The sequence below is a fragment of the Roseobacter cerffii genome (assembly GCF_054226325.1).
Genome location: NZ_CM135757.1, coordinates 1339812 through 1395824 on the forward strand (window position 1 = coordinate 1339812; position 56013 = coordinate 1395824).

56 protein-coding genes and 1 riboswitch (2 of these 57 running past the window's edge) are annotated in these 56013 nt (G+C 62.2%); of the genes, 27 read left to right on the top strand and 29 right to left on the bottom strand.

Annotated elements, in window-relative coordinates; translation table 11 throughout:
* From ACVC7O_RS06610 to secG, 17 genes are all read right to left on the bottom strand, one after another.
* A protein-coding gene (locus ACVC7O_RS06610) for a DegT/DnrJ/EryC1/StrS family aminotransferase (protein ID WP_458325294.1) crosses the window boundary here: on the bottom strand, positions 1-885 show its 5' portion. The gene continues 303 nt to the left of window position 1, outside the view; 885 of the gene's 1188 nt are visible here — the first part of the coding sequence; it begins with the start codon at positions 883-885; its stop codon lies off the left edge, out of view.
* 87 nt (positions 886-972) lie between these two features.
* Entirely contained in the window at positions 973-2277 is a 1305-nt protein-coding gene (locus tag ACVC7O_RS06615; RefSeq protein WP_458325295.1) for an NAD(P)/FAD-dependent oxidoreductase, read from the bottom strand.
* A 63-nt stretch (positions 2278-2340) separates the two neighbouring features.
* The gene (locus ACVC7O_RS06620) at positions 2341-3699 is read right to left on the bottom strand and encodes a glutamine synthetase family protein (RefSeq protein WP_458325296.1); all 1359 of its coding nucleotides are present in this window, start codon (positions 3697-3699) and stop codon (positions 2341-2343) included.
* Positions 3699-4376, bottom strand: coding sequence for a type 1 glutamine amidotransferase (locus tag ACVC7O_RS06625; protein WP_458325297.1), 678 nt, complete (start codon positions 4374-4376; stop codon positions 3699-3701). The genes ACVC7O_RS06620 and ACVC7O_RS06625 overlap by 1 nt, the downstream gene beginning before the upstream one ends.
* Before the next feature lie 7 nt (positions 4377-4383).
* Positions 4384-5718: a glutamine synthetase family protein gene (locus ACVC7O_RS06630; protein ID WP_458325298.1), complete on the bottom strand. Its 1335-nt coding sequence runs from the start codon at positions 5716-5718 to the stop codon at positions 4384-4386.
* A 69-nt stretch (positions 5719-5787) separates the two neighbouring features.
* On the bottom strand, positions 5788-6594 hold the full coding sequence (locus ACVC7O_RS06635) for an ABC transporter permease (protein WP_458325299.1): 807 nt from the start codon (positions 6592-6594) through the stop codon (positions 5788-5790).
* Positions 6591-7478 carry an ABC transporter permease gene (locus tag ACVC7O_RS06640; RefSeq protein ID WP_458326047.1) on the bottom strand — a complete coding sequence of 296 codons (888 nt, stop codon included), beginning with the start codon at positions 7476-7478 and terminating at the stop codon, positions 6591-6593. Before ACVC7O_RS06640 ends, ACVC7O_RS06635 begins: the two co-directional genes overlap by 4 nt.
* Positions 7479-7531: 53 nt before the next feature.
* A complete protein-coding gene (locus ACVC7O_RS06645) occupies positions 7532-8257 on the bottom strand; it encodes a transporter substrate-binding domain-containing protein (protein ID WP_458325300.1) in 726 nt (241 codons plus the stop codon).
* Between the two features lie 26 nt (positions 8258-8283).
* Positions 8284-9060, bottom strand: a complete 777-nt coding sequence (locus ACVC7O_RS06650) for an ABC transporter ATP-binding protein (RefSeq protein WP_458325301.1) — start codon at positions 9058-9060, stop codon at positions 8284-8286.
* Between the two features lie 127 nt (positions 9061-9187).
* A complete protein-coding gene (locus ACVC7O_RS06655) occupies positions 9188-9928 on the bottom strand; it encodes a phosphate/phosphite/phosphonate ABC transporter substrate-binding protein (RefSeq protein WP_458325302.1) in 741 nt (246 codons plus the stop codon).
* Entirely contained in the window at positions 9925-10365 is a 441-nt protein-coding gene (locus tag ACVC7O_RS06660) for a tellurite resistance TerB family protein (protein WP_458326048.1), read from the bottom strand. Before ACVC7O_RS06660 ends, ACVC7O_RS06655 begins: the two co-directional genes overlap by 4 nt.
* A gap of 37 nt (positions 10366-10402) precedes the next feature.
* Positions 10403-10840 carry a tellurite resistance TerB family protein gene (locus ACVC7O_RS06665; RefSeq protein WP_458325303.1) on the bottom strand — a complete coding sequence of 146 codons (438 nt, stop codon included), beginning with the start codon at positions 10838-10840 and terminating at the stop codon, positions 10403-10405.
* A gap of 6 nt (positions 10841-10846) precedes the next feature.
* A complete protein-coding gene (locus tag ACVC7O_RS06670; protein WP_458325304.1) occupies positions 10847-11497 on the bottom strand; it encodes a hypothetical protein in 651 nt (216 codons plus the stop codon).
* Between the two features lie 47 nt (positions 11498-11544).
* Complete coding sequence (locus tag ACVC7O_RS06675) at positions 11545-12330, bottom strand: 23S rRNA (adenine(2030)-N(6))-methyltransferase RlmJ (protein WP_458325305.1); 786 nt, start codon at positions 12328-12330, stop codon at positions 11545-11547.
* A 78-nt stretch (positions 12331-12408) separates the two neighbouring features.
* Positions 12409-12996 carry a hypothetical protein gene (locus ACVC7O_RS06680; protein ID WP_458325306.1) on the bottom strand — a complete coding sequence of 196 codons (588 nt, stop codon included), beginning with the start codon at positions 12994-12996 and terminating at the stop codon, positions 12409-12411.
* 221 nt (positions 12997-13217) lie between these two features.
* Positions 13218-14864 (bottom strand): CTP synthase, encoded by a 1647-nt coding sequence (locus ACVC7O_RS06685; protein ID WP_458325307.1) that lies wholly within the window; start codon positions 14862-14864, stop codon positions 13218-13220.
* Positions 14865-15033: 169 nt separating this feature from the next.
* Positions 15034-15399: a preprotein translocase subunit SecG gene (gene secG / locus ACVC7O_RS06690; protein ID WP_458325308.1), complete on the bottom strand. Its 366-nt coding sequence runs from the start codon at positions 15397-15399 to the stop codon at positions 15034-15036.
* Between the two features lie 321 nt (positions 15400-15720).
* Here secG and nthA point away from each other — a divergent pair, with 321 nt between their 5' ends.
* From nthA to ACVC7O_RS06705, 3 genes are read left to right on the top strand one after another with little or no spacing between them, the layout of a single operon-like run.
* Positions 15721-16350 (top strand): nitrile hydratase subunit alpha, encoded by a 630-nt coding sequence (gene nthA, locus ACVC7O_RS06695; RefSeq protein ID WP_458326049.1) that lies wholly within the window; start codon positions 15721-15723, stop codon positions 16348-16350.
* On the top strand, positions 16347-17018 hold the full coding sequence (nthB, locus tag ACVC7O_RS06700; protein ID WP_458325309.1) for a nitrile hydratase subunit beta: 672 nt from the start codon (positions 16347-16349) through the stop codon (positions 17016-17018). Before nthA ends, nthB begins: the two co-directional genes overlap by 4 nt.
* Positions 17015-17344 (top strand): nitrile hydratase accessory protein, encoded by a 330-nt coding sequence (locus tag ACVC7O_RS06705; protein WP_458325310.1) that lies wholly within the window; start codon positions 17015-17017, stop codon positions 17342-17344. Before nthB ends, ACVC7O_RS06705 begins: the two co-directional genes overlap by 4 nt.
* Here the strand turns inward: ACVC7O_RS06705 and ACVC7O_RS06710 are convergent.
* On the bottom strand, positions 17341-17736 hold the full coding sequence (locus ACVC7O_RS06710; RefSeq protein WP_458325311.1) for a DUF6524 family protein: 396 nt from the start codon (positions 17734-17736) through the stop codon (positions 17341-17343). The genes ACVC7O_RS06705 and ACVC7O_RS06710 overlap by 4 nt on opposite strands.
* A 174-nt stretch (positions 17737-17910) precedes the next feature.
* Between ACVC7O_RS06710 and ACVC7O_RS06715 the strand changes: the two genes are divergently transcribed.
* Positions 17911-19206, top strand: coding sequence for an adenylosuccinate synthase (locus tag ACVC7O_RS06715; protein ID WP_458325312.1), 1296 nt, complete (start codon positions 17911-17913; stop codon positions 19204-19206).
* A gap of 8 nt (positions 19207-19214) precedes the next feature.
* A complete protein-coding gene (locus ACVC7O_RS06720; RefSeq protein WP_458325313.1) occupies positions 19215-19439 on the top strand; it encodes a DUF2842 domain-containing protein in 225 nt (74 codons plus the stop codon).
* A gap of 67 nt (positions 19440-19506) precedes the next feature.
* Here ACVC7O_RS06720 and ACVC7O_RS06725 read toward each other — a convergent pair whose 3' ends face one another.
* Positions 19507-21654: a hypothetical protein gene (locus ACVC7O_RS06725; protein WP_458325314.1), complete on the bottom strand. Its 2148-nt coding sequence runs from the start codon at positions 21652-21654 to the stop codon at positions 19507-19509.
* Between the two features lie 162 nt (positions 21655-21816).
* Here ACVC7O_RS06725 and ACVC7O_RS06730 point away from each other — a divergent pair, with 162 nt between their 5' ends.
* Positions 21817-22512 carry a thiamine diphosphokinase gene (locus ACVC7O_RS06730; RefSeq protein WP_458325315.1) on the top strand — a complete coding sequence of 232 codons (696 nt, stop codon included), beginning with the start codon at positions 21817-21819 and terminating at the stop codon, positions 22510-22512.
* Here the strand turns inward: ACVC7O_RS06730 and ACVC7O_RS06735 are convergent.
* The 3 genes from ACVC7O_RS06735 to ACVC7O_RS06745 form a co-directional block, all read right to left on the bottom strand.
* Positions 22418-23347, bottom strand: coding sequence for a DMT family transporter (locus tag ACVC7O_RS06735; protein ID WP_458325316.1), 930 nt, complete (start codon positions 23345-23347; stop codon positions 22418-22420). The genes ACVC7O_RS06730 and ACVC7O_RS06735 overlap by 95 nt on opposite strands.
* 61 nt (positions 23348-23408) lie before the next feature.
* A complete protein-coding gene (locus tag ACVC7O_RS06740) occupies positions 23409-24782 on the bottom strand; it encodes an L-serine ammonia-lyase (RefSeq protein ID WP_458325317.1) in 1374 nt (457 codons plus the stop codon).
* Complete coding sequence (locus ACVC7O_RS06745; RefSeq protein ID WP_458325318.1) at positions 24783-25475, bottom strand: glutathione S-transferase family protein; 693 nt, start codon at positions 25473-25475, stop codon at positions 24783-24785.
* A 178-nt stretch (positions 25476-25653) separates the two neighbouring features.
* On the opposite strand from ACVC7O_RS06745, the gene rpiA reads away from it, so the two are divergent.
* The 8 genes from rpiA to ACVC7O_RS06785 all read left to right on the top strand — a co-directional run bounded on the left by rpiA (position 25654) and on the right by ACVC7O_RS06785 (position 33333).
* Complete coding sequence (rpiA, locus tag ACVC7O_RS06750) at positions 25654-26442, top strand: ribose-5-phosphate isomerase RpiA (RefSeq protein WP_458325319.1); 789 nt, start codon at positions 25654-25656, stop codon at positions 26440-26442.
* A gap of 96 nt (positions 26443-26538) precedes the next feature.
* Positions 26539-28002: an FAD-dependent oxidoreductase gene (locus ACVC7O_RS06755; protein ID WP_458325320.1), complete on the top strand. Its 1464-nt coding sequence runs from the start codon at positions 26539-26541 to the stop codon at positions 28000-28002.
* 75 nt (positions 28003-28077) lie between these two features.
* Positions 28078-29229, top strand: a complete 1152-nt coding sequence (gene hflK, locus ACVC7O_RS06760; protein ID WP_458325321.1) for an FtsH protease activity modulator HflK — start codon at positions 28078-28080, stop codon at positions 29227-29229.
* A complete protein-coding gene (hflC, locus tag ACVC7O_RS06765) occupies positions 29229-30128 on the top strand; it encodes a protease modulator HflC (protein WP_458325322.1) in 900 nt (299 codons plus the stop codon). The genes hflK and hflC overlap by 1 nt, the downstream gene beginning before the upstream one ends.
* A complete protein-coding gene (locus ACVC7O_RS06770) occupies positions 30125-30328 on the top strand; it encodes a DUF2065 domain-containing protein (protein WP_458325323.1) in 204 nt (67 codons plus the stop codon). The genes hflC and ACVC7O_RS06770 overlap by 4 nt, the downstream gene beginning before the upstream one ends.
* 190 nt (positions 30329-30518) lie before the next feature.
* Positions 30519-31994, top strand: a complete 1476-nt coding sequence (locus ACVC7O_RS06775; protein ID WP_458325324.1) for a DegQ family serine endoprotease — start codon at positions 30519-30521, stop codon at positions 31992-31994.
* Positions 31995-32251: 257 nt separating this feature from the next.
* Positions 32252-32575, top strand: coding sequence for a 2Fe-2S iron-sulfur cluster-binding protein (locus ACVC7O_RS06780; protein WP_263842721.1), 324 nt, complete (start codon positions 32252-32254; stop codon positions 32573-32575).
* The gene (locus ACVC7O_RS06785; RefSeq protein WP_458325325.1) at positions 32575-33333 is read left to right on the top strand and encodes an FG-GAP repeat domain-containing protein; all 759 of its coding nucleotides are present in this window, start codon (positions 32575-32577) and stop codon (positions 33331-33333) included. The genes ACVC7O_RS06780 and ACVC7O_RS06785 overlap by 1 nt, the downstream gene beginning before the upstream one ends.
* On the opposite strand, the gene purD is transcribed toward ACVC7O_RS06785, so the two are convergent.
* Positions 33330-34601, bottom strand: coding sequence for a phosphoribosylamine--glycine ligase (gene purD / locus ACVC7O_RS06790; protein WP_458325326.1), 1272 nt, complete (start codon positions 34599-34601; stop codon positions 33330-33332). The two genes, ACVC7O_RS06785 and purD, sit on opposite strands and share 4 nt — an antisense overlap.
* Positions 34602-34678: 77 nt before the next feature.
* Here purD and xseA point away from each other — a divergent pair, with 77 nt between their 5' ends.
* A complete protein-coding gene (gene xseA, locus ACVC7O_RS06795; protein WP_458325327.1) occupies positions 34679-36220 on the top strand; it encodes an exodeoxyribonuclease VII large subunit in 1542 nt (513 codons plus the stop codon).
* 7 nt (positions 36221-36227) lie between these two features.
* Here xseA and ACVC7O_RS06800 read toward each other — a convergent pair whose 3' ends face one another.
* Both ACVC7O_RS06800 and ACVC7O_RS06805 read right to left on the bottom strand, forming a co-directional pair.
* On the bottom strand, positions 36228-36641 hold the full coding sequence (locus tag ACVC7O_RS06800) for a hypothetical protein (RefSeq protein WP_458325328.1): 414 nt from the start codon (positions 36639-36641) through the stop codon (positions 36228-36230).
* A gap of 4 nt (positions 36642-36645) precedes the next feature.
* Positions 36646-37737 carry an alkane 1-monooxygenase gene (locus ACVC7O_RS06805; RefSeq protein WP_458325329.1) on the bottom strand — a complete coding sequence of 364 codons (1092 nt, stop codon included), beginning with the start codon at positions 37735-37737 and terminating at the stop codon, positions 36646-36648.
* A gap of 215 nt (positions 37738-37952) precedes the next feature.
* Here ACVC7O_RS06805 and ACVC7O_RS06810 point away from each other — a divergent pair, with 215 nt between their 5' ends.
* From ACVC7O_RS06810 to ACVC7O_RS06825, 4 genes are all read left to right on the top strand, one after another.
* Entirely contained in the window at positions 37953-39653 is a 1701-nt protein-coding gene (locus ACVC7O_RS06810) for an NAD(P)H-dependent oxidoreductase subunit E (protein WP_458325330.1), read from the top strand.
* A gap of 69 nt (positions 39654-39722) precedes the next feature.
* Entirely contained in the window at positions 39723-41102 is a 1380-nt protein-coding gene (gene ftsY / locus ACVC7O_RS06815; protein WP_458325331.1) for a signal recognition particle-docking protein FtsY, read from the top strand.
* Between the two features lie 55 nt (positions 41103-41157).
* Positions 41158-42060 (top strand): EamA family transporter, encoded by a 903-nt coding sequence (locus ACVC7O_RS06820; protein WP_458325332.1) that lies wholly within the window; start codon positions 41158-41160, stop codon positions 42058-42060.
* Positions 42061-42069: 9 nt separating this feature from the next.
* Entirely contained in the window at positions 42070-42684 is a 615-nt protein-coding gene (locus ACVC7O_RS06825; RefSeq protein ID WP_458325333.1) for an inner membrane-spanning protein YciB, read from the top strand.
* On the opposite strand, the gene ACVC7O_RS06830 is transcribed toward ACVC7O_RS06825, so the two are convergent.
* Positions 42677-43399 carry a cyclic nucleotide-binding domain-containing protein gene (locus ACVC7O_RS06830; protein WP_458325334.1) on the bottom strand — a complete coding sequence of 241 codons (723 nt, stop codon included), beginning with the start codon at positions 43397-43399 and terminating at the stop codon, positions 42677-42679. The genes ACVC7O_RS06825 and ACVC7O_RS06830 overlap by 8 nt on opposite strands.
* A gap of 165 nt (positions 43400-43564) precedes the next feature.
* Positions 43565-44566 (bottom strand): alpha/beta hydrolase, encoded by a 1002-nt coding sequence (locus ACVC7O_RS06835; protein ID WP_458325335.1) that lies wholly within the window; start codon positions 44564-44566, stop codon positions 43565-43567.
* A gap of 116 nt (positions 44567-44682) precedes the next feature.
* Positions 44683-44759, top strand: a riboswitch (SAM riboswitch).
* Between the two features lie 60 nt (positions 44760-44819).
* On the opposite strand from ACVC7O_RS06835, the gene metZ reads away from it, so the two are divergent.
* From metZ to ACVC7O_RS06860, 5 genes are all read left to right on the top strand, one after another.
* Entirely contained in the window at positions 44820-46001 is a 1182-nt protein-coding gene (gene metZ / locus ACVC7O_RS06840; protein WP_458325336.1) for an O-succinylhomoserine sulfhydrylase, read from the top strand.
* Positions 46002-46144: 143 nt separating this feature from the next.
* Entirely contained in the window at positions 46145-47248 is a 1104-nt protein-coding gene (gene folE2 / locus ACVC7O_RS06845; protein ID WP_458325337.1) for a GTP cyclohydrolase FolE2, read from the top strand.
* Positions 47249-47410: 162 nt separating this feature from the next.
* Complete coding sequence (locus ACVC7O_RS06850; protein ID WP_458325338.1) at positions 47411-47650, top strand: hypothetical protein; 240 nt, start codon at positions 47411-47413, stop codon at positions 47648-47650.
* Between the two features lie 57 nt (positions 47651-47707).
* Positions 47708-49156, top strand: coding sequence for a TrkH family potassium uptake protein (locus tag ACVC7O_RS06855; protein WP_458325339.1), 1449 nt, complete (start codon positions 47708-47710; stop codon positions 49154-49156).
* 1 nt (position 49157) lies between these two features.
* Positions 49158-50792: a thiamine pyrophosphate-binding protein gene (locus ACVC7O_RS06860; RefSeq protein WP_458325340.1), complete on the top strand. Its 1635-nt coding sequence runs from the start codon at positions 49158-49160 to the stop codon at positions 50790-50792.
* A 6-nt stretch (positions 50793-50798) separates the two neighbouring features.
* Here the strand turns inward: ACVC7O_RS06860 and ACVC7O_RS06865 are convergent, their stop codons facing one another.
* Positions 50799-51080, bottom strand: coding sequence for a hypothetical protein (locus tag ACVC7O_RS06865; protein ID WP_458325341.1), 282 nt, complete (start codon positions 51078-51080; stop codon positions 50799-50801).
* 136 nt (positions 51081-51216) lie between these two features.
* Complete coding sequence (locus ACVC7O_RS06870) at positions 51217-53010, bottom strand: serine protease (protein ID WP_458325342.1); 1794 nt, start codon at positions 53008-53010, stop codon at positions 51217-51219.
* Positions 53011-53174: 164 nt separating this feature from the next.
* On the opposite strand from ACVC7O_RS06870, the gene ACVC7O_RS06875 reads away from it, so the two are divergent.
* The 3 genes in view from ACVC7O_RS06875 to glyS are tightly spaced (each overlapping or abutting the next) and all read left to right on the top strand, a layout consistent with a single transcriptional unit that may run on beyond the window.
* The gene (locus ACVC7O_RS06875) at positions 53175-54116 is read left to right on the top strand and encodes a glycine--tRNA ligase subunit alpha (protein WP_458325343.1); all 942 of its coding nucleotides are present in this window, start codon (positions 53175-53177) and stop codon (positions 54114-54116) included.
* Positions 54113-54634: a DUF6446 family protein gene (locus ACVC7O_RS06880; protein ID WP_458325344.1), complete on the top strand. Its 522-nt coding sequence runs from the start codon at positions 54113-54115 to the stop codon at positions 54632-54634. Before ACVC7O_RS06875 ends, ACVC7O_RS06880 begins: the two co-directional genes overlap by 4 nt.
* On the top strand, positions 54634-56013 hold the 5' portion of the coding sequence (gene glyS / locus ACVC7O_RS06885; RefSeq protein ID WP_458325345.1) for a glycine--tRNA ligase subunit beta. 750 nt of this gene lie beyond the right edge of the window; 1380 of the gene's 2130 nt are visible here — the first part of the coding sequence; the start codon lies at positions 54634-54636; the stop codon falls past the right edge of the window. Before ACVC7O_RS06880 ends, glyS begins: the two co-directional genes overlap by 1 nt.

Consider the following 56013-nt stretch of genomic DNA (forward strand, 5'->3'; position numbering starts at 1 on the left):
GTCCGGCGCGCGTTCCTCACCGCCCAATGGATCCGGCACCTCGATAAAGGGCGAGGTGTTCAGCCGTTTGGCCACATAGTCATGATTGCGCCGCCCGTCGCGCACCCGCTGGGGCAGGGCGTCGAGCTGTGGGCGGATCAACGCCGCAGACAGGTTGTTGAGCCGCAGGTTGTAGAGCGGCAGCTTGTTCTGATGGCGCGAAAACGCTTCGAGCAGGACCGGGTGTTTCTTCCAGTTGTGCTCATAGGCCCCTGACATGATGATCGCGCGCGCGACAAGGTCCGCGTCATCGGTGATCAGGATGCCGCCTTCCCCGGCGTTCACCATCTTGTAGGACTGGAAGGAGAAGCACCCGACGCGCCCGATCGTGCCGATCTTCCGCCCGTTCCACAGCGTGCCGAGGGAGTGCGCCGCGTCTTCGATCACAGGGATTTCGGCGGCGTCACAGAGCGCCATGATCGCATCCATGTTCGACGTGTGCCCGCGCATGTGGCTGATGATAACCGCTTCGGCCTGCGGCAGCTTGGCGGCAAAGTCATCGATGTCGATGCGGTAGTTCTCACCAACCTCGCAGAGGATCGGCACACAATCTGCGTGTACAACCGACGATGGCACTGCCGCGAAGGTGAAACCCGGGATCAGCACGCGCGCGCCCTTTGGCAGGTCCAGCGCCTTCAGCGACAGAAACAATGCGGCGGAACAGGACGACACGGCCAGAGCATATTTGCTCCCCATCATCTGCGCAAATTCGGCCTCGAGAAGCGCCACAGGCGCGTCAGATGGCGCTGTATAGCGAAAGAGGTCGCCGCTCTGCAACAACCGGTCAATCTCGGCCCGTGCCGCCTCGGGGATGGGTTCGGCGGCATGCATGTCGGGGAGCGTCATATTCGTATTTCCTTAATGTGACTTTTGGAAATACTAAATCGAAGCGTTGTGGGCGCCAAGTGAATTGTTTGTGACGCCTGCCGAGACCTACACGCCGAGGCGATCGCGCAGCGCGTACCAACTCATCGCCAGCACCAGCAGCGGCGTCCGCAGCGCACCGCCGCCGGGAAAGGCGGGCGTCGGCACAGAGCCCATCGTGTCAAAGCCGTCGGTCTCGCCTGCGATGGCGTCGGCCATAAGCTTGCCCGCATGAGTGGCCGTGCCGACGCCATGCCCGGAGTATCCGGAGGCGGACAGAACGTTCGGCGCCAGACGCGCGAGATAGGGGAAACGCTTCATTGTAATGCCCAACGTGCCTCCCCAGGCGTAGTCAATCTTCACGCCCTTCAGGTGCGGAAAGACAATTTCCATCGGCTTGCGGACGGTGGCGGAAATGTCGTCCGGAAACTTGTAGCCATAGCTTTCGCCACCCCCGAAGAGCAGACGCCCGTCATGGCTCAGGCGGAAGTAATTGATTACAAACCGGCTGTCCGCGACGGCGATGTCGCGCGTCAGCACCTTGCGCGTATCCGCCCCAAGCGGTTCGGTCGCAACGATGAAGTTGTTGATCGGCATGACGCGCGCAGAGACCGAGGGCGCGAGCGAGGACAGATAGCCATTGCAGGCGAGGATCACATGGGCCGCCGAGACCCGGCCTGCATCTGACCGGATGGCCGCCGGAGATCCGTGCTCGATGCCATGCACGCAGGAATGCTCGTAGATTTCCACACCCGCCGCCTGCGCGGCCCGCGCCAGCCCCAACGCAAAGGCCAGGGGATGCAGATGCGCCGCGCCCCTATCCAGAAATCCGCCTTTGTAATCCGGTGACGGGCAAAGCGCTTGGCACGCGTCGGCATCCAGCGGCTCTACCTCTGAATACCCGTATCTGTTCGACAGATCGGCAGCATATTCGTGCAGCTCCTCCACATCGGACTGATGCGATGCGGTATAGGCGATGCCCGGCTTCAAATGGCAGTCGATCTGATGCGTCTTGATAAGCCCCTTCACAAGGGCCTTGGCATCCTCCGCAAGATCCCAGAGTGCCCGTGCCTTGGTTTCACCGACCATCTCTTCGAGCGTATCCTGCTCGACCCGCTGTCCGCTACCCAACTGACCCCCATTCCGACCGGATGCGCCAAACCCGACCCGATGCGCCTCGAGAACCACGACCCGCCGTCCTGCTTGCGCCAGATGCAGCGCCGCAGAGAGACCGGTGTAGCCTGCGCCGATGATGCAGACATCTGCCGTCACCTCTCCTTTGAGGCTGTCAAACGGCGGCAGGGCGGGCGTGCTCGCCGCGTACCAGCTATTCGGATAGGCGCCGATCTCGTCGTTGGCATAGAGCAAATTCACAACTCGGCCCCTTCACCCATCGAAAATGCAGTCCTGCGGAGCGCGCCGCAGATCGCAGCCCACTCAGACGTTGAGGAGGAGGTGCTCGCGTTCCCAAGGCGAAATCACCTGCAGAAACTCATCGTACTCCGCCCGCTTCACAATCGAATAGACCCGTGCGAATTCGCTGCCCAGTACCTCGTGCAGCGCTTTGGCGTCTTCGAAGAGATCGAGCGCAGAGCCCAGAACACGCGGGATATCCCCCTCGCCATCATAGGCGTCGCCCTTGAATTCGGGCGCGGGTGTCTGCCGCTCCATCAGCCCGAGATAGCCACATGCGAGGCTCGCGGCGATCCCCAGATAAGGGTTGCAATCCATGCCCGTTAGCCGGTTTTCCACCCGCCGGGCTTCGGGGCTGGAGAGCGGTATACGAATACCGGTTGTGCGATTGTCGCGCCCCCAATGCAGGTTGATCGGCGCGGCTTGATCCTTCACATACCTGCGGTAGCTGTTCACGTAGGGCGCAATGACCGCCATGGCTGAGGGCATATGCGTTTGCAGTCCGGCAATGAAGTGCTGGAAGGCCTCTGTCTCCTCCGCATCTTCGCCGGAGAAGATGTTCCCGCCCGTCTCGGCATCAAGCACCGAGTGATGAATATGCATCGCGCTTCCGGGCTCATCTTCGATGGGTTTGGCCATGAAGGTGGCAAAGCAATCGTGCCGAAGTGCGGCCTCGCGGATCAGCCGTTTGAAGTAGAATACCTCATCGGCGAGCTTGACCGGATCGCCGTGGCGCAGGTTGATCTCCAGCTGGCCCGCGCCACCCTCCTGCGTGATCCCGTCAATCTCGAAGCCCTGCGCCTCGGCAAAATCATAGATATCGTCGATCACCGGTCCGAACTCATCCACCGCCGTCATGGAGTAGGCCTGGCGCGCGGCGGCGGGACGACCGGATCGGCCCATCATCGGCTCAATCTCATGCGCCGGGTCGATGTTGCGTGCGACAAGGAAGAACTCCATTTCCGGCGCCACCACGGGCTCCCACCCCTTGTCTCGGTAAAGCTGGCAAACACGTTTGAGCACATTCCGCGGGCTGAAGGGCACCGGCGCATCCGCCCGGTCATAGGCGTCATGGATCACCTGCAGCGTCCAATCCCCGGTCCAGGGGGCCGCGGTGGCGGTGCTCATGTCCGGCTTCAGGATCATATCCTTTTCGATGAACCCGTCATCGCCTGCCGCTTCGCCCCAGTCGCCGGTGATGGTCTGGTAAAAGATGCTGTCGGGCAGGTGGAAATAATCCTGCCGCGCGAATTTGGACGCGGGCACCGCCTTACCGCGGGCGATCCCGGGTAGATCGGAGATGATGCACTCCACCTCGTCCAGTCTGCGCCCTTCGAGGTAGACCTGTGCCGCCGCGGGCAGATTGCTTGTCCAGTCGGCCATCAGGCCCTCTCTTTCTTGAAAAACGCGGCCATCATATCCGCCATCGACATCCGATCCGTGGGTCTTTCGAGGCGGGCGCTCGCGTCCCGCAGAAGATGGTCGGGCACGACCCCTTTGCCCCGGGTTTTGATCAGCCCGTCGATGAAACCGGCGTCATATTCGGGGTGTGGCTGGATCGTCCACATGGTGTCGCCATAGAGCAGCCCGGCGTTCTCACAAAAGTCATTGCGCGCGAAGACGGTGGCGCTCTCGGGCTTCTCAACCACCTGATCCTGGTGCCAGGCGTTCACGGCCATCCCCTCGCCATTCACCTCGTAGTCGGTCGAACCTACGGCCCAGCCGCCAGCGAACTTCTCGACCCGCCCGCCCATGGCTTGTGCAATGATCTGATGCCCGAAGCAGACGCCGATCATGGGCCGCCGCGCGACATAGGCTGCGCGGATGAAGTCTTCCAGCGGCGGTATCCAGGGATGATCTTCATAGGCGCCATGCTTCGAGCCGGTGATCAGCCAGCCGTCGGCCACCTCGACGCTCTCGGGAAAGGCGCCGTCACAGACGCTCCATCCCTCAAAAGTGAAACCGCGCCCCGCCAGCAGGCGCGCGAAGTACTGGTCGTAGAGGCCGCCCTCCATCATGTTTTCAGGCGGGTGGCCCGTGATCAGGATGCCAATCTTCATGCGCGCCTCACACCGTATCGAGATAGATGGCGACCTGCTCCGCAGGCGACAACTCTTGCATATAGTGCAGCTCCTGCCGCTTGGTCAGAACAAAGTTGCGGACCAGATCAGCGGCGAAAATTCGTGCGATCTGCGGGCTGCCCTCAAACGCGTCAATGGCGGATGGCCAGTCGCCGGGAATCTGCGGTAACTCCAACTCATAGGCATTGCCGGTGATCGGTGCAGGCGGTTCAGCCGCATCTTCGATCCCCGCAATCGCGGCGCCAAGAACGGCAGCCATCATCAGATACGGGTTGACGTCGCCACCGGCGACCCGGTGCTCGATGCGCCGGGCCGTGGGCGCCCCCGAGGGAATACGGATGGCCGAGGTGCGGTTCTCATAGGCCCAGCTCACCCCTGTCGGCGCATGGGCGCCCGGCACCATCCGGTCAAAGCTGTTGGCGTGGGGCGCAAACACCAATGCCGAGCCTGGCATGGCATCCAGACAGCCCGCCACCGCATGGCGCAGCGTATCGCTGCCCTCTGGCCCGCCGTTGTCAAAGACGTTCCGTCCATCGGCGTCCAGCACCGAGAAGTGCACATGCAGGCCCGATCCCGAATAGTCCTCATAGGGTTTGGCCATGAAACTCGCCGCGAACCCGTGTTTGCGGGCCATGCCCTTGACCAGCATCTTGAAGAGCCACGCGTCATCCGCCATGCGCAGGGCATCGTCGCAATGCATGAGGTTGATCTCGAACTGCCCCAGACCGGACTCGGAGATGGCAGTGTCGGCGGGAATGTCCATCTCTTCGCACGCATCGTAGAGATCAGTGAAAAACGTGTCGAACTGGTCGAGCGCTCGCAGGCTGAGGATTTCCCCGGCCACCCGGCGCTTGCCCGAGCGGGGTGAGGGCGGCACCTGCAGTGTGCGCCCGGAATCGTCGATGAGGAAGAACTCCAACTCCACCGCGCACACCGGCGTCAGACCCCGCGCGGTATAGCGGTCAAGCACGGCTTTCAACGCATGGCGGGGGTCGCCATCGTAGGGTCGACCGTCTTCATGGAACATCCAGATGGGTAGAAGAGCGGTTGGCGCATCCAGCCAAGGCATGGGCATGAACCCGCGCTCGGTCGGCTTCAGCACGCCATCTCGGTCGCCATGTTCAAACACCAGCGGGCTGTCGTCGATGTCCTCGCCCCAGATATCTAGGTTAAGCACTGACATCGGAAAGCGCGTGCCGCCCTCGATCGCCTTATCCGCAAAACGTGCCGGGATGCGCTTGCCCCGGGCCTGTCCATTGAGATCGGAGGCCGCGACACGAATGGTGCGCACCTGCGGGTTTTTGCGAAGCCAGTTCTTCATAGGTCACCAAAAGGCGGGCGATCGGGCTTCCGCCGCCTGCACGGACTAATTTGATCAAATTAAGGGATACTACCGGACCAAGTTCGGGCGCAACCTAATTCTGCGCCGAACGTTTTGCGGTAAGTGTCGGTTCAGGCGGGCATTTATCAGCCCGAAGAGACCAATGACGGCAAGCGTCAGCAAGATGAAATAGAAGGCCAGAATGGGGTAGGGCACGAAGGGGTTGAAGGTCTTGTCGGCGAAATAGTTGGCGTAATAGAGCGCATCGCCGCGCTGTTGCCAGGCCGGAAATCCGGAGAAAAACACAAGTGCCGTGGCGTGGAAGAGAAAGATCGCCTCGTTGGTATAGGCCGGCCAGGCCAGCCGCAGCATTGTGGGCCAGATAATCCGTTTGAACCGCATCCAGCCCGACAGACCATAGGCGTCCGCCGCTTCGGTGTCGCCCTTCGGGATCGACTGCAGCGCGCCATAGAAAATCTCGCCGGAATAGGCCGCAGTGTTGAAGAACAGCACGATGAGCGCGCCGAGCCAGGCGGCGGTGAAGGGGTCAAAGAACGGTGAAACCGATTTCAGGTTGAGAAACAGGAAGTAGGCAAAGAAGAATTGGATGAAGAGCGGCGAGCCGCGGAAGAGAAAGATGAACCACTCCGCCGGTTTGCGCAGAACGGCCCGTGGGGACGCCTTGCCCATCGCGAGTGCGGTTGCGAGGAAGAAGCCCATCAGCAAGGCGAAGGCCCCGAAATAGATGTTCCAGATCATGCCGGAGCCGATCAGGGTGAACTGTTGGCACAGGGTAAAGTCGTCGCGTGGCAGAAGGCGCTCACCAATGCCGATGGCGCGAAGTCCATAGTCCTGGATCGTCTGCAAGCAGCTCACGCGACTGCGGCCTTGCGTTGTGCTTCGCCGGCTGCTGTGGCCTGTCCTTTGGTCAGCCGCGTCATGATGCGGGCGAGAACGATCTCCGAGACGCGGGTGAAGAGCAGATAGAACACGAGCAGCGCCAGGAAGTACCACATACGCCAGTCGCCATGCGGGTAGTCGGTGAAGCGCGGCGTCTTGGTGCCGCCCAACTCGCGCGCCCAGTAGACGATGTCTTCGACGCCGAGCAGGAAGAGCAGCGGTGTGGCCTTGATCAGCACCATCCAGAGATTGCTGAGCCCGGGCAGCGCAAAGACCCACATTTGCGGAACCAGCACACGCCAGAAGGTCTGGCGGGGTGTCATGCCATAGGCCTCCGCAGTCTCGAGTTGCGGTCGGGGCACGGCGCGCATCGCACCAAAGAGCACATTGGCCGCGAAGGCACCGAAGACAATGGCAAAGGTGAGGACAGCGAGGGCGAACCCATAGCTCTCGTGCACCCATTGCGGTGCGCTGCCCAAGGGCATCTTGGCCGCCTGACAGACAACGAAATCATTGCCCTGCCTGATCGGCTCGGACCAGTCCGGGCAGAGCACCTTATGCCGCAGGTATTCTATACCCTGGTCGAGCGCGATGACGAAGAACAGGAAAAACGCGATGTCGGGCACGCCGCGCACAATCGCGATATAGCCCTTGCCGATCCACCGCAGCGGCGCGACTTGGGACCGCGCTGCTGATGCTCCGCCAAAACCGAAGAGCAGCGCGAGAGGGGCCGTGATCGCAAGCAAGGTCAGAACCGTAATGACCGAGTAGTAGATCGACATGTGCTTGCCCGTGGTCAGGTAGCACGCCATCCACTGCCAGTCTGGCAAAATGCTGGGATCTGTACAAAAGCTAAAAATAATGGCCTCGCAAAGTCACAGGGGGCCGCCAAACGCCACCCCCTGCCACTATATCAGAAACGACCGGTAATTTCCCACTTTTCCAGAAGCTCGTTCAGGGAACCGTCTTCTTTCATCGTGGTGATGGCCGCATTGAAGGTCTCTTTCAGCTCCGTGTCGCTCTCGCGCAGGCCCAGGCCGATGCCGCCGCCAAGGAGCTCTTCCTGCTCCAGCATGATCAGATCGGGGTCAGCATCCGCAATCGGCAGAAGGAAAGACTTGTCGGCCAGCACGGCGTCTGCTTCGCCGTTCTTCACAGCGGCGATGGTTTCTTCCGGCGTCGCAAATTCGACCAGGGTCGCACCGCTCTCGGCGATGAAGGCCGCTTGAATCGTATTGGTCTGTGCCGCTACGACGCCGCCGGCTAGGTCGACATCGTCGGAGGCTGCTATATAGGCGGAGGGATCCGGCAGCGTGTAATTCTGTGTGAAATCAATCACTTCATCACGCTCATCCGTGATCGACATGCCCGCGATGATCACATCGTAGTTGCCGGAGACAAGGTTCGGGATGATGCTGTCCCACTCGTTGGTGACCCACTCGCAGGTCAGCTCTGCACGGGCGCAAAGCTCATCGCCCAAGTCACGCTCAAAGCCCGCGACCTCGCCTGCGTCGTTCAGAAAGTTGTACGGAGGGTAGGCGCCTTCGGTGCCCATGCGGACGGTTTTGCCATGGCCATCGGCCAGCGCCACGCCCGCGGACAGCGCCAGTGCCGCTGTGGAAAGGATAAGGTTTTTCATCAGAGTACTCCCTTGTTTTTGTTTGGTTACGCCGCGTGGGTTGCAGACAGGAACCCGCGCAATCGTTCGGATTTGGGCGCGCCGAACAGCGTCTCGGGCGGCCCTTGTTCTTCGATCAGCCCCTGATGCAGGAACACCACGTGATCCGAGACATCGGCGGCCAGTTTCATATCGTGGGTCACGATGATCATGGTGCGCCCTTCAGCGGCAAGATCCTTGATCACCTTTACGACCTCCTGCTCAAGCTCCGGGTCGAGCGCCGAGGTCGGCTCGTCAAAGAGCAGGGCTTCCGGCTCCATGCAGAGCCCGCGCGCAATCGCCGCGCGCTGTTGTTGACCACCGGAGAGCTGGGCCGGGTAGACATCGCATTTGTCACCGATGCCGACCTTGTCCAGATAGGCGCGGGCTGCCTGTTCCACCTCGTCACGGTCGCGGCGCAGGACGGTCAGCGGGGCTTCCATCACGTTCTGCAGGATCGACATATGGGCCCAGAGGTTGAACTGTTGAAACACCATCGAGAGGTTCGTGCGCATCCGCAGTACCTGGGCAGGGTCCGCCGGGCGCCGCCCATGACCTTCGCCCTTCCAACTGACCGGCTCGCCCTTGAACTTGATCTCGCCTTGCTGGCTGTCCTCCAGCAGATTGCAGCAGCGCAAAAGCGTCGACTTGCCAGAGCCGGACGACCCGATCAGGGAAATGACATGGCCCTTCGGAGCGGAGATACTGACACCCTTGAGCACTTCGAGCGCACCATAGGCCTTGTGCAGGTTGTTGATTTCAATAACCGGTTGCTCAGCAGTCAAGAGGATCGTCCCAAGAATGATTCAAGGCGGTATAAGGGGTTAATTTTGCGCATTTTGCAATGTGGAAAGCGGCAATTGCAGGTTTCCGCGGGGTCAGTTGCGGAAAATTTGAGGCACGCCTCTTCTTTCAACGCGGCGGCAGCGGTTCTGCCAGATAGGCCGACGCCGGGATCGCGACGATCCCCTTGAGCAGAAGGCGGCTGCGATCCTTCGGGCTCAGCGCTTTGATCGCCTGATCCACGGCGTTAAAGAGCCGGACGGTGTCGCGTCCTTGTGCGGAAATCAGCGGCAGGCCGGGCGTGGGCCGGGTAACGGCCAGAACGCGCAGGTCCGCCGCGACATCGGTGTCGCGCGTAAGCAGGCGCCATGTGACCGCGTCGAGCGCTGCAATGTCGGCCCGCCGCTCCGCCACGGCCTGCGCGGAGGCTGCATGGCTGCCGGTGTCGAGCGTACGACCGACGAAGTTGTATCCAAATCCGTTCTCGGCGAGATGCCCTTCGATGGCCGCCCAGCCCGACTGCGACCGCGCGTCGTTGCGGGCCAGACAGGCGCCGTCAAAGGCTCTGAGATCTTCGCGCGGATCATCCTCGCGGACCACTACTACTGAGCGATAGAACCCCGGCGGGCAGCCATCCACACGGTAGTCCGGCGTCCCGACGAGGCTGACGCGGGCGTGCAGCCCACTGCGGTAGGGCAGGCCACAGGTCTGGGACAGGATGAGATTGGGGTCTTCCCAGGTTGTGTGCGGGTCCGTGCTCCGGTCGAGCGTGGGAGGGCCTGCGCCGTATGCCTCCCTGACCAAATCCCAAAGCCGATCATTCGCCGCACGTGTGCTGGCGGTGTCGTACATCGGCAAGCTTGCAGTCATGGGCTGTCGTCGACGGCCTGACGGGCGAGGGCGGAGTCACGGTCGCTGACGCCGAGGAAATTGGTGACCATCCGGATAAGCGCGTCTTCTTCCTTGGCCCGCGCGCCGTCAGCCAGCACGACCTGCCACAACGCTTGCACGACCGCGCGGCGCTCCTCATACGGCACCGCATCCTTGATGGCGCGGGTGAACCGCACGGTATCCGGCGCCTCGGCCTCCAGGGCTTCGGCTTCGGCGCGCAGGGCAGCGGTTGCCCCTGGCCCCAGATCATACCGCCGTGCGGTGATCTGGTCGATCCGGTCCTGCTCACCCGCGCTGTAATCGTTGTCCGAGCGGGCGATACGCACCAGGAGGGCGGTGAGCGCGAGCCGCGCGTCCTCGTCGGGCAGCGGCTCCTCTGTCGGTTGGGTCAACCGCTTTATGAAATCAGCAAACATGATCGCGATATAGTCGGGTTTTGCGGGGCTGCCAATGTTACTCGCGCCGCAGCGCCGTCTGTCGGGCCGCGGCAATATCTTCATCGGTGAGCCCCAGCGCCGTTTCGATGGCCAAAAGCTGGACCTCTTCATCCCCGTCGCGCTTGCCATCGGCCAGGGCCACGCTCCACATCGCATCAGCCAATGCCTTGCGGTCTTCATAGTCGACTTCGTCTCGCAGGATCTGCGCGAATTCGGGTGTGCCGGGCGCGTGGCGCTCCAGAGCTTCGCAAGTGGCGCGCAGCTTCGCGGCCTCCAGCGGTTTGAGATTGAACGTCTCCGCGAGAATCCGGTCGATCTGTCCGACTTCGGATGCCTGGTAGTTGCGATCGGCCATGGCCACGCGCACCAGCAAGGCGCCAAGCGCCAGTTGCGCATTGGGTTGCGGCAAAGGGGTGGGGTCAGGTTTTCTGCGGGGGAAAAGGCGTTCAAACATAAAAGGCTAGCTGAGATCCGGAGGCTTTCCAAAGCGAAGATTGTCGAGGGCGAGGCCCTGCGGGTCGGTGTTGGTGATCACAACGCCGGCGATATCCGCCTCGCCGGTCGCGCGCAGAAAGCCGAAGGCGAACTCGCCGACGGGCGGCAGCTGCATCGTCATGATCTCCTGGCCGCCGCGCTGGTAGAAGATAGCCGTGGCCGCACCGTCTTCGCCGCCGCGCAGCTGAAAGGAGAGGGCGGATTGGTCATCATCAAAGAGAAAGGCGATGGCGCCTTCGCCTTGTGCATGGCGTTTCGGGTAGCCAGCCACTCCATACCCGTTCAGCACATTGTTCCCCGCGAAGTAAACGACCGAGAGGTTCTGCCCTTCATCCCCCGGCATAAGGGTAAGAGGCGGCAAGACGGTCCCGCTCAAGACGTCGTGATCACCGTTGGACGAGAGGGTCTGCCCGGCAAAGCGTTCGCCAAAGCTAGCGCCGTCCAACACCAGCACATCCGGGATCAGATGCCCGGGACCATAGCTCGACCGGGTCTCCTCGAAGGTGATCACATAGGTCAATGCGAGCGCGTCGGGATCGACGAGGCACACCGGTGTCTCGCAGGCGGCAGCAACACGGCCGAAACATATGAAACAGAGGACAAACATCAGGCGCATGGCATCACCTTGGCACGCAAACCGAACGCTGCCTAGAGCACAAACGGTTAGGGCTGCGTGAGCGATCTGAACTTGCGTGCGAGCTGTGCAGCTTCCTCCGCGAGGCCGTAGGGCGGTCTGATCACGAAGAGCCCCGAGCCGACCATGCCATGACCGGGGCGGGCTGGCGCGAACTGCACCTCGTGGCGCAGCGCCTCGGGGTGCGCCTGCTCCAGCCGCGCCAGCATCTCCGCGTGCTGGGGTGATCTCAGGATCGGATACCACAGGCAGATGATCCCGACGTTCCAGGCGCGAACGATCCGGGCGATGTGCTGCGGGATTTCGGCATAGTCGGTTTTGACCTCATAGCTCGGGTCGATCAGCATCAGGCCACGCCGTGGCGTTGGGGGCGTCAGCGCGTGGGCGAGGGTAAATCCGTCCTGTTGATGGCAGGTGGCATGTGCTGAAGCGACGGCCCGCGACAAAGCTGCGTGCTCTTGTGGGTGAAGCTCCGCGAAGTGCAGTTTATCGCAGGGGCGCAAAAGCTCGGCGGCGATCAGTGGCGAGCCGGGGTAGCTGCGCGGGCCATGAGCGGCGCGCACGGAGTGCAGAGCACGGGTGAGCGGGTGGTCGGCGTCAAACCAACTATCGACTTTCTCGATGCCTTGTGCCGCTTCGCCGGTCTTGCGGGCCGCAGGATCGGCCAGATCGTAGAGCCCGCGACCCGCATGAGTCTCGATGTAAGTGAGCGGTTTGTCCTTGCGAGTCAGATAGGCCAGCATCCACGCCAGCAGCGCGTGCTTGTGGACATCGGCAAGATTGCCTGCGTGGTAAATGTGCTGATAGCTGAGCATGCCGCGGGTTTAGCGCAACGCCATGCAGGCGCAACCTGCAAGTAACTGGCGGGCCGCAGCCCCGGTTTTGGCGCCTGATCAGGCCTGCTTGAACCGACCCACGCCAATCAGGGACGCCAAACCGAAGAGGGCGAACATCATCGACGCGTTCAATGGCACGGGCGTGATGTGTTCGTCGATGCCGCCGCGCACCTCGGAGGTCAGCTGGAAGTCCGCTTCATAGCCGAAGAACCCGCAGTAACCGTCCGGCAGATCCTGCGCGATGCCATCGGCGGCTGTACATCCGCCTGGCAGGAAGTCACCCGCCGCGCCAAAGAAGCTCACTGTCTCGGTCAACAGATCGACGCGTAGGTTGTAGTCACCAATTCCGTCAAAGAGTTCGAACTCGACCAACTCGCCGGACCCGTCCGTCGTCTCGTCATAGCTGGTGCCGAAGTCACAGTCGAATGCATCACCTATGGCGCAGTCAGCCTCCGAAAACGGCGCGAAGTCGAAGCGGAACGGTAATTCGGTCCCAACCGGAAGGCCCGCAAACGGTGCAAGGTTTGATTTGACTGCCTCTGTGGGGCTGAACCCCGCCGGATAGCAGCTGTCGTCGCCAAAGACGCAGACATCACCTTCTTCGGTTTGCAATTCGGTCAGGCGATCCCCTGTGAATGCGGCCAAAAAGCTGATGGATCCAGCAGAGGCCCCGCCGGATGCTGCACAAAGTGCCACAGTAATCGGTAAAATTTTACGTATCACGACTGCAACTCCCCAAAATCGGTGCCCCGTTTGAGCGACACGTTATGCGAGAGATTTCGCGCGATGAAAGAGGTTAACAGGCTGGCCGTGGGATGGGCGCGATAAGCCGCCGATGCGCGCGCGGATCGTTGCTCATGGTGGCGTCAAACCAACCGGGAGATATCTTTCGCGGCGCGCACGAAGTCTTTGAAGAGCGGGTGCGGATCAAAGGGTTTTGACTTCAGTTCGGGGTGGAACTGCACGCCGATGAACCACGGATGATCGGGCCATTCCACGATCTCGGGCAGCTTCCCGTCGGGGGACATGCCGGAAAAGCACAGGCCTGCCGTTTCCAGCTTGTCGCGATACTTGATGTCGACCTCATAGCGGTGGCGGTGCCGCTCATCGATGGTCGTTGTGCCATAGACCTCCGCCACTTTCGAACCACCGGTCAAGACGGCATCGTAAGCGCCCAGGCGCATCGTCCCGCCCTTGTCGTCCTCGACCTTGCGCGAGACCTTCGCGTTGCCCTGCACCCACTCCTTGAGATGGTAGACCACCGGCTCGAACCGCTTCTTCCCGGATTCGTGGTCAAATTCCTCCGAGCCAGCGGCCGTGATGCCGGCCACGTTGCGCGCTGCTTCGATCACCGCCATCTGCATGCCGAGGCAGATACCCAAATATGGGACCTTCCGCGTGCGCGCAAACTCTGCCGCTTTGATCTTGCCTTCGGTGCCGCGCTCGCCAAAGCCGCCGGGGACGAGGATCGCATGGAAGCCTTCAAGGTGCGGGGCCACATCGTCAGCCTGGTCAAAAACCTCGGCATCGACCCATTCGACCTTGACCTTGACGCGGTTGGCCATGCCGCCATGGGTCAGCGCCTCGGCGATCGATTTATAGGCGTCTTCCAACTGGGTGTATTTGCCAACGATGGCGACTTTGACCTCGCCTTCGGGATTGTGCACGCGGTCGGAGACATCCTGCCAGACGGTCAGGTCGGGGCGTGGCGCCGGCGAGATGTCGAAAGCATCCAGCACCGCCTGGTCGAGCCCCTGTTCGTGGTAGGCCAGTGGCGCGTCGTAGATCGTCTTGAGATCGTAGGCGGCCACCACCGCCTCTTTGCGCACATTACAGAAGAGCGCGATCTTTTCGCGTTCCTTTTCAGGGATCGGTTGTTCGGAGCGGCATACCAGAATGTCGGGCGCGATCCCGATGCTTTGCAGTTCCTTCACGGAGTGCTGAGTGGGCTTGGTTTTCAACTCACCGGAGGCAGCGAGGTAGGGCAGCAGCGTCAGATGCATGAAGATACACTGACCGCGCGGCTTGTCATGGCTGTACTGACGGATCGCTTCGAAGAAAGGCAGGCCCTCGATGTCGCCCACGGTGCCGCCGATCTCGCAGAGCATGAAATCGACCTCGTCCCCGCCGATGTCGAGAAAGGCCTTTATCTCGTTGGTGACATGCGGAACCACCTGGATGGTTTTGCCGAGATAATCGCCGCGCCGCTCCTTTTCGAGCACATTGGAATAGATCCGGCCCGACGACACGGAATCGGTACTGCGCGCCGGCACACCGGTGAACCGTTCGTAGTGCCCAAGGTCGAGATCGGTCTCCGCGCCATCGTCGGTGACGAAAACCTCGCCATGTTCGAAGGGCGACATGGTCCCGGGGTCCACGTTCAGATAGGGATCGAGCTTGCGCAGTCGCACTGAAAAGCCGCGCGCTTGCAGCAAGGCACCCAGCGCTGCGGATGAGAGCCCCTTGCCGAGCGAGGACACCACACCGCCGGTGATGAAGATATATCGTGCCATGCTCTGATCTGCTCCCGTGCCTTTTTGCGGTCAAAAGCCGCCTGGATCGGCTGCAAACATCGCAGCTCCACGGGACTTAAGTCTAACAGGATTCGGATGCGGAACGCAAGAGATGACGCAACATGATGTTGCAAAACATCTTACATCCGCAAGGGGTTGTAGTCCGGGGTTAATCCAGTGTCGGAACCAACGGCGCGTTGTCATCCGGGCTCGGCGGCAGCAGCAAATCACCTTCCGGTACAGCAGGCGTATCGCTTTCGTTCAGCGCCGGTGGGGTCACGCCAAGGCGGTCCACGACGGAGGAGCCCGAAGCGTTTTCAGCCGCGAAGATCGTCAGCGTGATCGACGTACAGATAAACGCAATGGCCAGAAGCCAGGTAAACTTTCCGAGGGCCGTCGCCGCGGCGCGACCGGTCATGGCACCGCCACCACCGCCGCCCATACCCAGACCGCCGCCTTCCGACCGCTGCATCAGCACGACAGCGATCAGGCTCAGCGCCAGGATGAGGTGAACGATCAGGATGACGTTTTCCATGAATGACCCAATATGGTTCGATTAGCTTCCGGGGTATCTAGGCAAGTTTGCTGTCGCTCGCAAGGGACGATTGCCGTGATTTGGCGGCACAGTCACACGTCAAGACCGCCGCCAGATGTCTCCGCCGGGCGACGGTCTGTCGAAGCTACTCTCTCTTGCGCGCAACTAAGAGGGTTATCCTGGAATTGAGGCGCTGAAGACTCGCTTCATACGGGAACCATAACACATCTGGCGCAAAAAATCGCAGACAAATGCGCGCCTGTGGATAAGTCCGGCGGCGTGGCGCTGGACAAGCCGCGCACCGCACCGCAAAGTCGCACCATGCCTCATGATGATCCCGACCATCCGCACAGTCTCTTGCCGCCTGATCCCGCGTTGCGCGTCAAGGCGCTCGAGACCATCCTCACCCGCAAGGGGCTTGTCGATCCGGACGCTCTGGACGCCATCATCAACACCTATGAAAACGAGATCGGGCCGCGCAACGGGGCGCAGGTGGTTGCCAAGGCCTGGTCTGATCCTGCGCTCAAGGCTGCTCTGCTCGAAGATGCCACGACAGTGGTGAGCGAGTTGGGTTTCTACGGGCGTCAGGGCGAGCACATCGTTGCTGTCGAAAACACCCCGGAGGTGCACAACATGGTCGTCTGCACGCTGTGCAGCTGTTACCCGTGGCCGCTACTAGGGGTCCCGCCGGGTTGGTACAAATCCGATGCTTATCGCGCACGGGCCGTACGCGAGCCGCGTGCGGTTCTGGCCGACTTCGGGGTGACGCTTCCGGAAGAGACTGCGGTGCGGGTCTGGGATTCGACAGCAGAGGTGCGGTATCTGGTGATCCCACAACGCCCCGCAGACACGGACGGGTTCGGCGAGGCCGAACTCATGGCCCTTGTGACCCGCGACAGCATGATCGGCACCGGTCTGGCGCTGGCACCCGCCGAGGCGGCCGCGTCATGACCCGCCCGCACGATATGGGTGGGCGCTATGGCGACGGGCCCGTCGTCCCGGAACCGGAGCAGCCCATTTTCGAAGCCGAATGGCACAAGCGCGCGCTGGCGATTACGCTGGCTGCGGGTACGCTTGGCAAGTGGAACCTGGATGTGTCCCGCCATGCACGCGAGGGGCTCCCCCCGAAGGACTATGTGCGGTTCTCCTATTATGAGAAGTGGATCGCAGCGCTGACCGATTTGCTGGTTGAGAGCAATCTCGTCAGTCGGGCGGACCTGACTAAGGCTCTGCCCGACCAATCGCCGATGGCCGAGACCACGTTGCGCGCCGAGGCGGTTGCGGCCGTCCTTGCGAAGGGCGGGCCGGCCACACGACCCAGCGAGGTCGCGCAGCTCTTTCAGCCGGGTGACGCTGTCCGAACCCGGCGCATTGCGGCGAACGTCCTCGTCGATGGAGGCCATACTCGCCTGCCGCAATATGCGGCAGGGGCGACCGGTCGGATTGTTCGATACCACGGCACGCATGTTTTCCCGGATAGCTCCGCGCATCGTTTGGGTGACGCTGCGGAGCCGCTCTATGCCGTGGCGTTTCCGGCGTCCGAGCTCTGGAGCCATCCGGAACACCCGCGCGATGAGGTCATCCTTGATCTGTGGCAAAGCTATCTGGGGCCCGCATGAGCGCTGTGCCAGAGCCGGTGTTCTCTGAGCCGTGGCACGCGCAGGTCTTCGCGCTCACAGTACATCTGAATGAAGCGGGGCACTTCGCTTGGTCCGATTGGGCCAGCCGTTTTGGGGCGACCCTGAAGCGTCACGGGCTTTCCAAGGACCTCGATGGAGGGGACGATTACTTCGCGGCCTGGCTGGAGACACTTGAAGCGATGCTTGCAAGTCTCGACCTGGCGCAATCCGAGAGGGTCGAAGCGGTCAAAACGGCGTGGGAAACGGCTTATCTCCAAACCCCACATGGCGAGCCGGTGACGCTCCCGGATGATCCTGCGACTTAGTCGTCAATGTCATCCACATCTGACTGACCCGAGAGGGCGCGGCGCACATGGCTCCAGCTCAGCCCGATCCCCAACACCAGCGACAAGGCAAACAGCCCAAGCCAGACGTTCAGGCTCGAGTTGTCCAAACGCAGCACCCCCAGATCGTAGAGCACCCAGATGAGTGCGCCCACGAGCGCAAGCACAAGCATCATTCCACCCGCGCCAATCGACCGGAGCGTGGCGCGCAGGTAGATGATGTACCCGATGGCCAACAACAGTCCCAGCAGCACCGCGATGGAGAGGTTCATCCCGCCGTAGTCGCGGACCCAGTTGAGGTAGTTGTACTGGGTGGGATTGAAGGTGAGCGTCAGCAGTGCAAACGCGAAAAACCACCGTGTGAGAAACCCCATTGCTGCCTGCCTTCTGCCACCGTCTTTTGGCCAACCTAAGCGCGGGTGGCGGGTTTTGTCTACGGCTGAGGGCCGGATCTGCGGCGGGTACTGACCTCAGGCTTTTTCCCTTTCGCCCACAGAAGTGGCCCGCTATACCGGCGCGGGTTTGAAGAGCATCTGAAGGGATCAGCCATGGCCAATGTAGTCGTCGTCGGTGCGCAATGGGGCGATGAGGGAAAAGGCAAGATCGTGGATTGGCTTTCGGAGCGGGCCGATGTGATCGCGCGGTTTCAGGGCGGGCACAACGCGGGCCACACGTTGGTCATCGATGGCAAGGTCTACAAGCTGAATGCGCTGCCTTCTGGTGTTGTGCGTGGTGGGAAACTCTCGGTCATCGGCAATGGCGTGGTGCTGGACCCCTGGCACCTGCTGAAAGAGATCGAAACGGTCGGCGGCCAAGGTGTCGAGATCACGCCCGAGACGCTGATGATCGCGGAGAATACGCCGTTGATCCTGCCGATCCATGGTGAGTTGGACCGGGCCCGGGAAGAGGCGGCGAGCAAGGGCACAAAGATCGGCACGACGGGGCGGGGCATTGGCCCGGCCTATGAAGATAAGGTGGGGCGCCGATCCGTCCGGGTGGCGGATCTTGCGGACCCTGCAACACTGGAGGCGCGCGTCGACCGGGCGTTGCAACATCACGACCCGTTGCGCCGCGGCCTCGGCATCGAGCCCGTGGACCGCGACGCGCTGCTGGCGCAGCTGCGCGAGATTGCGCCCGATATCCTGCAGTATGCGGCTCCCGTCTGGAAGCTGCTGAACGAGAAGCGCAAGGCGGGCAAGCGTATCCTTTTCGAAGGCGCACAGGGTGCGTTGCTGGATATCGACTTCGGCACCTATCCCTTCGTCACCTCGTCGAACGTGATTGCGGGTCAGGCCGCCACAGGCGTGGGGATCGGGCCGGGCTCGATCAACTACGTGCTGGGTATTGTGAAGGCCTACACCACGCGCGTCGGCGAAGGCCCTTTTCCGACGGAACTGGACGATGCGGACGGTCAGCGCCTCGGAGAGCGTGGCCATGAGTTTGGCACTGTCACGGGGCGCAAACGGCGCTGCGGCTGGTTTGATGCGGTGCTTGTGCGCCAGACCTGTGCCACCTCTGGCGTGACAGGGATTGCGTTGACTAAGCTGGATGTTCTCGACGGGTTCGAAACTCTGAAGATCTGCGTCGGATATGAGCTTGACGGGGAGCGGATGGATTATCTTCCAACGGCCGCCGATCATCAGGCGCGCTGCACCCCGATCTATGAAGAGATGCCGGGCTGGTCGGAATCGACGGAAGGCGCACGCACATGGGCGGATCTGCCGGCCAACGCGATCAAATACGTGCGTCGGGTCGAAGAGTTGATCAACTGCCCGGTCGCTCTACTTTCTACGTCGCCGGAGCGGGAAGACACCATTCTCGTGACGGACCCGTTTGCCGACTGAGAGATGTGATGCCCGTCAGCTACAAAAACCGCCGTCGATTGTCTCTGCTGATCTTGCTGGTCGGTCTTCCAGCCTACATCATTAGCGCGGTGACGCTGGTCACCTGGCTTGAACGACCTTCGCTGCTGGTCGAGTTACTGGTCTATGTGGTGCTCGGTATCGTCTGGGCGTTACCCTTCAAGTTTGTCTTCAAGGGCGTCGGTCAGGCGGACCCAGACAATCCAGAACGCTGACCTGCGCTGTGTGAAACAAAAAAGGCAGGCGCTGAGGCCTGCCTTTTTGATTTGTTGATTTGACCGATCAGCTTGCAGCGCGTTCGTCCGGTTTGAAGCCAATCTCGTCCGAGGCGGTGAACCGGCCGCCTTTGATCTTTTCGATCTTGCCGGCACGCAACAGCTGACCGAAGGACCGCAGACCATCTTCGCGGCTGAACTCGCCACAGTCCGCTTGGCGCACGCGGGTCATCAACTGTGGGCGTGAGAACTGCTCATGCCCCTCCACGAAGGAGAGATAGGCCGCTGCCGCCTCAAGCACTTCTGGCAGTTTTGTGGCGCCCACTTGCTCGGCGAACTCGGCAAAACCGGTGTCCTGCGCAAACTCCAGATCGTCCTCCAGGGTCGCGGCCACGCGGCGCGGCATGATAGGGTCGCTGCTCGCAGGCGTTTCTCCGTCAATCCGTTGCTCGGCGACCAGCTTCAGAGGGGTCGGGCGCGCCTCAGCCGGGCGTTCGGTGCGCGCACCGGAAGGCACCGGACGGCGGGGTTTCACCACCTGGGCCAGATCGCTGCGATACGGCTTGGTTGTTTCTTCCTCCGGCTCTTCCTTCTGCATGGTCTTGTCGGCGAAGCGCGCCGCCACCGCTGCGCGGAGATGCGCAAACGCGCTGCGCCGCGTTGCGCCTTCCGGTTCTTCCATCTGCTGGTCCGCTTCGGCCATCAGCCGCGAGACATCTTCTGCAGCGTTGGCGTCAATCGGCGGCAGGCCATGACCTTCGGCGGTGGGCTGCTCTTCCGTGCCGGACGCTTCGGCTGCGACCGCATCCAGCTCGCGCTGAAGGTCTTCTTCGTCTGCGGCAGAGAGCGCGGCTGACGCGTCGGTCTCGAACTCTTCGAGATCCCCGGCCTCCAACGCGGCTTCCAGATCAGCACGATCCACCTTGAGCACGCGGCCCTTGACCGGCGCTCGCTCCTCTTCCACCTCGGATAGGTCTGCCTCAACTGGCTTGGGTGCAGCCTCGTTCTCGGTGTCGGCGGCAATCTCGTCAAAGAGGTTCTCGTCGATGTCGTCCGAGGTCAGATCATCTTCCGTCGAGGTCAGCGGCTCATCGTCCTGATCGGCCATCTCATCTTCAAGACGGCTCAGAACTGCGGCCAGATCGTCATCCTTTTCGGTCTCGTCATCCGCCTCGGCTGCGATCTGATCATCAACCTCAAAGGCCTCTTCGATCTCTTGCGCAGCCGCGGTCAGCTCGGACTGTTGCTGATCAACAGGCTCTTCCTCGGCCTTATTAACCATGTCGAGCGGCAGGTCGTGCATGTCGATAGCGGCCTCACCCTCCGCCGAGACCTCTTCTTCATCGTAGTTTTCCTTATCCTGCTGCGAGACGACATCGCGAATGCGCTGAAGCTTGGCCGCAATGCTGTCGGACGCTGCAGTCTGCGCGCTTTCGGTCTCGATAGCCGGAGCTGGTGTTTCGAACGCGGCAAACTCCGTCGGGCCTTCAAGCTCGGCATCCACGTCCGGTTCGATGTCGTCAAGGCTCGGGCTGTCGGCGAAAAAGGCTTCGACCTCTGACGACGGCTCGTCCTGCTCGGCGACAACGGGCTCCTCTGTCTCAAACGCTTCGTCTTCTTCGACCTCAGCAGCTGCGTCAGCCTGCTCGACCTCTTCGACCGGTTCAGCCTCGCGCTCTGCCTCGGCATCCTCGACAGGCTCGGCAACCGAAGCAACCACGTCTTCAAAGGGGGTCTCCTCGACGACGGCCTCGATGTCTTCGGAGCTCTCCTGCTCAATTGTATCAGGGGTATCGTCCAGGTCCTCTGTCACTACGTCCGCGACGGGTTCAGAGGCCTCTGGCGCAGCTTCCGGTTCTGCGGTGGGTGCGGTCTGCACGTCCTCTTGCACGACCGGCGCCGCCGTCGCGACGGCAGGGCTTGAAGCGGGTGCCTGTTCCGCCTCCTCAAGCACCGCGTCATCATGCGCCTTCAGCAGGATTTGCCCTTCGTGCTCGCGCGCCTCGACACGCCGCGAAACCTCGCGCTCTGCGATCCGCGCGAGCATTTCCGCATCAGGTTGGGGCGGCTCCGCGCCGAAATACCGATCATCCGCAGCAAGATCGCGAAAATACTCCGCAATGGCTTTCATTGTCTCGAACGAGTCGTCAAAGCCTTCCAGCGTGCAGGAAAACGTTCCATAAGAGACAGTCAAAATCTTGTTGTTATTCATCATCGGATGCTCGTCCTCTGCGTGATTTCAACAAACTGTTTACCATATGGGGAAAGTCCAAACCGGCGCGAATCTGTGCTCATTACGGTATCATTTCGTGGCGAGAATGTGTTCTGTTTCCAAAAAGGGCATTAAACTTCGGTGAATACTAAAATTGTAGACAAATTGAATCCAGTAACACTTGTGGGCGGCGGGGCCGTTTCGGAGGGTGATCTGGAGGCTGCGCTGGCGCTCGCGCCGACCTGTGTGGCGGCAGACAGCGGTGCGGAGGCGGTTCTGGCCGCGGGCATCGCACTGGAGGCAGTGATCGGCGATATGGATTCGATCTCGGAGGCGGCGCTGGCACAAATCCCGCCCGAACGCCAGCATCGGATTGCCGAGCAGGACAGCACGGATTTCGACAAGGCGCTGCGCAGTATCACTGCGCCCTTGGTCATCGCCGTTGGATTTTCCGGTTTGAGAATTGACCATCAACTGGCGGCCTTGCACACGCTGGTGATGCGCCCGGATGTGCCCTGTATCATTCTCGGCGCCGAAGATATTATGTTTCTCTGCCCGCGCGATCTGCGCCTTCCGATGCCGCATGGCACACGCGTCTCGCTCTTTCCGATGGGAGCGGTGACCGGGCGTTCGCAGGGGTTGGAGTGGCCGATTGACGGGCTCGCATTCGCACCTGATGGACGGTCAGGCACATCTAACCGTGCGACCGGCGATGTGACCCTTCAGATCGATGCGCCCGTCATGCTTTGCATTCTGCCGCGCAGCTTCATGGCAGCGGTTGCGGCGCTTTTGGCGGCGATACCAGAGCCCGCGCGGTGGCCCGCTCGCGCAACACCACGTAGAGCCCTGCAAGGATCGTGATCAGAATGCCGAGCGACGCCAACGGGTTTGGCAGGTCGCCAAACACGATGAACCCGATCACGGTGGCGAAGGGGATTTCGAGATACTGCATCGGGGCCACGGTCGCCGACGGCGCATAGCGCAGCGACCATGTCATCAACAAATGTGCAATAGTCCCGAGCAGGCCAATGCTGAGCAGCAGGCGCCACTCATAGGCGCTCACTGCGATCAGTTGCAGGTTCCAGACACCGCTGTTCTGGAAGACAAGCAGCGTGGGCACCATCACCGCAATAGCCATGACGCCGCTGACAGCCTGTAACCCGATGGGATCGGTTTCGCGGGCAATCTGCCGTGTGACCAGCATAAAGAGGGCGAAGTTGACCGCGACGCCGATGGGCAGAAGGGCGGGCCAGCCGACCTCCTGAAAGCTTGGCTGAACCACGAGAAGCGTGCCGACAAACCCGACGATGCAAGCGATCAGCCGACGGGAGCCCACTTCTTCATTAAGCGCATATTTGCCGAGGATCAGCATGATGAACGGCATCACGAAGGCGATGGCCACCGCATCGGCGAGTGGCAGATACTTGAGCGCGGTGACCATTGCGCCGATGCCGAGGATATGGAGCAAGGTGCGCACAAACGTGAGCGTCAGGATCCGCCCGCGCATCTTCCATCTTCGATCGGTCCACCAGACCAGCGGAATCAGCACAATCGCCTGCACAGCAAAGCGAACGAGCACCAATTGGCCCACGGGAACCGTCTGCCCGAGGATCTTGGCCACAGCGTCGCCGACCGGTGCCAGGACACAAAAGCCCAGCATCAGCATGATACCAAGAAGGGGGCGGTCGGGGGCCATTGCCGGACCCTAGGCGGCCCCCTCAATCAATGCAAGAACAGCTTGGGGGGTGACTCAACTTTCAGCAGTTTGGCACATTTACGGCCAGACCGCCGAGCGAGGTTTCCTTGTACTTCTCCGCCATATCCTCGCCCGTTTGCCGCATGGTCTCGATGCAGGCGTCGAGCGGGACGAGATGGGTGCCATCCCCGCGCAGACTGAGGGAGGCAGCGGAGACCGCCTTGATCGCGCCGAGGCCATTGCGCTCGATGCAAGGCACCTGCACGAGGCCCTTGACGGGGTCGCAGGTCATGCCGAGGTGATGTTCGAGTGCGATCTCGGCGGCGTTTTCCACCTGCTCCGGTGTGCCTCCCATCACAGCGCAGAGCCCGGCGGCGGCCATCGCGGCGGCCGAGCCCACTTCGGCTTGGCAACCCGCCTCGGCGCCTGAGATCGATGCATTGTATTTCACCAGCCCGCCGATCGCGGCAGCGGTGAGCAGGAAGTCCTCCACATGCGCCTCTGACGCGCCGGGCACGTGATCGAGATAGTAGCGCAAGGTCGCTGGCAGCACGCCCGCTGCGCCATTGGTCGGGGCCGTCACGACTTGCCCACCAGCGGCATTCTCCTCATTCACCGCCATGGCGTACACGCTCATCCAGTCGTTGATGGTGTGTGGCGCGGTGAGGTTCATGCCGCGCTCCTCTAGCAGCTTGTCGTGGATACCTTTGGCGCGGCGCTTGACCATCAGCCCGCCGGGCAAGGTGCCTTCCGTGCTGAGACCGCGGTCGATGCAGTCGTTCATCACCTGCCAGAGCCGCTTGGTCCCTGATTTCAGATTTTCCGCCCCGCCGCGGGCGGTCTCGTTCGCGCGTTTCATCGCCGCAATCGAGCGGCCAGAGGCGGCGGACATCTCCAGCATCTGGGCGGCGGTCTTGAAGGGGAAGGGCACGGGTGCGCCGTCGTGCGTGTCCTTGCCAGCGGCCAGTTCGCTTTCCGTCATCACGAAGCCGCCGCCGATGGAGTAGTAGGTCTCGCGCAGGATCACGTCACCCTGTGCATCCGCCGCCATCAGCATCATGCCGTTGGCATGCCCTTCGAGCACTGCGTCGAAATTAAAGATGAGATCGGTCGCAGGGTCGAAACTGAGCTCAGGCAGGCCCTCCGGATGGATGGTCTTGCGGGTCTTGATCTCGTCCAGTGCCGCATCCGCCTTCTCGCGATCATAGGTGTCGGGGACGAACCCGGCGAGGCCGAGAATGGTGGCACGGTCGGTCGCATGGCCCACGCCAGTAAAGGCGAGAGAGCCGTGCAGCGAGGCGCGCAACCCGTGGAACGCAAAGGGCGAGGCGCGCATCAGGTCGAGAAAGCGCGCGGCGGCCACCATCGGCCCCATCGTGTGCGACGAAGAAGGGCCGATCCCCACTTTGAACATCTCGAAAACGGAGAGGAACATCTAAAGTGCACTTCCTTCTGGTGGCCGGGGCGGTTGCGGGGCGGTAAAGGGTGCCGGTCCCAGCCCTTCGGCGGATTGCGCGGCGCGGGTGCTGGCCCGCGTCTCCAACATAACTGCCATGTGGTGCAGCTTGGGGTGGGACGCAAGGTCAAACCAACCGTGATCACTGTCTTGCGGGTAGAGTTGCAGCCAGCGCAGCATTGGCCCGAGATAGAGATCGAGCACCAAGGGCGTCTCGCGAGGCTGCCAGTTTGCCTCGAGAAGGGCGAGAGAGCGCAGGATGTTGGCCCGCGCCTGATCTTGCAGCTGCTTCTGGTGCGTGACATCCGCCCCGACATAGGCTGCGGGATAGAACAGCATCCGCAGGGCCGGATGCAGCGTGTTCGACAGATAAAACAGCCACTTGAGAAAGTCTCCGCGCCGCGGATGCTCGGGGCCCGGCGCCAGAGCCTCATGCCGATCGGCCAACCACAGCAGGATCGCGGCGGTTTCAAAGATCGGACCATCGGGCGTTTCCAGCGCGGGGATCAACCCGGCCGGGTTCACCGCCAGATGTGCGGGCGCCCGCTGCGCGGCCACTCTTCGGTCGACCAGATGGGTGCGATAGGGCGCACCCAACTCCTCGAGCGCCAACCGCACGACCAGCGAGGCGTTGTCGGGCGCGTAGTACAGTGTGTAGTCGGGCGGGTGCATAGGCTCGCCCTAGCGCGATTCCCGCCGCGATGGGCGGCAAAAAGCGACGCTTTGCGGTGGTTGAGCGCGCCCGGCTGCATGCCAGCTTCAAACTGTCGGTCAATCGGCCAAATCAGGCCTCGCACCGCCTGTGCTTGTTACCTATAAGGCAGGTAACGCTGCTCAAAGGAATCTGCCCATGCCCTCTGATCTCTCTCCCATCGACAAGGCCAAGTTCGTCGCCGCCAAACGGGCCGCGCAGATGGTGGAGAGCGGCATGCGCGTAGGCCTGGGCACCGGCTCGACAGCGGCCTGGCTGGTACGCTGCCTTGGCGAGATGGTGCGCGACAACGGGCTGCGCATTCAGGGTGTTCCCACATCGACCCGGACTGCCGAACTGGCCCGTGAGGTCGGGATCGAGGTCATTTCGCTCGACGAGGCGAAGTGGCTTGATATGACGATAGACGGCGCCGACGAGTTCGATGGGCAGCTCAACCTGATCAAGGGCGGCGGTGGCGCGCTGCTGCAGGAGAAGATCGTCGCAACCGCATCGGACCAGATGGTGGTGATCGCTGATGCCGGCAAAGAGGTGGAAACGCTAGGCGCCTTCCCGTTGCCTATCGAGGTCATTCCTTTCGGCTGGCAGACCACGCAGGCGCTGGTCGAGGAAACGCTGGTGTCGATGGATGTTCTGGGCCGCGACAGCAGCCTGCGGATGAATGGCGACGTACCCTTCCTGACCGACGAGGGCAATCACATCATCGATCTGCACGTCAAACGGATCGGCAATGCGCGGCAGCTGGCGCTTGCGCTGAACCAGATGCCGGGCGTGGTGGAGAATGGCCTCTTCATCGACATCTGCGATCAGGTGATCGTCGGGTATGGTGACGGCAAGATCGAGCTGCGCGACATCAACAAGGGCACGGTCGAGACGGGACAGCTCGACTTTGTCGAGAGTGACAATCTCTTCGCCGATCTCTCCGACTGAGGCCGCACGACGCTTAACGGCGACGTGATGTGGCAATGCCCCGCCAACCGCTTATATAGAGGTCTCCAAGACCGAAAGACCTGAAAGGCGCCCCCCATGAGTGATTTTGACTACGATCTCTTTGTGATTGGCGGCGGTTCAGGGGGTGTGCGGGCCGCACGTGTGGCTGCAGGAGAGGCAGGCGCGAAGGTCGCGCTGGCCGAGGATGACCGCTATGGCGGGACCTGCGTGATCCGGGGCTGCGTGCCCAAGAAACTCATGGTCTTTGCCAGCGAATATGCTGGCGTGGTCGAAGATGCCGCGTCTTACGGTTGGGATCTCAAGCAGGGGCCGTTCGACTGGCACTCTTTCCGGACGCGGCTGAACACCGAGTTGGACCGGCTCGAGCAAGTCTATCGTGATCTGCTGAAAGGTTCCGGCGTCGACACCTTCGATGCGCGCGCCAGCATCGCAGGGCCGCACGAGGTCAAGCTCTCGACGGGTGAGATGAAGAGCGCGAAACACATCTTGGTTGCAACAGGTGGCCACCCGGTGCGGCCCGAGATGCCGAACGCGCGGCTCGGGATCGTCTCGGATGACATCTTCCATCTGGAGTCGCTTCCCAAGTCGCTGCTGATTGTCGGCGGTGGTTACATCGCGTGCGAATTCGCAGGCATCATGAACGGGCTGGGGGTCGAGGTGACGCAGTATTATCGCGGCGCCCAGATCCTGCGCGGCTTCGATGAGGAAGCCCGCGGCCTCGTGGCCGAGTCCATGCGCGAGCGCGGCATCGACCTCCGCGTTGGCACGAACATCGTGGAAATGGCGCCAGCGGGCGACGATCACACGGCGAGTTGGACAGGCACGGCCTCCGACGCGGCCATGGGTGCAGATGTCATGCAGCGCCGCGAGATGCAGACCGAGGCAGAAGACGCGCAAGGCCCGATCTGGGTTAAATCTACGAATGGGGGTGAGCGGGTCTTTGACATGGTCCTTTTCGCCACTGGGCGCGACCCCAATACCAAGGACATGGGCCTTGAAGAGGTTGGCGTGAAGCTCGGGCGGCGCGGCCAGATCGAGGTGGATGACTACAGCCAGACGGCGGTGCCGTCGATCTATGCCATCGGTGATGTGACCGACCGGGTGAACCTAACGCCGGTCGCCATCCGCGAGGGTATGGCCTTTGTCGAGACGGTCTTCAAAGGCAATCCGACGCCAGTGGATCATGACCTGATCCCCTCGGCGATCTTCACCCAGCCCGAGATGGGCACGGTCGGCCTCAGCGAGGAGGATGCGCGTGATCAGGAGCCGATCGAGGTCTATTGCACCTCGTTCCGGCCCATGCAGACGGCCTTTGCGGGGCGGCCGGATCGCGTTTTGATGAAACTTGTGGTATCCAAAGAGACCCGCAAGGTTCTGGGCTGTCACATCGTCGCACCACATGCTGGCGAAATGATCCAACTGGCGGGTATCGCGATCAAGATGGGCACCACGAAAGAGGATTTCGACCGCACGGTGGCGGTGCATCCCACCATGTCCGAAGAGATCGTGACGATGCGAACCCCGGTTCGGACGGCTTGAATTCCGCGCAACCTTGCGTACCTATGGCATGATTTTCAATCGCACTTGAGGCGATTTAGGAGGGAAAGAGACTGAATGGCTGGGAATAATGGCGGCCCCTGGGGGGGCGGCGGTGGAAACTCTGACGATGATGGGCCGCGCCGTCCGAACGGCGGAAGAGGCGGCGGTCCGCGGGGACCGGGCGGAGAGGGACCACAGATCCCGGAAATCGATGAGCTGGTCAAGAAAGGCCAGGAACGTCTGCGCGTCCTCATGGGCGGCAAGGGCGGAGGCGGCGCCAACGGCGGGTCTGGCGGCGGAGGCGGCCCGGCCTTCACGCGCGGCACCATCGGGCTTGGGGTGCTTGGCGCCGTGGTGGCCTGGGGGTTGGCGAGCTTCTATACGGTCGCGCCGGAAGAACAGTCGGTCGAGCTTTTCCTTGGCGAGTATTATGCCACCGGTAACCCCGGTCTGAACTTCGCGCCTTGGCCGCTGGTGACGGCGGAGGTGCTCCCGGTGACACGCGAACAGACGGAAGACATCGGATCGCGCGTTGACAGTGGGCTGATGCTGACCACAGATGAGAACATCATCGACATCGATTTCTCTGTGGTGTGGAATATCAGCGATCCTGCGAAGTTTCTTTTCAACCTCGCAGAAGCGCAGGAAACGATCCGCGCCGTGTCCGAATCGGCCATGCGCGAGGTGATTGCGCGCAACCAACTCGCCCCGATCCTGAACCGGGATCGTCAGGTGATCGCCGATGAGGCGGAGCGGCTCATTCAGGGCACGCTGGATGCCTATGACAGTGGCGTGAATATCGTGCGTCTCAACCTCGACAAGGCGGACCCGCCGCGCGAGGTGATCGACAGTTTCCGCGAAGTGCAGGCCGCGGAGCAGGAGCGCGACCGGCTGGAGCGTCAGGCGGACGCCTATGCCAACCGTGTGACCGCTGGTGCCCGTGGTGAAGCCGCGAGCCAGTTGGAGCAGGCCGAAGCTTACCGCGCCCAACAGGTGAACGAAGCCCAGGGTGAGGCGGCCCGCTTTGTCTCGGTGCTTGAGGAATACGCGAAAGCGCCGGAAGTCACCCGCAAGCGTCTCTATCTGGAGACCATGGAGCGCGTCTTCGGCGACGTGGACAAGATCATTCTGGAAAGTGAAATCGGCGGAAACGGTGGCCAGGGGGTCGTGCCCTATCTGCCGCTGAACGAGCTGCGTCGCGGCGCTGCTGCAGGAGGAACAAACTGATGCGTGCTGGCAGTTTTCTGATACCTATCGTCGTCATTGCCGTCGTCGGCGTTCTGAGTTCGGTTTTCATCGTTGATGAACGTGAAAAGGCGCTGGTCCTGCAGTTCGGCCAGATCAAATCGATCAAGGAAGAGCCCGGGCTGGCTTTCAAGATCCCGCTGATCCAGGAGGTCGTCCGCTATGACGACCGCATCCTGTCGCTGGACACCGAAGTGACCGAGGTGACGCCATCGGATGACCGTCGTCTGGTTGTCGACGCTTTCGCCCGGTATCGTATCTCGGATGTCACGCGGTTCCGTCAGGCGGTGGGTGTCGGCGGCCTGCGCACGGCGGAGGATCGTCTTGAGGACATCCTGAACCCGACCATCCGGGCGGTACTCGGCTCCGACGGGGTCACGTCCAACACCATCCTATCGGCGGATCGTGCGGCATTGATGGCACGGATCACCGAGCAGGCGCGGTTGCGCGCCATGCCCTTGGGCCTGGAAGTGGTCGACGTACGGCTGAAGCAGACCAACCTGCCGGACCAGAACCTTGACGCGACCTTCGCCCGGATGCGGGCCGAGCGGGAGCGGGAAGCTGCGGACGAGATCGCCCGGGGTGAAGAGGCCGCGCAACGCGTCCGCGCTCTCGCGGACCGGACGGTTGTCGAGGTGACGTCTGATGCAACCCGCGAGGCCGAGATCATCCGCGGTCAGGCGGATGCGGAGCGCAATGCAATCTTTGCAGCCGCCTTTGGCGCCGATCCGGAGTTCTTCGAGTTCTACCGCTCGCTGACAGCCTATGAGCGGTCCTTGCGAGGCACCAACTCGACCATGGTGCTGTCGCCGGATTCGGAGTTCTTCAACTATCTGCGGTCCGATCAGGGGCTGCGCTCGGAAGAGGGTGAGCTGCGGTGAGCACGATCTTACTGGCTCTCGGGCTTGTGATGATTATCGAGGGGCTGGCCTATGCGCTGGCCCCTTCGCTTATCGAGCGGATGCTGGAAGCTTTGCGCGCGCTGCCCGAGAGCGCTGTGCGGCAACTGGGGCTGCTGATCGTGGTCAGCGGCCTCATCCTCGTGTGGTTCGCCTCACAGCTCGGCGCGGGGCTTGGATAAGGTCGGATACCGCGGCCGCAGGCGCTCGAAGTGCTCACGGATCGGTCACGCAGTATTGAAACTGTGGCAGGCTGATACATCTTTGATGTTGCGCGGACGTCACCCTAAATGCACTTTAGTGACAAATCACGCAGTCAAAGAGCACAACAAGGCCGCAAGGCCCGGTATTGAGATTTTCAGGAGACGACGCATGCAGCCCAAGGCAGTATACATGTCCAACATCAGCCTCATCCCAATTCAGATGCGCCTGTTGCTCTTGGCGGTTCTGACACTGGCATTCATGCTGGTTCAGCCGCTGAGCGCATTGGCGCAACAACAAAGCCTCGCGCCGCTGGCCGAAAAGATCAGCCCCTCGGTGGTCAATATCACCACTTCGACGGTCGTGGCCGGGCGCACAGGCCCGCAGGGTATCGTGCCCGAAGGCTCGCCCTTCGAGGACTTTTTCCGCGAGTTCCAGGACCGCAACAATGGCGACGGCAACCGCCCGCGTCGCTCCTCGGCACTGGGGTCGGGCTTCGTGATCTCTGAAGATGGATTCGTGGTGACCAACAACCACGTGATCGACGGCGCGGATGAGATCCTGATCGAATTCTTCAATGGCAGCGAGTTGAAAGCCGAGGTGATCGGCACGGACCCCAACACGGACATTGCGCTGCTGAAGGTCGAAGCCGATGGCCCGCTTCCCTTCGTGTCCTTCGCGGACAGCGACCTCGCCCGCGTGGGTGACTGGGTCGTGGCGATGGGCAATCCGCTGGGGCAGGGCTTCTCTGTCAGCGCAGGGATTGTCTCGGCGCGCAATCGGGCCCTAAGCGGCACCTATGACGACTACATCCAGACCGATGCGGCGATCAACCGCGGCAACTCGGGCGGCCCGCTTTTCAATATGGATGGCGAGGTGATCGGTGTGAACACGGCGATCCTGTCGCCGAATGGCGGCTCCATCGGCATCGGGTTCTCGATGGCATCAAATGTGGTCACGCGGGTCGTCGATCAGCTCAAGGAGTTCGGTGAGACCCGTCGCGGTTGGCTGGGCGTGCGCATTCAGGACCTGACCGACGACCTGGCCGAATCCATGGATCTCGAGACAACCGCGGGCGCGCTGGTGACGGACGTGCCCGAAGGACCTGCGCGCGAGGCCGGTATGGAAGCGGGTGACGTGATCATCAGCTTTGCGGGCAAAGAGGTCGAAGACACCCGTGGCCTGGTGCGCGAAGTCGGCAACAGCCCGGTCGGCGAGACCGTGCGTGTGACCGTTCTGCGTGAAGGTGCCACCCAGACCCTGCGCGTCACATTGGGACGCCGCGAGGAGGCCGAAGGCGCCGTTCCTGCAGTGGCCGCCGGGCCGGAAGAGAGCGATGAGCCAACCACCAAGGACGTTCTTGGCCTCAGCCTGACCACCTTGACGGATGAAATCCGTGAGGAGTTGGGCGTCGATGACAAGGCGCAAGGGTTGGCGGTAACGGCGGTGGATGAGAGCACCGAGGCCTTCGAGAAGGGCCTGCGCGCTGGCGATATCATCACGGAAGCCGGGCAACAGCGCGTCAACAGCATCTCTGAACTGGAGGAGCGTATCACGGCGGCAAAGGATGCCGGACGCAAATCGCTGCTGTTGCTTGTGCGCCGCGCTGGCGACCCGCGGTTCGTTGCGCTGTCTCTGGCGGAGTAACCTCCCCACCTTGCCTGACCGGGATTGAAAGAGCGCCTCACCGGGCGCTCTTTTTTTGTGCGGCGATGGAGGGCAGAGCGGTGCATCGTGGCCCGCGCGTCGTGACGGGCGCTGACCAAAGCTTGCCTTTGTGAGGGCAATACCACGATTTTCAAAGCTCTCCCCGGTGCGCGGGTCTTCGGGGTCGCAAAAGAGGCTGGTGCGTCCTATATCGCCCCGATAGACAGGCTGAAACAGACCAGGAAGGGAACAGCTACGTGGCCAAGATCACCTACATCGAACACGGCGGCAAAGAACATGTGGTGGAGGTCGCCAATGGCCTGACCGTCATGGAAGGTGCGCGGGACAACAACATTCCGGGGATCGAGGCCGATTGCGGTGGCGCCTGTGCCTGTTCGACCTGCCATGTCTATGTAGACCCTGCCTGGACCGACAAGCTGCCGCCGAAGGAAGACATGGAAGAGGACATGCTGGACTTCGCCTATGAGCCCGATCCGGCCCGCTCGCGTCTGACCTGCCAACTCAAGGTCACCGACGCGCTGGATGGTCTGGTTGTGCAGATGCCGGAAAAGCAGATCTGATGATGCTGGGAGCGCGGCGTCTGCCGTCGCGCTTGTGGCGCGGTTTCGCACGCCGCGCGTTGCTGGCCGCCTGCCTGTGGCACGGCGGCGTTGCGGCCGCCGCCGAGATTACGTCCGCCGCCTACGCCGGGCCGACGGAGCGTTATGCACACGGCGTCTTGGGCGACAGTATCGAGCACACGACGCTGGTGGTGACGCTGGTGGACAGAACCGAGCACCGGTTTGTGCTACCTGATGACTTGGTCTTCGAGGATACGGCCCCCCGGGTCGTCGACCTTGATGGCGATGCCCGCCCGGAGATCATCGTCGTGGAGAGTAGCCAGAGCGCAGGCGCGCGTCTTGCGGTCTACGGACCAGGCGGTCGGATCACTGCCACGCCGTTCATCGGCACGCGGTTTCGCTGGTTGGCCCCCGTCGGCGCGGCGGATCTAGATGGCGATGGGGTCGTGGAGTTGGCCTATATCGACCGTCCGCATCTGGCGAAAACCCTGCGGATTTGGCGATACCAGGACCGCAGGCTGGAGCCTGTGGCGGACTTGGCCGGGCTGACCAACCACCGCATCGGGGAGCGCGACATTGCCGGCGGCATCCGGGTCTGCGATGGTACCCCTGAGATAATCCTTGCGACAGCGGCTTGGGATGCGTTGGTTGCCGTGCGCTTTACCGCGTCCGGGTTTTCAACGGAGCGTCTTGGGGGCGACACGCGCCGGTCGGCCTTCGCGCTGGCGTTGGACTGCGACTTGCAAACCGCGAACTAGCTGCTTTTGAGCGCCCGCCAGCCGATGTCTCGGCGGCAAAAACCTTCGAGCCAGTTGATTTTATCCACCATCGCATAGGCGCTGTCGTGGGCAGCTTGCAGACTGTCCGCGCGGGCGGTGACGGCCAGGACACGCCCGCCCGTTGCGATGAATTCTCCCGATGCGCGGCCTGTCCCTGCGTGAAACACCATGTGGCGGCTGTCTTCGGCAACCGTCTCAAGGCCACGAATGACAGAGCCTTTCTCATAGGCGCCGGGATAGCCCTCCGCGGCCAGCACGACCGTCATCGCGTGATCTGCGGCCCAGTTGACCTGCGCCTCGGTCAGGCGCCCCTCGGCGCAGGCCTGCATCAAGTCGAGCACCTGTGCGCCAAGGCGAAGCATCAGCACCTGGCACTCGGGGTCGCCAAAGCGGACGTTGTATTCCACCAGCCGCGGCTGGCCGTCCTGGATCATCAGGCCAACGAAGAGCACCCCCTGGTAAGGTGTGCCCTGCTTGACCATTTCAGCCATGGTCGGACGCACGATCTGATCGAGGGTCGCCTCGATTACCTCGGGCGTCATCACTGGCGCGGGGGAATAGGCGCCCATGCCCCCGGTGTTGGGCCCGGTGTCGCCCTCGCCCACGCGCTTGTGGTCCTGTGCGGTGCCGATGGGCAGGACGGTTTCGCCGTCGCAGAGCACGAAGAAGGAGGCTTCCTCGCCCTGCATGAACTCCTCGACAACCACCTCGGCGCCCGCGTCGCCAAAAGCGCCGCCGAACATGTCATCGATGGCCGCAAGCGCCTCGGCTTCGGTTTCGGCGATGATCACGCCTTTGCCTGCAGCGAGACCGTCGGCCTTGATCACGATAGGGGCGCCTTGCTCTTGCACATAGGCCTTGGCGGAGGCCGCATCGGTGAAATGGCCATAGGCGGCCGTGGGCGCGCCTGCCGCGTCGCAAATCTGCTTGGTGAAGGCCTTGGAGGCTTCGAGCCGCGCCGCCGCGCCGCTGGGGCCAAAGACCGGCACACCGGCGCCGCGCAGACGGTCCGAGACACCGGCGGCCAAGGGCGCCTCTGGCCCGACGATCACGAAATCCACCGCCATCTCCTCGGCAAAGGTGACCACCGCGCTGCCATCCTCGATATCGAGGGCTGCGCATTCCGCGATCTCGGCGATGCCAGCGTTGCCCGGAGCCACGATCAGCCGGTCGCACTTTGGGTTCTGCATCACCGCCCAGGCGAGGCTGTGCTCGCGCCCGCCGCTGCCAAGGATGAGAATGTTCATGGGGGCTCCTGATCTGCTTGGCCTTGGGTTTCGCGCGTTCTATGCTTCCCGCACTGCCGTGACAAGCCGGAGCCGACATGGACCTGATCGACGCGCCCGAGGAGGGTCTCAACAGCCCAGAGTTCACCGTCACCGAAATCTCGGGCGCGATCAAACGGGTGATCGAGGGCGAGTTCGGTCATGTGCGGATCAAGGGCGAAGTGGGCCGCGTGTCGCGCCCGCGCTCGGGCCACATCTACCTTGATCTGAAAGATGACCGCTCGGTGATTTCCGGGGTGATCTGGAAAGGCGTCTCCGCCCGGCTGCAAACCCAACCCGAGGAGGGGATGGAGGTCGTGGCCACGGGTCGGGTGACCACCTTTGGCGGGCAGTCCAAGTACCAGATCGTCATCGAAGACATCAAGCCTGCGGGCATGGGCGCGCTGATGGCACTTCTGGAAAAGCGCAAGAAGATGCTGGAAGCGGAGGGGCTGTTTGACCCCGCGCGCAAACGACCCTTGCCGTATCTGCCGGAGGTGATTGGGGTCGTGACCTCGCCTTCAGGTGCCGTGATCCGGGACATTCTGCACCGGCTGCGGGATCGGTTTCCACGCAAGGTGCTGATCTGGCCGGTCGCTGTGCAGGGTGAGAAATGCGCGCCTGAAGTCACCCGCGCCATCGAAGGTTTCAATGCGTTCTCACCGGGCGGCGCTCTGCCGCGGCCCGATCTGCTGATCGTGGCGCGCGGCGGCGGCTCGGTCGAAGACCTTTGGGGGTTCAACGAGGAGAGCGTGGCGCGGGCTGCTGCGGCCTCGGAGATCCCGCTGATCTCCGCTGTGGGGCACGAGACCGATACGACGCTGATCGATTATGTCTCGGACAAGCGGGCGCCGACGCCCACCGCGGCGGCGGAACTGGCCGTGCCGGTGCGGCACGAGCTGATGGCCTGGCTCGACGGGCAGGACGCGCGCATGCGCCAGGCACTGAGCCAGGGGCTGACCCGCCGCAACCAACGCCTGCGGGACATGGCACGGGCCTTGCCTCGCGCCGAGACACTGCTTGATACGCCGCGCCAGCGGTTGGACATGGTCGCGTCCCGCCTGGGGCCCGCGTTGATTTCAGGTGTGCAGCGGCGCAAACTGCGTCTGGCTGATATCAGCGGATCGCTGCGCCCCTCGACCATGACGCGCGCATTGAGCGCCGATACGCGGCGCCTCACAGAGACCTCGGCGCGGCTGGGCCCCGCTTTGCATCGGGCGATCATGCGGAGCCGGGACCAGCTCGCTGCGACTGCGCGCCGGTTCCGGCCCGCTGCATTGGTGCAGGATCGTGAGCGCAAAGCCGAGGACTTCGCGCGCTTGGCACGGCGCCTGTCGGACGCGGGGCAACGTAACATCAGCGCATGGCAGACCCGGATCGACGGAGCCGAGCGGTTGCGTCGAACTCTTGGCTATGAGGCAACGCTCCAGCGGGGTTTTGCGGTGGTCCGCAGCGAGGGTGCGGTGGTGACCGACAGCAAGACCGCGAAATCCGCGACCGCGCTGGAAATCCAGTTCGCAGACGGCAGGGTGACCGTTGGGGGCAAAGCCGCGCCCCGCAAGTCTGCGCGCAAACCGCCCGAGCAGGGCTCGCTGTTCTGAGCGCGGCTCAGACGCCGACGTCAGGACCGAGGCAGACCATCTCCTCGTTCAGATCGCCGGCCTCGTAGAGTTCGGTCGCTCCCGGTGAATTCTGAAAGCGTGCGATCAGGCGCCCGTCTTCCTTGTGAAAGGTCCAGCACTGCGGGTCGGGGTTGTCCTCGTAGACAAAGCAGATCTGGTCCGCCTGTTCGTACCAGGTGCCCGACTTGCACTCACCGTCAAGGAAGGACCAGATGACGCGTCGGTTGTCGAGGTATTCCTCGGCGCCATAGGCCACGCCGTTCTCGCCATAGAACAGGGTTTTGCCCCGGGTGTAGTCGTCAAATTCCTGCGCGCTCATTGGCGTCTGGGCGACGAGCGGAAGGGCGATGAGGCACAGGATGCCAGCAAAAAGACACGTAAGTTTGGAAACATTTACCATGGGTTTACTCTGACAGAACGGTGGGTTGAGAGCCAGTCTGCGGCTCGGGGCTCGGCATGACGTTGCCGTGAGGTGCTGGGGCTTGAGCGCTAAGGGCCCGCACCCGCGGGTCCATGACCTTGCGCCAGAGCGGTGGGACGAGCGCAAGCGCGCCCATGACCGGCACGGAGCGCGGCAGGGTCGGCATCGTTGCCGGGTCGTGACGCAACGTTGAAAACGGGCGCGCCGGGTTCATGTGATGATCGGAGTGCAGAGGCGCGTTCAGCATCAGCGCTGCCGAGAATCCGCGGGGCGCGTTCCAGCTATGTTGCGGCCCCATGGGCTCTGTCCGACCATCTGCATTGGTCTGTCGCCGCAGTCCGTAGTGTTGCAGATAATCCGACAGCATGAGTTGCAGATGCGCATGCAGCGCAAAGATCAGAAGCACCACCACGCCCAGAAGGCCCCCGAGCAGGTAGGCGGCTGTTGCCGTGACTGCACCACCGGTGAGATAAATGACATAAGGGTGTGCCCACAGCGGACGTCCGTGCCGACGCCGTGTCTCGGCATGCAAACCCGCCATGAACTCGCCAATGAAGACCTGCCCGAAAAACCGCCAGAAGCCTTGGCCAAGCGGCGCGGAATTCGGGTCTCGCGCCGTGCCCGCATGCACATGGTGCACCAGCAGATGGGCCGAGACATGCTGACCATTGAGGAGAGAGCAGTAGATCGCGGTGCCGAGCGCGCGCAGCTTGCGATTGCTTCGGTGGATAAGCTCGTGCGCGCAGGCGTTGGAGACCTGCCCGAAGTACAGTCCAAGCCCGAGCGCGAGCCCCAGCTTCTGGCCCACGTCCAGATGGGTCCCTGAGCCCACGGCCCAGAGCCCTGCGCCAAGCAGCGCAAAATGCAGGCCACCGACGGTAAGCGGCAGCCAGTCTTCCTGATCGGAGGCCGCGAGCAGACCCATCTGGGTGCGATCGAGGATCAGAACCAGGGCCGTGATGCTGAGCAGCCCCAGATAGGGCCAGACCCCGCCAACCACCGCGCCAAGCAAAAGCACGAACGCAGGGCCAAGGCTGGCACAGGCAAAGAGCAAGGAGGACAGGCGCGCGGTCATGTTAGCGATCTGTTTACCGTGATCGGGCGTTTGCTCCAAGCATCCTGCGTTGTGTCAGTTAATGCCGGAAGTTTCTGATCAGACACAGAGTGTCGTTTCTGGTCGACAGGCTCCGGGCCTTTCGCAGTATCTTGGCGCCAGCCGGGCTGATAATGTCCTGCCAATTGAACGCATTGAACATCCCCGGTCTGCGCCGGGACGGGAGAAACCACACCATGGCATTGGACACGGCAGACAAATCGCCGCGCAAGGGCGTTTGGAAATCCGGCAAGGGCAAGGGGCGCCGCCACACCAAGGGCCGCCAGCTGCAGGACGATGCCTGGGCCGAGGTGCGTGGCTTGCTGGGGGATGCGCCCCGGCGTGCCGATCTGCTGATCGAACATCTGCACAAGATCCAGGACGCGTATGGCCATCTCTCGGCTGCGCATCTGCGTGCGCTGGCCGAAGAGATGCGCATATCCATGGCCGAGGTCTATGAGGTTGCGACCTTTTACGCCCATTTCGACGTAGTGAAGGAGGGCGAGACACCGCCGCCTGCGTTGACCATCCGGGTTTGCGACTCGCTCTCTTGCGAATTGGCGGGCGCGCAACAGTTGAAGGCCGCTCTGGGAGAGGGTTTGGATCCGGCAGAAGTGCGCGTGCTGCGCGCGCCCTGCATGGGTCGTTGCGACACGGCCCCGGTGCTGGAATTGGGCCATGCCCACATCGACCACGCCACACCTGAAAAGGTGGAGGCCGCCATCGCCGCAGGTGACACCCACGCGCATGTGCCTGACTATCAGGGCTATGCGGCGTATGTGGCTGACGGCGGCTACGCCACGCTGAAAGACCTGCGCGCAACCGGCGACTGGGAGGCGGTGCAGGACACGGTGCTGGCCTCCGGTTTGCGGGGTCTGGGTGGCGCGGGCTTCCCATCAGGCAAGAAATGGGGCTTCGTGCGTGCCAACGACGGCCCGCGTTATCTCGCGGTCAACGGGGACGAGGGTGAGCCCGGCACTTTCAAAGACCGCTACTATCTCGAACGCGTGCCGCATCTTTTCCTCGAAGGCATGCTGATCGCCGCCTGGGCGGTCGAGGCAGAGACGGCGTTTATCTACATGCGCGATGAATACCCTGCCGTGCTCGAAATTCTGCGCCGTGAAATTGCCGCGCTGGAAGAGGCCGGGATTGTCGAAGAAGGCCACATCGATTTGCGCCGGGGCGCGGGCGCGTACATCTGCGGCGAAGAAAGTGCGATGATCGAGAGCATCGAAGGCAAGCGCGGGATGCCGCGCCATCGCCCGCCCTTCGTCGCGCAGGTGGGTGTCTTTGGCCGTCCGACGCTGGTGCATAACGTGGAAACCCTGCATTGGGTGGCGCGCATCTGCCGCGAGGGGCCGGAGGTTCTGTCGGGCACTGAAAAGAACGGGCGCAAGGGCCTACGCAGCTATTCCGTCTCGGGCCGCGTGGCTGCTCCGGGCGTATATCTTCTGCCCGCAGGCTCCACGATCATGGACATTATCGAGGCGGCGGGAGGCATGGCCGAAGGGCATGTCTTCAAGGCCTATCAGCCGGGCGGACCGTCCTCGGGCCTCTTGCCTGCCTCTATCAACGATGTCCCGCTCGATTTCGATACGCTGCAGCCGTTGGGCACTTTCATCGGCTCAGCTGCTGTTGTGGTGTTGTCCGAGCAGGATTCAGCGAAGGCCGCCGCGCTCAACATGCTGCGGTTCTTCGAGGACGAAAGCTGCGGGCAATGTACGCCCTGTCGCGTAGGCTGTGAAAAGGCCGTCAAGCTGATGCAGCAGGATCGCTGGGATCAGGGGCTGCTCGAAGAACTCAGCACCGCGATGGTCGATGCCTCGATTTGCGGCCTCGGACAGGCAGCACCCAATCCCATTCGCCTGACGATGAAGCACTTCCCCGACGAAATCTGACGGCGCGCGCGGCCTTTCCCTCCGGCCCAATTCCCCTTAGATGGGGACAACAACTCACCGGGGGCGGGTATGGCGTTTTTCAAGAAGCTGAAGGATCGGCTCTTCAAATCCTCATCTAAGATTGATGAGGGGCTGGAGGCGATTGTCGAAGAGGGCGGTGTCGAAGAGACCGTAGCACCGGACCCAGTACCGTCTCAGGCTGCCGTAGAGCCTGCTGAGCTTCCCGCAGAGACGTATGCTGATACACCACCGGTCGACGAGGGCATGGAACGCCCGGCCGAGGCGGCTGATGCGATGCCGGAGACGGTTGAACGGGATCAATCGCCCGAACCTCAGGAAGTGCTTGATCCGAAACCGGTTTCGGAGCTTTTTCAACCCGAACCCGAACCCGAACCCGAACCCGAACCCGAACCCGAACCCGAACCCGAACCCGAACCCGAACCCGAACCCGAACCCGAACCCGAACCCGAACCCGAACCTGAAAGCGTCGTGCTGCCGCGTGCGCCGGCCCCGGTTGCGGAGGATTTGACCGCGCCTGAGCCGGCACCCGGCGCAGCCAAACCGGGCCTGCTGGGGCGCCTTATGGGGCGGTCGGCGGAGCAGACAGTTGTGCGTCGGGTGCTTGACGACGCGATGCTCGAACAGCTCGAAGAGCTGCTGATCACTGCAGATATGGGCGTCGACACCGCATTGCGGGTGGTGGCCAACATGGCGGAAGGGCGGTTGGGGCGGAAGCTTTCCGTCCAGGAGATCAAGGCACTGATGTCCGCTGAGATTGCTCGGATCATGGAGCCGGTCGCAAAGCCGCTGCCGCTCTATCCTCAGACACCGCAGGTGGTATTGGTTGTCGGCGTCAACGGCTCCGGTAAGACGACCACCATCGGCAAGCTCGCCAGCCAGTTTCGTGCAGCGGGCAAGAAGGTCGTGATCGCAGCAGGCGATACGTTCCGCGCGGCGGCGGTTGAGCAGCTGCAGGTCTGGGGCGACCGCGCGGGTGTGCCTGTCCTTACTGCGCCCGAGGGCTCTGATCCGGCAAGCCTGGCCTTCGACGCGATGACCCAGGCCCAAGCCGATGGCGCGGACCTCCTGCTGATCGACACAGCAGGGCGGCTGCAGAATCGCACCGACCTGATGGAGGAACTCGCCAAGATCGTGCGCGTGATCCGCAAGAAGGATGAGAGTGCTCCGCACAACACCCTGCTGGTGCTGGATGCGACCACCGGCCAAAACGCGCTGAACCAGGTGAAGGTCTTCAGCGACATCTCCGATGTGTCCGGTCTCGTGATGACCAAGCTCGACGGCACTGCCAAGGGCGGCGTGCTCGTGGCGCTGGCGGACAAATTCGGTCTGCCAATCCACGCGATTGGTGTGGGCGAACAGATCGACGACCTCGATGCCTTCGACCCGGAGGAGTTTGCCGACGCGCTCATGGGCCTCGACCGCGGATGAGAGCACGTCAGCAACCGGCAGGTGCGGTGGGGCTTGCGCCACCGCCTCGCCGAGCATGACCGAGTGGCTGCTCTCCATTGAGGGCACTGACACCGGCCATCAGGTGGCGCTTGGTCTTGCGCTGATGGCGGCCTTCCTGCATGCGGTCTTCGGAGCGCTGCAAAAGGGTCGGCACGACCCGTGGCTCACCCGGGGCGCCATCGACATCAGCTATATGGCGATGGCGATCCCCTTCGTGCTTTTCGTGGTGCCTTGGCCCGAACCCCATATGTGGCCGATCTTTGCGGCCGTCTGGCTGATCCATGTCATCTACAAGCTGCTGCAGGCCTGGGCCTATACAAAGGGCGCCTATACGGTGGTCTACCCTGTCGTGCGCGGCACCGGGCCACTTTTTACGGTCATCGGCGCCTATCTGATTTTCGGCGAAACCTTCACCGGCGCCCAATGGGTCGGTGTTGCGGTGCTGCTCGCGGGCATCTTCGGGCTCGCGATTTACAACATGATCTTTCTCGTGGCGGAACGCGAGACGCTGAACGCGGCGCTCGGTCTCGCGGTGCTGACCGGCCTCTTCGTGGCGCTCTACACCACCTATGATGCCTTTGGCATCCGCGCGACCGCCGACCCTTTCACCTTTCTGGCCTGGTTTTTCATGATCGACGGGTTCTTCATGCCCATCATCGCGGCCCTCCGCTGGCTGCGCATGAGCAACCCGCCAACGCTCGGCCCGCTGATGATCCGTGGGGTGATCGGTGGGCTCGTGGCGCCGCTCAGTTTCGGGGCGATCATGTTGGCCACGCGGCTCGATAAGGTGGGCGAGGCGGCCGTCCTGCGTGAGACCTCCACGGTCTTTGCCGCCATCATCGGATGGCTGTTTCTGAAAGAGACCGTCGGCCCGCGGCGGATTGCCCTTATGGCATTGATTGCGCTCGGCGCTGTGATAGTTGAGATGGGCGGATAGGAAGAGATCATGTCAGACGCAAAACCCATCAACCCCGTCGTCAAACAGGCGCTGGAACTTGGCCCCACGATCTTGTTTTTCGTGATCTATCTCTGGATCAAGGAAGACACCTTTGTGATTGGCGGTGTGGAATACACCGGCTTTATCATATCCGCGCTGATCTTTGTGCCGATCCTGCTGGTGGCCATGGCGATCCTTTGGCGTCTGACTGGACAGCTCAGCCGGATGCAGGTGTTCACGGCTTTCATGGTTGTCTTCTTTGGTGGTCTGACCGCGTGGTTCAACGACGAGCGCTTTTTCAAGATGAAAACCAGCATCGTCTATGGGCTTTTCGCGGCACTTCTGGGCATCGGGCTGCTGCGCGGCCAGTCCTACCTCGCCTATGTGATGAATGAGATGATGCCGATGCGGCACGAAGGGTGGATGATCCTGACACGGCGGCTCTGCGCCGCCTTCGCAGCCCTTGCTATTGCCAATGAGATCATCTGGCGCACCATGTCGACCGATGCCTGGGTCAAGATCGAGACTTTCGGCTTTCCTGTCGCGCTAATGGCCTTCCTAATGTGGCAGTTCACAACGCTGCAGGGCTACCTGATCACCGAAGACGCGGACGACGCTAGTTGACAAGCGCGCGCTGCCGGGCGCGCTCGGCGGGTTCGGGCGGGCGTGGGCGGATCGCATTCGGACCCACGGCGCGCGCAACCTTGCGTGCCAGGTCAACCGAAATCGCGGCCTCCAGGGCAAGGCGGAAGCGGGTGCTGCGCTTGCACTTGCGGTGCAGATCATCGAACCGCCACTCCAGCACCTCGGCGCCGGGCTCCAGCCAGGTCGAAGCAGAGCTCGGTTCGCCGATCAGGAACGCGATTTCGCCCAGGAAGAAATTCGGTGGCAAGATGAACTCGCTCTCGCCCTTTTGCACCCGCGTCGCCCCGGAAATCACGTAGTAGAGCCTCGAGCCCGCCTGGCCTTCGACCGTCACTTGCCGCTCGTCGTCCACCCGGTAGCGGCGTGCAAGCTTCATCAGACCCCGGAAATCGCCGGGCGGCAGCGGCGGGAAGCTTGCATAGAGGTCCGCATAGGCCCGCGGGATGGCAAGACGGGATTTGCGCGCGAGCAGGCTGGTCAGACCGATGAGGTTCGCCGCTCCAATCAGCATGCTGACGTAGATGGCCTCCCAAAGCGGGGTTTCCGCCACGGTCGCGTAATAGATGATGTAAACAGAGGTGCCTGTCAGGATCAGCAGGCGTAAGAGGATCTGATTGATCGTAATCAGCCCCACAACATAGAGCGCGCCTGCCAAATACACCAGCGCGCCGGGCGAATACATATACTCAGTCATGCTCAAATTCACTAAAACCCCTTGGCACCCGCGGAGTTTGCGCGAGACAAACTGCATTATGCAAAGAAAAATGCAACGTTGGGGAAACTTTTAGCACAGCTGCAGCGCGGTGGTCGCGCCATCAGAGGGGGTTATGGCTGGCGGATGCCATGATCCCGCGGGGCGTCAATAGGCTGGCTCATTGCTCTTCTGCTCGGTCGCGCCACTCGTGAGCACAGCAGCCCGACGGCGTATGATCCGGGTGGTCGTCATCACAGCTTCAGAGGTCTTGCGCTGCACGATAGCGCTCAACGGCGCCAAGGTGAGCCGCGACCAACGCGGCGCCATGCTATTCGGCAAACAGCGCTGAAGTTCGTCAAAGGGCAGGCTGTGCGGCTGACGCAGCAGCTTGGCATAGAAGTCCATGATCCCGGGCCGTTTGTAGCTCGACCAGTGGCAGACATGGCGCTCCGAGGCGGCGACGCGCGCGCCAAATTCTTCGAGAACGGCGAGCGTCCTGTCGCAGTCCAACTGGATGTTGGCCACATTGGGCTGGTCGATCCCTTGTCCGAGGGCGCGGTCAGCCGTGCGCGGGGCGTCGACAAGCGTTTCAAACGCGAAATCGAAGATATCGTTTTCTCGGCTTGTCATGTTGAAGACTTCCGCTGATCGCCCTGCAGGCGTTGCAAGCATCTCGTTAGCAAAGCATGAAAAACTCGCGCCGGTCAGCAGGACGATCCGATCCACGGCACGCGGTGCCAGATCCGCAAGTGCCGAAAGAGCGATTTCTGATCCGAGCGAATGCGCAATCACATGCACAGGCCGGTCCGAGTCTCTATCTTTCAGGCGTTGGATGAGCTGTGCAAGCGAGGCGCCGAGCATGGTCGCGCGCCGGTGAACCTGTTTGAGCGGGCCGCGCGCTGACCAGCCAAAAGCTACCCCGAGACCCTTGTCCTCGCTTGCGTCACCGAAGCCCAAAGCGACTGGCCAGCCTGAGACATCGGTGTTGAAGAGTTTGCCGTGTGGGCAGTGCCTGATGTCGCGAGGATTGTACTTGTAGCCGTGGATCATGATGATCGCGGGGCCGCGCCGATGCGACGGGGGCTGGGCGATCTGCGCTAGTGCCTCCGACCCGGTGTCATGCAGTTCCAACCCGCGGTCTGTCGCGTTGATCCTGAGCAACGGCATCCTCTGCCCTCTCTACAAGATATTGTGGCCGTGCTATCTCAGAGACATACGACAGGAGGATGAATTTACTGTTACAGCACCGTGACGGTGTTGACGCGCAACACGCGGTGTCCTAACGGTTTGCACGTGGCGATTTGTTACCGGATTGCGGGCCACGTTAAACATGCCGCTAAAAGGTCACCGATGAGGACCCCCCGTCGCGTTGACCGCGTCTGGGGTTTTTTTGTGCCCGTCGGGGCTGGAGAAGAGAAGAATGACAGGTGATCTGAAGCCGCGCACCCGCGCCATCCACACCGGAACCCGCCGCAGCCAGTACGGCGAGGTTTCCGAGGCGATTTTCCTCACGCAGGGTTTTGTATACGAAACTGCGGAAGACGCCGAGGCGCGGTTCATTGAGGCCGGGCCGGATGAGTTCATCTATGCGCGCTATGGCAATCCGACGGTGGCGATGTTCGAAGAACGCATCGCCGCGCTCGAAGGGGCAGAGGATGCTTTTGCGACCGCTTCGGGTATGGCGGCGGTCTCGGGCGCGCTGACTTCGATGCTGAAGGCGGGCGATCACGTGGTCTCGGCACGCGCACTCTTTGGGTCCTGCCTCTACGTGCTGGAAGAGGTGTTGACCCGTTTTGGTGTCGAGGTCACCTTCGTCGATGGCACAGACCTCGACGCCTGGGCCGCGGCCATTCGCGAGGACACGGCAGCGGTATTTTTCGAGTCGGTCTCGAACCCGACCTTGCAGGTTGTCGACATTGCCGGGGTCGCCGCCCTCGCGCATGCCAAGGGCGCTAAGGTGTTGGTAGACAACGTCTTTGCCACCCCAGTTTGGTCTGAAGCTTTCGCACAGGGCGCTGATGTGGTCATCTATTCGGCGACCAAACACATTGATGGGCAAGGCCGCGCTCTGGGCGGGGTGATCCTCGGCACGCGCGAGTTTATCCGCAAGACGGTCGAGCCCTACATGAAACACACCGGCGGCTCCATGAGCCCCTTCACCGCTTGGGTGATGCTCAAGGGGCTCGAAACGCTTGATCTGCGCGTGCGCGCCCAGACGTCCAATGCGACAGCCATTGCTCAGGCGCTGCAGGGTCACGACGCGCTGTCTCGTGTGATCTACCCAGGGCTCCAGACTCATCCGCAGAATGCGCTGGTGCAGCGGCAGATGGGGCAGGGTGGCACGGTGCTGTCGATTGATCTCGCTGGCGGCAAAGACGCGGCCTTCCGCTTCTTGAACGCGGTGCAAGTAGGGGTGATCTCCAACAACTTGGGCGATGCGAAAACGATCATGACCCATCCGGGCACGACCACGCATCAACGCCTGCCACAGGAGCAGAAAGATGCGCTCGGGATCACCGACGGTCTGGTCCGGATCAGCGTTGGGATCGAGGATGAAACGGACCTGATCGGCGACATCCTGAACGCGCTGAAATCCGTGTAGGGTAGCGCCTGATCCGCAGTCTCGAACAATTTGACTAAAATACTGATCTTATTCGATCTGAGTGACGTATCTGTGAGGACGAGTTGGCCCGGGACACCCTGCGCCCTATCTAGAGTCAAGACGCCGTCATGAGGGACATAGCGATGAACATCCACACACCCGTACTTGATGCCACACCAGACCGTGAAGAGGCTGAATCGGCCCTCGCGATCTTGCGAAGCTGGGCGAAAGGCGCGACTTCAACAGAGATTCTCGAACTCGACCCATCGGTTGCACGGCTGATTCCGGGCGACACATCGGTCGACTATCCGGCCTTCTCACGTGACTATCCGGAGGATTTTGCGAGCGACGACGGCTATAAGGCCACATTGCCGGACCTACAGAACGGACCGGCGAGCCTGATCCGCGGCGCCAAGCAGCAGATCCAGCATGTGGGTATTTCGAACTTCCGGCTACCGCTGCGCTTTCAGACCCGGGACAACGGTCCTCTGACGCTCGAGACTTCGGTGACCGGGTCCGTCAGCCTCGATGCCGACAAGAAGGGCATCAACATGTCCCGGATCATGCGGTCCTTCTACAAACATGCGGAAGAGACGTTCAGCTTTGGCGTGATCGAAGCGGCCTTGGATGACTATATTTCGGATCTCGACAGCTTTGATGCGCGCATCCAGATGCGCTTCAGCTTCCCGATGAAAGTGGATAGCCTGCGCTCGGGCCTGTCGGGGTATCAGTATTATGACATCGCTCTCGAACTGGTCGAGCAGGCCGGGGTCCGTAAGAAGATCATGCACCTCGACTATGTTTACTCTTCGACCTGCCCCTGCTCTTTGGAGCTGTCAGAGCATGCACGTGCGACCCGCGGCCAGTTGGCGACCCCGCATTCGCAGCGCTCCGTGGCACGCATCTCCGTCGAGATCGATGAGGACGCGAGCTGTCTGTGGTTTGAAGACCTGATCGAGGCCTGTCGTCGTGCGGTGCCCACTGAGACGCAAGTGATGGTGAAGCGGGAAGACGAGCAGGCCTTTGCAGAGCTCAACGCCGCCAACCCGATCTTTGTCGAGGATGCGGCGCGTCTGTTCTGTGAGCAGCTTCAGGCGGATGTGCGCATTGGCGATTTCCGGGTGATCGCCAGCCACCAGGAGAGCCTACACAGCCATGACGCGGTCAGCATCCTTGTCGAAGGTGATACCTTTGCGTCGGAAAGTCTCGACCCGCGGCTCTTCAGCTCGCTGTTCCACGTCGGTTGACATAAAACCCTTAACAAACCCTTGAAAGCGCAGCGTTTTGCTGCGCTTTTTTGCGTCGCCCTGCCCATAGCGGCCATGCAGAACTTGCAATTCTCATGCGGCGCGCATTGCACTATATCGATGTCATCGGGAGGAGATGAACGGTTAACGTAAGGATCTCCGATGGCTTATCAATCCACAGAATTTGAAGGCGGCTTGGGCCGCGCAGTGCACAGCGTCTTTGGCGCGATCCGCGGGTTTTTCTCGTCGGTCATGAAGGCGATGATCATCTCAAGCTCTTACACCGGGCGAGTCAACAAGGTGTACGCATTACAAGCGAAATCCGATGAGGAACTCGCGGCGATGAACATCAAACGCGACGAGATCGTGCATATCGTGTTCCACGACCTCTACTACGTCTGATCTGACACTGACGTCACCCGCTTGACACCGACACGGCGCGCGGCCAACCCTGCGCGCATGTTGGACCTCCGCCCCGTTGGATATGTGATCGGACTGCTTGTGGCCGTCCTTGGGGCGGCGATGCTGTTGCCGATGCTGGTCGATATCGCCGAAGGGCGCGCGCATTGGCCGGTCTTCATCCAATCGGCGCTGATCACCATGCTCTCGGGCGGTCTGATCGCGCTGGCCTGCGCCAATGGGGTCAAGGAAGGTCTCACGATCCAGCAGACCTTCTTGCTCACCACGGGTGTCTGGGTGGCCCTGCCTCTTTTCGGTGCGTTGCCCTTTGTCTTCGGCGCGACCGAAGCCCGCTTTGTGGATGCGTTTTTCGAGGCCATGTCCGGGCTGACGACCACCGGCTCCACGGTGTTTTCGGGGTTGGAAGAGCTGCCCAAGGGGCTGTTGCTCTGGCGCGGTATTCTGCAGTGGCTGGGCGGCATCGGTATCATCGTCGTTGCCATGGTGTTCCTGCCGGAGCTGCGCGTCGGGGGGATGCAGATCTTCAAGTCCGAGTCCTTCGACACGATGGGTAAGATCCTGCCGCGGGCCGGCCAAATCGCCAGTCAGATTTCCAGCATCTACCTCGGCCTCACCATGATCTGCGCGTTCAGCTACCTCGTCTTGGGTATGAACGCATTCGACGCAACGGTGCATGCGCTCACCACCGTGTCGACCGGCGGGTTTGCGAACTACGATGCCTCGTTCGGTGCGTTCAAGGGCAACCTCGAGATCGCGGCAGCGTTCTTCATGATCCTCGCGGCATTGCCCTTTGTCCGCTATGTCCAGCTGATCAATGGACAACCCGAACCGCTCTGGCGCGACAGCCAGATCCGGGTGTTTGTCATCACCTTGCTGGTCATCGTCTCGATCATGTCGATCGCACTCTTTCAACTGTTTCCGCAGGACTGGGGCACCTCGATGCGCGAGGCGCTGTTCAACGTGACCTCGATCATGACCGGCACCGGCTATGCTTCGGCCAACTACATGACCTGGGGCCCACTGCTGATTTCGATGTTCTTCTTCATCGGCCTGATCGGGGGATGCGCGGGCTCCACCACCTGTTCAATCAAGGTCTTTCGCTACCAGCTTCTCTTTGCGTCGATCAAGATGCAGCTGCGGCGCATCCGCTCGCCCAACGGGGTCTTTGTCGTGCGCTACGACCGGCGTCCGGTGTCCGATGATGTGCTGAGTTCGGTGATCTCCTTCTTCATGTTCTTCGTCGTCACGCTTGGCTTGCTCGCCGTGGCGCTCAGCCTCACGGGGCTGGACTTCATCACATCGCTTTCGGGTGCGGCGACGGCCCTGTCGAACGTGGGCCCCGGTCTGGGGGATGAGATCGGACCTGCAGGAAATTTCGCGGGTCTCAACGACACCGCAAAGTGGCTGTTATCCATCGGAATGCTGCTGGGACGGCTTGAACTTCTGGCTGTCTACGCCATCCTGACGGTGAATTTCTGGAGAGACTGATATGCAACGACCCCTCGGAGCGCAGATTTCGCACATGCTCAAGGACCGAGGCGTCGATGTGATCTTCGGCATCCCCGGCGTGCACAATCAGGAAATGTATCGCGGTATTGAAGAGGCCGGGATCACCCACGTGCTGGCCCGCCACGAACAGGGCGCGGGCTTTATGGCCGATGGCTATGCGCGCGCAACGGGCAAGCCTGGTGTGGCTTACGTGATTACAGGACCGGGGCTTTGCAACATCATGACGCCGATGGGGCAGGCCTATTCGGACTCGGTGCCCATGCTGGTCATCTCCAGTTGTCTCGACGACGTGGCGGCCACGAAGGGGCAATTGCACCAGATGAAGGACCAGCGCGCTGCGGCGGAAACCGTCTGCGACTGGTCGGAGGAAGCCCGCTCGGCGGCTGCCGCCTATCGTCTGATCGACCGGGCTCTGGTCGAGTTTCTGACCGACCGGAAACGCCCGAAACACATCCAGGTGCCCATTGCCCTGCTCGAGGCGCATGCACCGCCCGCCACCGCGCGCCCCGCACCGACCGCGCCCAAGCGGCCGTCCAGTTCGTCGCGCAACCTGCTTGAGGGGGTGCAGCGCCCGTCGCTCGGCGCGCACCAGATCAAGAGCCTGGCCCGGCGCATCATGGAGGCTGAACGTCCGCTGCTTGTGTTCGGCGGCGGTGCCGCAACGCCGGGGATCGAGACCTTGGTCAGCAGCGTGCTGGCGAAGAGCAAGGCGGCCTCTTTCACCACCTATGCGGGCCGCGGGGTGGTGGCGCCTGACAATCCGCGCGCCTTCGGCGCCAGCCTGGCGCGCCCTGAGAGTGCAACGCTGCTGAGCTCCAGCGATTGCGTGGTCTATCTCGGCACTGATCTGGCGGAAGTGGACTTGTGGCGCGCCGACTCCGGGCACCGCCCCGGTGCTGTGCATGTCAACCTCGATCCGACCGTGCTGGCCGCCGCGGATGCCGATGACACCCGTCTGCAGGCGGATGCGGTTGACGCCCTGGCCGCGCTCGACGGCGCGCTGGAAGGGGCGCCGGCCTCGCGTTGGTCATCCGAAATCGTTGCCGACTATCGCGCGCGATGGCGGGCGGAGGTTGATGCCGAACGTCCCGGTATCGTGCCGCTTTGCGATGCTCTGCGAACGGTCGTGCCGCCTGACACGATGATCTATTCCGACATGACGCAGCTGGCCTATGTGGCCAAGGAAGTCTGGGATATGGATCGCGCCTGCCACTGGCACCACCCCTACGGCTTTGGCACCTTGGGGTACGCCACACCCGCGGCCATCGGCGGCGCCCTTGCGCGGCGCGGCCAGCCGACGATGGCGATCATCGGCGACTATGGGTTTCACTATACGATGCAGGAGTTGGGGGTGGCTGTGGAGCTCGGGCTCTCGCTCCCGATCATCTTGTGGGACAATGGCAAGCTCAAGGAAATCGAGGAAAGCATGGTGCGCGCACAGATCGCGCCGAACGCGGTGATCGCGCGGAACCCGGATTTCTGCAAACTGGCTGAGGCATTCGGCGCCCGTGCGGCGGCTCCGAAAAGCTTGCAAGCTCTTCAGAACGCCGTCACAGATGCTTTTGCGGCCCAAGGTCCGACGTTGATCTACATCACGCCTGGCCTCTCCGCCTAGCGCCGGTTACTGGTAGTCTGAATAGGCGCGCTGGATCAGCCGCCGTGCGCACGCTTCATGTGCGGTATTCACGATCAGATACCAGACTGTCTCACCCGGGCGACCAGCGCGCGAGTACTGACAGTTGTCCGACGTTGTCCACCACTGCCCGCGATAGTTTGCAGGCGGCAGCATGGGCGAAGTATAGTTCACCAAGGTCGCTTTCGTCGCACCGGAAGCCGCCTGATCGGCAGCGACAGGCAGCGCAAGCGCCGTGCCAAGGGCCAGCGCCATAAAGTGTTTAAGCATTCCACTCACTCCATGTTCGTACCGTAGTACGAGGCGCCCCCACGCGAGCAGAGAATGGCGGTGGGGTCTTAAGGCATCGCAAACGGATGCGCTGAAGTGAGCCTTTCTTTAGGGCAGATTTGAGACGTTTTTGTGCTTATTCCCAGCAACTGACCAGCACGGTCATGTCCACCGCCTGTGCGGTGATGTCCTCTGGCGCAAGCGCCGCCGTGGCGCCCGGCCGCGGCGTCGAGATGCCCGCGGTTTCGAGCACCTGTGCAATCGCACCTCCTGCCAGCGCAAAGGTCACCTCCTGCGGCAGTTGTCGCTGTCCGCCACCTCGGGGCAGCAGCATGCCGAGGACGTTACCGCTGGTATCGAAGACCGGACCACCGGCATCACCGGGCAGGCTCTTGAGGTTCAGGCGGCTGAGGTCTTCTTCGCCCTGCAGCCCGCGCAGATCGGCCAGGGTGCCGAAGGTCATGCTCGGTGCTTCGAGAACGCCCTCGTAGGAGTAGCCCGCGACAGCCACATCCGACTGCAGCCTTGGTGGCACCGGGCTGAACTGCGCCACCTGTGCGGGGGCCAGCGTTTGAGAGGGTGTCAGCACCGCAACGCCCAGCTCGGGGTCCACCACGTTCAGCCGTGCTTCGATGTCATCGTCGAGCGTGATGCGCGTGCAGCTTTGCACCGCGTCCGAGGTGGTCACGACGGCGCCTCCCGCATCGACGAAAAAGCCCGAGCGCGACAGACGCGGTTTGCGCACCTGTAGCCCGGCCACCAGATCGATCTGCTGGTCGGTTGCATCAACCGCCGCCGGGTCCAGAACGCCGGGCAGCCGCGTGAAGCTTGCCTGCATTTCCGAGATCAGCCGGGTCCGGCGTTCTTCGTCGCGGGCAGGCCAGATCAACGTGAAGCCTTTGATTTGCCCGTCTTCAAGCCGAACCCTCGTTTCGCTCACGATCTCATCGTTCCGCCCGATCAGCGTGAAGCGCGACCGCTCCAGCGACCGCTCACCGTTCAGCGGCACGATTTCCAGCGTCTGCATCACCTGGTACAGACCGGCGAGCGTGTTGGTGTCACCTTCCTGGCTGATCAGCAGAACGCGCGGGGCACCGCCCTCCGGGCTGTTGAACTGGGCAAAAGGCGGCTCGTACCGCTCCAGCGTGATCTGTGCCATCGGAAGCTTCATCTCGATTCCGGTCTTGGCGTCAGTCACAAGCCGCAGATCGAGCCCTTCGAGGACCGCATTATACTGACCCATGAGCGCTGCGCGCTGCAGGGTGGTCAGCACCCCGGTCGGCTCGAACCCGTTGGCGGATTGCCAGGCCGCCATCGAATTTCGAGTGCCGCGGCCAAAGGCGCCGTCAATCGCGGCATTGTAGAACCCGGCCCACTGCAAGGCTGTTTGCAGCCCCTGCCGTTCCCCCGCGCTCAAGAGCCGCTCGCTCTGACGTGCCTCAGCCGGTGTTTCATCAGGGACCGCGATCACCTGAGCTGGTGCTCGCTGCGCTGTTTCGGTCACTGGATCGGTGTCCAGGGTGATCTGCGGTGTCTCAATCGTTGGGTCCTGCGCCGGCACAGGTTGGGCCGTCAGCGCGCCGCGCCGCAGCAGATCGGCGCCTTGGGGAAAGAACTGCGCACCCAGCGCGGTGCTGAACGCGATATAGCTGTCACGGGGGATCAAGCCATCCGCCCGATAGACCTGCAGCACCTGCTGCGCATCCTCCGGTGCGTAGGGGCCGAGAACAATACCATACCAGCCACCACCGAGCGCAAACCCGTTCACATCGTCAAGCGTGCGCGCATAATCTTCGGCTCGCGTCAGCCCGTCCTGCAAGTTCGGCTGCGCCTCGATCTGCACCCAGACGACTTCGTTCGCCGACTGCGCGCTCACACTGGCGCCCCACGTGGCAAAAACCGCCACACACACCGCAAAAAACCGGATCATTTAGCTGCCCACCTCTGACCTCAAAATATCCGGCACAGATAATCAGGAAATGGCCGCCTTGGCCATAAGACAATGGCCTGAAATATCAGCAAAGCGCCAATTGACGCTTCCGGCACACACACGTAGGTAAGGCGCGCAAGATCATCCCGAGGCCGCGCGTTTCCATGCCCGACACACCTGACACTCCGAAGTCTTTTCAGGAGATTATCCTGAGGTTGCAGTCCTATTGGGCGGCCAAAGGCTGTGCGGTATTGCAGCCTTATGACATGGAAGTGGGCGCGGGCACCTTTCATCCGGCCACGACGCTACGTTCGCTCGGCACGCAAGCCTGGGCGGCAGCCTATGTCCAGCCCTCGCGCCGCCCGACTGACGGGAGGTATGGCGAGAACCCGAACCGGTTGCAGCACTACTACCAGTACCAGGTCCTCATCAAACCCAGCCCGCCCGACCTGCAGGAGCTCTATCTTGGCTCGCTCGAGGCGATTGGCATCGACATGGCGCTGCACGACATCCGCTTTGTCGAGGACGACTGGGAGAGCCCGACGCTGGGCGCTTGGGGCCTCGGCTGGGAGGTCTGGTGTGACGGAATGGAGGTCAGCCAATTCACCTACTTCCAGCAGGTCGGCGGGCACGACTGCCACCCGGTTTCGGGCGAGCTGACCTACGGGCTGGAACGTCTGGCCATGTACGTGCTGGGCGTCGATCACGTGATGGACATGCCCTTCAACGATCCTCAAACGCCGATTGCGCTCACCTACGGCGACGTCTTCAAGCAGACCGAAGAGGAATACGCCCGCTGGAATTTCGACACGGCAGATACGGACGTGTTGCTGCGCCAGTTCAACGAGGCCGAGGCGCATTGCCGAGAGATCCTCGAGGCACCGCATGAAGACCCGAAAACCGGCAAGCGTATCATCATGGTGCATCCCGCCTACGACCAATGCATCAAGGCGAGCCACATGTTCAACCTGCTGGACGCGCGGGGCGTGATCTCCGTGACCGAGCGGCAGGCCTACATCGGGCGCGTGCGCGCGCTGGCCAAGCTCTGCGCGGACGCCTTCGTTCAGACCACCGCGGGCGGCTGGCAACCGGAAAGTGCGGCATGAATGGCAAGATTGTGGGCAGCGCGATCCTGATCTCTGCCGCTGTCGCGGGAGCCGCGCTCTATTACTTGCAGATTTACGGCTTCTACGAAGAGGTGACCGCCGAGGTGACCGAGGTGCGGCTGGTCTCGCTGACGTCCGATCAACCGGAACCCATCCGGGCCGAGGCAATTGAAGCCATTGATGCCGACAGCTCGCCCATTCGCTTTCGCGCCTGTTTCAAGACCCCTGCCAGCCTGCCGAAGTTGACCGAGACCTATGTGGGTCTCGACATGGCAACGCCGCGCAATGCGCCGCCCTGGTTCGACTGTTTCGATGCGGCGGCTATCGCGGCAGAACTCAAGGCCGGGACGGCGCTGCCCTTCCTGGGAGAGAAGAACGTAGCCTTTGGCGTCGACCGGATCGTGGTGATCACCGATGACGGGCGCGGCTACATCTGGCACGAGCTGAACGACTGCGGCGAGAAAGCCTACGACGGAACGATTGTGGGCGAAGAATGCCCGAAACGAGATGACACCTGATGCCTGACTTGCTGATCGAACTCTTTTCCGAGGAAATCCCCGCTCGGATGCAACGCCGCGCGGCGGAGGATCTGAAGAAGCTCATGACAGACGGCATGGTTGAGGCCGGGTTGACCTACGCGTCCGCCGCCGCCTTCTCGACGCCGCGCCGCCTGACGCTGACCGTGGAGGGCCTGCTGGCAGCGAGCCCGGCGACTGTTGAGGACCGCAAGGGGCCGCGTGCGGATGCGCCTGAGAAGGCGATCGAAGGCTTCCTGCGTGGTGCTGGTCTGACCCGCGAGCAGCTGGAAGAGCGCGAGACACCAAAAGGTGCGGTCCTCTTTGCGCGGATCGAAAAAACCGGACGACCCGCTGCGGAGATCGTGGCCGAGGTCCTTGAGAAGACGATCCGCAGCTTCCCATGGCCCAAATCCATGCGGTGGGGGTCGGGCAGCCTGCGCTGGGTGCGACCGTTGCAATCGATCCTTTGCATTCTGAGCGACGAGGCAGGGGCTGAGGTCGTGCCCGTCGAGGTGGACGGGATCGCCTCGAGCGACACAACATCGGGCCATCGGTTCATGGCGCCGGATCGGTTTTCTGTTTCGAGTTTCGATGACTACACGTCAAAGCTCAAGCGCGCCTGCGTGGTGCTCGACCCGGACGAACGGGCTGAGGCGATCTGGCATGACGCGACCAACACGGCCTTTGCCAGCGGGCTCGAGGTCGTGGAGGACAAGGGGCTCCTGGCGGAGGTCGCGGGGCTTGTCGAATGGCCCGTCGTACTCATGGGCCAGATTGCCGATGACTTTCTGGAATTGCCGCCCGAGGTCCTGCAGACCTCGATGAAGGAGCACCAGAAGTTCTTCTCCGTGCGCAATCCCAAGACCGGGCGGATCGAGCGGTTCATCACCGTGGCCAACCGAGAGGCGGCGGACAATGGCGCGACCATTCTTGCGGGTAATGAAAAGGTGCTTTCGGCCCGGCTGGCGGATGCCAAGTTCTTCTGGGAGAACGACCTGCGCGTGGCCAAGGCGGGCATGCAGCCGTGGCTGGAGCAGCTGAAGAACGTAACCTTCCACGCCAAGCTCGGCACCCAGGCCGAGCGCATCGACCGCATCGCAGCACTTGCCCGCGAGCTTGCACCGGTCGTGGGTGCCGACGCCGATCAGGCCGAACGCGCGGCACGTCTCGCTAAGGCTGATCTGAGTTCGGAGATGGTCTATGAATTCCCCGAACTTCAGGGGCTTATGGGGCGGTACTACATCGAAGTTTTAGGTGAGGATGCAGCTATTGCTGCAGTCGCCGAAGAACACTACTCGCCTCTCGGCCCCTCAGATGATGTGCCTAGCGCACCGATGTCGGTGGCTGTCGCTCTTGCCGAGAAGATCGACACGCTGACG

Excerpts from the sequence above, each read along its gene's own strand:
- ACVC7O_RS06755 (WP_458325320.1), top strand. The coding sequence starts at position 26,539 with ATGAGTGATTTTGACTACGATCTCTTTGTGATTGGCGGCGGTTCAGGG.
- ACVC7O_RS06625 (WP_458325297.1), bottom strand. The coding sequence starts at position 4,376 with ATGAAGATTGGCATCCTGATCACGGGCCACCCGCCTGAAAACATGATG.
- ACVC7O_RS06725 (WP_458325314.1), bottom strand. The coding sequence starts at position 21,654 with ATGATGAATAACAACAAGATTTTGACTGTCTCTTATGGAACGTTTTCC.
- ACVC7O_RS06665 (WP_458325303.1), bottom strand. The coding sequence starts at position 10,840 with ATGTTTGAACGCCTTTTCCCCCGCAGAAAACCTGACCCCACCCCTTTG.
- ACVC7O_RS06675 (WP_458325305.1), bottom strand. The coding sequence starts at position 12,330 with ATGCTCAGCTATCAGCACATTTACCACGCAGGCAATCTTGCCGATGTC.
- secG (WP_458325308.1), bottom strand. The coding sequence starts at position 15,399 with ATGGAAAACGTCATCCTGATCGTTCACCTCATCCTGGCGCTGAGCCTG.
- ACVC7O_RS06735 (WP_458325316.1), bottom strand. The coding sequence starts at position 23,347 with ATGGCCCCCGACCGCCCCCTTCTTGGTATCATGCTGATGCTGGGCTTT.
- ACVC7O_RS06860 (WP_458325340.1), top strand. The coding sequence starts at position 49,158 with ATGCAACGACCCCTCGGAGCGCAGATTTCGCACATGCTCAAGGACCGA.
- ACVC7O_RS06720 (WP_458325313.1), top strand. The coding sequence starts at position 19,215 with ATGCCCGTCAGCTACAAAAACCGCCGTCGATTGTCTCTGCTGATCTTG.
- ACVC7O_RS06620 (WP_458325296.1), bottom strand. The coding sequence starts at position 3,699 with ATGGCCGACTGGACAAGCAATCTGCCCGCGGCGGCACAGGTCTACCTC.
- ACVC7O_RS06865 (WP_458325341.1), bottom strand. The coding sequence starts at position 51,080 with ATGCTTAAACACTTTATGGCGCTGGCCCTTGGCACGGCGCTTGCGCTG.
- ACVC7O_RS06805 (WP_458325329.1), bottom strand. The coding sequence starts at position 37,737 with ATGACCGCGCGCCTGTCCTCCTTGCTCTTTGCCTGTGCCAGCCTTGGC.
- ACVC7O_RS06775 (WP_458325324.1), top strand. The coding sequence starts at position 30,519 with ATGCAGCCCAAGGCAGTATACATGTCCAACATCAGCCTCATCCCAATT.
- ACVC7O_RS06670 (WP_458325304.1), bottom strand. The coding sequence starts at position 11,497 with ATGCGCCTGATGTTTGTCCTCTGTTTCATATGTTTCGGCCGTGTTGCT.
- ACVC7O_RS06785 (WP_458325325.1), top strand. The coding sequence starts at position 32,575 with ATGATGCTGGGAGCGCGGCGTCTGCCGTCGCGCTTGTGGCGCGGTTTC.
- xseA (WP_458325327.1), top strand. The coding sequence starts at position 34,679 with ATGGACCTGATCGACGCGCCCGAGGAGGGTCTCAACAGCCCAGAGTTC.
- ACVC7O_RS06705 (WP_458325310.1), top strand. The coding sequence starts at position 17,015 with ATGAGCGCTGTGCCAGAGCCGGTGTTCTCTGAGCCGTGGCACGCGCAG.
- ACVC7O_RS06875 (WP_458325343.1), top strand. The coding sequence starts at position 53,175 with ATGCCCGACACACCTGACACTCCGAAGTCTTTTCAGGAGATTATCCTG.
- ACVC7O_RS06660 (WP_458326048.1), bottom strand. The coding sequence starts at position 10,365 with ATGTTTGCTGATTTCATAAAGCGGTTGACCCAACCGACAGAGGAGCCG.
- purD (WP_458325326.1), bottom strand. The coding sequence starts at position 34,601 with ATGAACATTCTCATCCTTGGCAGCGGCGGGCGCGAGCACAGCCTCGCC.
- ACVC7O_RS06870 (WP_458325342.1), bottom strand. The coding sequence starts at position 53,010 with ATGATCCGGTTTTTTGCGGTGTGTGTGGCGGTTTTTGCCACGTGGGGC.
- ACVC7O_RS06850 (WP_458325338.1), top strand. The coding sequence starts at position 47,411 with ATGGCTTATCAATCCACAGAATTTGAAGGCGGCTTGGGCCGCGCAGTG.
- ACVC7O_RS06800 (WP_458325328.1), bottom strand. The coding sequence starts at position 36,641 with ATGGTAAATGTTTCCAAACTTACGTGTCTTTTTGCTGGCATCCTGTGC.
- ACVC7O_RS06710 (WP_458325311.1), bottom strand. The coding sequence starts at position 17,736 with ATGGGGTTTCTCACACGGTGGTTTTTCGCGTTTGCACTGCTGACGCTC.
- ACVC7O_RS06715 (WP_458325312.1), top strand. The coding sequence starts at position 17,911 with ATGGCCAATGTAGTCGTCGTCGGTGCGCAATGGGGCGATGAGGGAAAA.
- nthA (WP_458326049.1), top strand. The coding sequence starts at position 15,721 with ATGCCTCATGATGATCCCGACCATCCGCACAGTCTCTTGCCGCCTGAT.
- rpiA (WP_458325319.1), top strand. The coding sequence starts at position 25,654 with ATGCCCTCTGATCTCTCTCCCATCGACAAGGCCAAGTTCGTCGCCGCC.
- ACVC7O_RS06835 (WP_458325335.1), bottom strand. The coding sequence starts at position 44,566 with ATGCCGTTGCTCAGGATCAACGCGACAGACCGCGGGTTGGAACTGCAT.
- ACVC7O_RS06880 (WP_458325344.1), top strand. The coding sequence starts at position 54,113 with ATGAATGGCAAGATTGTGGGCAGCGCGATCCTGATCTCTGCCGCTGTC.
- metZ (WP_458325336.1), top strand. The coding sequence starts at position 44,820 with ATGACAGGTGATCTGAAGCCGCGCACCCGCGCCATCCACACCGGAACC.
- hflK (WP_458325321.1), top strand. The coding sequence starts at position 28,078 with ATGGCTGGGAATAATGGCGGCCCCTGGGGGGGCGGCGGTGGAAACTCT.
- ftsY (WP_458325331.1), top strand. The coding sequence starts at position 39,723 with ATGGCGTTTTTCAAGAAGCTGAAGGATCGGCTCTTCAAATCCTCATCT.
- ACVC7O_RS06685 (WP_458325307.1), bottom strand. The coding sequence starts at position 14,864 with ATGGCACGATATATCTTCATCACCGGCGGTGTGGTGTCCTCGCTCGGC.
- ACVC7O_RS06740 (WP_458325317.1), bottom strand. The coding sequence starts at position 24,782 with ATGTTCCTCTCCGTTTTCGAGATGTTCAAAGTGGGGATCGGCCCTTCT.
- ACVC7O_RS06645 (WP_458325300.1), bottom strand. The coding sequence starts at position 8,257 with ATGAAAAACCTTATCCTTTCCACAGCGGCACTGGCGCTGTCCGCGGGC.
- ACVC7O_RS06855 (WP_458325339.1), top strand. The coding sequence starts at position 47,708 with ATGTTGGACCTCCGCCCCGTTGGATATGTGATCGGACTGCTTGTGGCC.
- ACVC7O_RS06830 (WP_458325334.1), bottom strand. The coding sequence starts at position 43,399 with ATGACTGAGTATATGTATTCGCCCGGCGCGCTGGTGTATTTGGCAGGC.
- nthB (WP_458325309.1), top strand. The coding sequence starts at position 16,347 with ATGACCCGCCCGCACGATATGGGTGGGCGCTATGGCGACGGGCCCGTC.
- ACVC7O_RS06810 (WP_458325330.1), top strand. The coding sequence starts at position 37,953 with ATGGCATTGGACACGGCAGACAAATCGCCGCGCAAGGGCGTTTGGAAA.
- ACVC7O_RS06820 (WP_458325332.1), top strand. The coding sequence starts at position 41,158 with ATGACCGAGTGGCTGCTCTCCATTGAGGGCACTGACACCGGCCATCAG.
- hflC (WP_458325322.1), top strand. The coding sequence starts at position 29,229 with ATGCGTGCTGGCAGTTTTCTGATACCTATCGTCGTCATTGCCGTCGTC.
- ACVC7O_RS06825 (WP_458325333.1), top strand. The coding sequence starts at position 42,070 with ATGTCAGACGCAAAACCCATCAACCCCGTCGTCAAACAGGCGCTGGAA.
- ACVC7O_RS06630 (WP_458325298.1), bottom strand. The coding sequence starts at position 5,718 with ATGAAGAACTGGCTTCGCAAAAACCCGCAGGTGCGCACCATTCGTGTC.
- ACVC7O_RS06745 (WP_458325318.1), bottom strand. The coding sequence starts at position 25,475 with ATGCACCCGCCCGACTACACACTGTACTACGCGCCCGACAACGCCTCG.
- folE2 (WP_458325337.1), top strand. The coding sequence starts at position 46,145 with ATGAACATCCACACACCCGTACTTGATGCCACACCAGACCGTGAAGAG.
- ACVC7O_RS06655 (WP_458325302.1), bottom strand. The coding sequence starts at position 9,928 with ATGACTGCAAGCTTGCCGATGTACGACACCGCCAGCACACGTGCGGCG.